Annotated in this window: 53 protein-coding genes, 1 tRNA gene and 1 other RNA gene (2 of these 55 only partly in view); 32 read left to right on the top strand and 23 right to left on the bottom strand. The window is 67.6% G+C overall.

The window, feature by feature from the left end; genetic code table 11:
- The 8 genes from ybgF to tkt form a co-directional block, all read right to left on the bottom strand.
- Positions 1-707, bottom strand: partial view of a tol-pal system protein YbgF gene (gene ybgF / locus ACT535_RS20515; protein WP_476365821.1) — the 5' portion only. The gene continues 247 nt to the left of window position 1, outside the view; 707 of the gene's 954 nt are visible here — the first part of the coding sequence; it begins with the start codon at positions 705-707; its stop codon lies off the left edge, out of view.
- A gap of 198 nt (positions 708-905) precedes the next feature.
- Positions 906-1,397, bottom strand: coding sequence for a peptidoglycan-associated lipoprotein Pal (gene pal, locus ACT535_RS20510; protein ID WP_024279727.1), 492 nt, complete (start codon positions 1,395-1,397; stop codon positions 906-908).
- Positions 1,398-1,816: 419 nt separating this feature from the next.
- On the bottom strand, positions 1,817-2,851 hold the full coding sequence (locus tag ACT535_RS20505) for a tetratricopeptide repeat protein (protein ID WP_476365820.1): 1,035 nt from the start codon (positions 2,849-2,851) through the stop codon (positions 1,817-1,819).
- A 92-nt stretch (positions 2,852-2,943) separates the two neighbouring features.
- A complete protein-coding gene (locus ACT535_RS20500) occupies positions 2,944-3,576 on the bottom strand; it encodes a thiamine phosphate synthase (protein ID WP_476365819.1) in 633 nt (210 codons plus the stop codon).
- Between the two features lie 127 nt (positions 3,577-3,703).
- Positions 3,704-4,726, bottom strand: coding sequence for a class I fructose-bisphosphate aldolase (locus tag ACT535_RS20495; RefSeq protein ID WP_476365818.1), 1,023 nt, complete (start codon positions 4,724-4,726; stop codon positions 3,704-3,706).
- Positions 4,727-4,948: 222 nt separating this feature from the next.
- Positions 4,949-6,142, bottom strand: a complete 1,194-nt coding sequence (locus tag ACT535_RS20490; RefSeq protein WP_476365817.1) for a phosphoglycerate kinase — start codon at positions 6,140-6,142, stop codon at positions 4,949-4,951.
- 21 nt (positions 6,143-6,163) lie between these two features.
- Positions 6,164-7,171, bottom strand: a complete 1,008-nt coding sequence (gene gap, locus ACT535_RS20485) for a type I glyceraldehyde-3-phosphate dehydrogenase (protein WP_476327540.1) — start codon at positions 7,169-7,171, stop codon at positions 6,164-6,166.
- Between the two features lie 105 nt (positions 7,172-7,276).
- Positions 7,277-9,283, bottom strand: coding sequence for a transketolase (gene tkt, locus ACT535_RS20480; protein ID WP_476365816.1), 2,007 nt, complete (start codon positions 9,281-9,283; stop codon positions 7,277-7,279).
- Positions 9,284-9,658: 375 nt separating this feature from the next.
- On the opposite strand from tkt, the gene ACT535_RS20475 reads away from it, so the two are divergent.
- From ACT535_RS20475 to ACT535_RS20450, 6 genes are all read left to right on the top strand, one after another.
- Positions 9,659-9,964: a DUF4164 domain-containing protein gene (locus ACT535_RS20475; RefSeq protein ID WP_168456369.1), complete on the top strand. Its 306-nt coding sequence runs from the start codon at positions 9,659-9,661 to the stop codon at positions 9,962-9,964.
- A gap of 4 nt (positions 9,965-9,968) precedes the next feature.
- The gene (locus ACT535_RS20470) at positions 9,969-10,352 is read left to right on the top strand and encodes a cell division protein ZapA (RefSeq protein ID WP_024279734.1); all 384 of its coding nucleotides are present in this window, start codon (positions 9,969-9,971) and stop codon (positions 10,350-10,352) included.
- A gap of 54 nt (positions 10,353-10,406) precedes the next feature.
- Positions 10,407-10,561: non-coding RNA, 6S RNA (ssrS, locus tag ACT535_RS20465), on the top strand.
- Positions 10,562-10,593: 32 nt separating this feature from the next.
- Entirely contained in the window at positions 10,594-11,205 is a 612-nt protein-coding gene (locus tag ACT535_RS20460; RefSeq protein ID WP_476365815.1) for a 5-formyltetrahydrofolate cyclo-ligase, read from the top strand.
- Positions 11,206-11,247: 42 nt separating this feature from the next.
- Positions 11,248-12,069 (top strand): TIGR00282 family metallophosphoesterase, encoded by an 822-nt coding sequence (locus ACT535_RS20455; protein ID WP_168456367.1) that lies wholly within the window; start codon positions 11,248-11,250, stop codon positions 12,067-12,069.
- Positions 12,070-12,237: 168 nt separating this feature from the next.
- The gene (locus ACT535_RS20450; protein WP_168457010.1) at positions 12,238-12,984 is read left to right on the top strand and encodes a YebC/PmpR family DNA-binding transcriptional regulator; all 747 of its coding nucleotides are present in this window, start codon (positions 12,238-12,240) and stop codon (positions 12,982-12,984) included.
- Between the two features lie 93 nt (positions 12,985-13,077).
- Here ACT535_RS20450 and ACT535_RS20445 read toward each other — a convergent pair whose 3' ends face one another.
- Positions 13,078-13,518 (bottom strand): MerR family transcriptional regulator, encoded by a 441-nt coding sequence (locus tag ACT535_RS20445; RefSeq protein ID WP_168456366.1) that lies wholly within the window; start codon positions 13,516-13,518, stop codon positions 13,078-13,080.
- Between the two features lie 594 nt (positions 13,519-14,112).
- Between ACT535_RS20445 and ACT535_RS20440 the strand changes: the two genes are divergently transcribed.
- From ACT535_RS20440 to ruvA, 4 genes are all read left to right on the top strand, one after another.
- A complete protein-coding gene (locus tag ACT535_RS20440) occupies positions 14,113-16,671 on the top strand; it encodes a tetratricopeptide repeat protein (RefSeq protein ID WP_476365814.1) in 2,559 nt (852 codons plus the stop codon).
- A gap of 64 nt (positions 16,672-16,735) precedes the next feature.
- Complete coding sequence (ruvC, locus tag ACT535_RS20435; protein WP_476365813.1) at positions 16,736-17,245, top strand: crossover junction endodeoxyribonuclease RuvC; 510 nt, start codon at positions 16,736-16,738, stop codon at positions 17,243-17,245.
- 30 nt (positions 17,246-17,275) lie between these two features.
- Complete coding sequence (locus ACT535_RS20430; protein WP_374250242.1) at positions 17,276-17,707, top strand: anthrone oxygenase family protein; 432 nt, start codon at positions 17,276-17,278, stop codon at positions 17,705-17,707.
- A gap of 10 nt (positions 17,708-17,717) precedes the next feature.
- Positions 17,718-18,338 (top strand): Holliday junction branch migration protein RuvA, encoded by a 621-nt coding sequence (gene ruvA / locus ACT535_RS20425; protein WP_476327556.1) that lies wholly within the window; start codon positions 17,718-17,720, stop codon positions 18,336-18,338.
- A 6-nt stretch (positions 18,339-18,344) separates the two neighbouring features.
- Here the strand turns inward: ruvA and ACT535_RS20420 are convergent, their stop codons facing one another.
- Complete coding sequence (locus ACT535_RS20420) at positions 18,345-18,875, bottom strand: flavin reductase family protein (RefSeq protein WP_476365964.1); 531 nt, start codon at positions 18,873-18,875, stop codon at positions 18,345-18,347.
- Between the two features lie 168 nt (positions 18,876-19,043).
- Here ACT535_RS20420 and ruvB point away from each other — a divergent pair, with 168 nt between their 5' ends.
- From ruvB to ACT535_RS20375, 9 genes are all read left to right on the top strand, one after another.
- Positions 19,044-20,075, top strand: coding sequence for a Holliday junction branch migration DNA helicase RuvB (gene ruvB, locus ACT535_RS20415; protein WP_029557872.1), 1,032 nt, complete (start codon positions 19,044-19,046; stop codon positions 20,073-20,075).
- A gap of 58 nt (positions 20,076-20,133) precedes the next feature.
- Positions 20,134-20,766: a TetR/AcrR family transcriptional regulator gene (locus ACT535_RS20410; RefSeq protein ID WP_168456362.1), complete on the top strand. Its 633-nt coding sequence runs from the start codon at positions 20,134-20,136 to the stop codon at positions 20,764-20,766.
- Positions 20,767-20,849: 83 nt separating this feature from the next.
- Positions 20,850-21,257, top strand: coding sequence for a DUF2852 domain-containing protein (locus ACT535_RS20405; protein WP_168456361.1), 408 nt, complete (start codon positions 20,850-20,852; stop codon positions 21,255-21,257).
- Positions 21,258-21,390: 133 nt separating this feature from the next.
- Positions 21,391-21,900 carry a tol-pal system-associated acyl-CoA thioesterase gene (ybgC, locus tag ACT535_RS20400; RefSeq protein ID WP_029557870.1) on the top strand — a complete coding sequence of 170 codons (510 nt, stop codon included), beginning with the start codon at positions 21,391-21,393 and terminating at the stop codon, positions 21,898-21,900.
- A 491-nt stretch (positions 21,901-22,391) separates the two neighbouring features.
- Complete coding sequence (tolQ, locus tag ACT535_RS20395; protein WP_476365963.1) at positions 22,392-23,003, top strand: protein TolQ; 612 nt, start codon at positions 22,392-22,394, stop codon at positions 23,001-23,003.
- Between the two features lie 3 nt (positions 23,004-23,006).
- Positions 23,007-23,465 (top strand): protein TolR, encoded by a 459-nt coding sequence (gene tolR, locus ACT535_RS20390; RefSeq protein ID WP_029557868.1) that lies wholly within the window; start codon positions 23,007-23,009, stop codon positions 23,463-23,465.
- Positions 23,466-23,477: 12 nt separating this feature from the next.
- Positions 23,478-24,422: a hypothetical protein gene (locus ACT535_RS20385; protein ID WP_476365812.1), complete on the top strand. Its 945-nt coding sequence runs from the start codon at positions 23,478-23,480 to the stop codon at positions 24,420-24,422.
- A gap of 190 nt (positions 24,423-24,612) precedes the next feature.
- Positions 24,613-25,905: a Tol-Pal system beta propeller repeat protein TolB gene (tolB, locus tag ACT535_RS20380; protein ID WP_168457007.1), complete on the top strand. Its 1,293-nt coding sequence runs from the start codon at positions 24,613-24,615 to the stop codon at positions 25,903-25,905.
- A gap of 151 nt (positions 25,906-26,056) precedes the next feature.
- Entirely contained in the window at positions 26,057-26,845 is a 789-nt protein-coding gene (locus ACT535_RS20375) for an inositol monophosphatase family protein (RefSeq protein ID WP_476365811.1), read from the top strand.
- A 35-nt stretch (positions 26,846-26,880) separates the two neighbouring features.
- Here the strand turns inward: ACT535_RS20375 and mutL are convergent, their stop codons facing one another.
- A complete protein-coding gene (gene mutL, locus ACT535_RS20370) occupies positions 26,881-28,728 on the bottom strand; it encodes a DNA mismatch repair endonuclease MutL (protein WP_476365962.1) in 1,848 nt (615 codons plus the stop codon).
- A gap of 197 nt (positions 28,729-28,925) precedes the next feature.
- Between mutL and map the strand changes: the two genes are divergently transcribed.
- Together map and radC are read left to right on the top strand one after the other, a co-directional pair.
- Positions 28,926-29,753, top strand: coding sequence for a type I methionyl aminopeptidase (gene map / locus ACT535_RS20365; RefSeq protein WP_168456357.1), 828 nt, complete (start codon positions 28,926-28,928; stop codon positions 29,751-29,753).
- A 9-nt stretch (positions 29,754-29,762) separates the two neighbouring features.
- Positions 29,763-30,467, top strand: a complete 705-nt coding sequence (gene radC, locus ACT535_RS20360) for a RadC family protein (protein ID WP_168456356.1) — start codon at positions 29,763-29,765, stop codon at positions 30,465-30,467.
- 23 nt (positions 30,468-30,490) lie between these two features.
- On the opposite strand, the gene ACT535_RS20355 is transcribed toward radC, so the two are convergent.
- The 4 genes from ACT535_RS20355 to petA form a co-directional block, all read right to left on the bottom strand.
- A complete protein-coding gene (locus ACT535_RS20355; RefSeq protein ID WP_168456355.1) occupies positions 30,491-31,027 on the bottom strand; it encodes an adenine phosphoribosyltransferase in 537 nt (178 codons plus the stop codon).
- 172 nt (positions 31,028-31,199) lie between these two features.
- On the bottom strand, positions 31,200-32,045 hold the full coding sequence (locus tag ACT535_RS20350; protein WP_168456354.1) for a cytochrome c1: 846 nt from the start codon (positions 32,043-32,045) through the stop codon (positions 31,200-31,202).
- A gap of 20 nt (positions 32,046-32,065) precedes the next feature.
- Positions 32,066-33,340, bottom strand: a complete 1,275-nt coding sequence (locus tag ACT535_RS20345) for a cytochrome b (protein WP_476365810.1) — start codon at positions 33,338-33,340, stop codon at positions 32,066-32,068.
- Positions 33,341-33,377: 37 nt separating this feature from the next.
- Entirely contained in the window at positions 33,378-33,905 is a 528-nt protein-coding gene (petA, locus tag ACT535_RS20340; RefSeq protein ID WP_168456352.1) for a ubiquinol-cytochrome c reductase iron-sulfur subunit, read from the bottom strand.
- 464 nt (positions 33,906-34,369) lie between these two features.
- Between petA and ACT535_RS20335 the strand changes: the two genes are divergently transcribed.
- From ACT535_RS20335 to ACT535_RS20320, 4 genes are all read left to right on the top strand, one after another.
- The gene (locus tag ACT535_RS20335) at positions 34,370-35,569 is read left to right on the top strand and encodes a beta-1,3-glucanase family protein (RefSeq protein ID WP_476365809.1); all 1,200 of its coding nucleotides are present in this window, start codon (positions 34,370-34,372) and stop codon (positions 35,567-35,569) included.
- A gap of 42 nt (positions 35,570-35,611) precedes the next feature.
- Positions 35,612-36,076, top strand: coding sequence for a tRNA (cytidine(34)-2'-O)-methyltransferase (locus tag ACT535_RS20330; protein WP_476365808.1), 465 nt, complete (start codon positions 35,612-35,614; stop codon positions 36,074-36,076).
- Positions 36,077-36,154: 78 nt separating this feature from the next.
- Positions 36,155-37,081 carry an oxygen-dependent coproporphyrinogen oxidase gene (hemF, locus tag ACT535_RS20325; RefSeq protein ID WP_476365807.1) on the top strand — a complete coding sequence of 309 codons (927 nt, stop codon included), beginning with the start codon at positions 36,155-36,157 and terminating at the stop codon, positions 37,079-37,081.
- 72 nt (positions 37,082-37,153) lie between these two features.
- Positions 37,154-37,363: a DUF2158 domain-containing protein gene (locus tag ACT535_RS20320; RefSeq protein ID WP_168456348.1), complete on the top strand. Its 210-nt coding sequence runs from the start codon at positions 37,154-37,156 to the stop codon at positions 37,361-37,363.
- A gap of 3 nt (positions 37,364-37,366) precedes the next feature.
- Here ACT535_RS20320 and ACT535_RS20315 read toward each other — a convergent pair whose 3' ends face one another.
- From ACT535_RS20315 to ACT535_RS20300, 4 genes are read right to left on the bottom strand one after another with little or no spacing between them, the layout of a single operon-like run.
- Positions 37,367-38,605: a CCA tRNA nucleotidyltransferase gene (locus ACT535_RS20315; protein WP_476365806.1), complete on the bottom strand. Its 1,239-nt coding sequence runs from the start codon at positions 38,603-38,605 to the stop codon at positions 37,367-37,369.
- Positions 38,602-38,862 carry a DUF6111 family protein gene (locus tag ACT535_RS20310; RefSeq protein ID WP_476365805.1) on the bottom strand — a complete coding sequence of 87 codons (261 nt, stop codon included), beginning with the start codon at positions 38,860-38,862 and terminating at the stop codon, positions 38,602-38,604. Before ACT535_RS20310 ends, ACT535_RS20315 begins: the two co-directional genes overlap by 4 nt.
- Complete coding sequence (locus tag ACT535_RS20305; protein ID WP_476365804.1) at positions 38,862-39,539, bottom strand: CoA pyrophosphatase; 678 nt, start codon at positions 39,537-39,539, stop codon at positions 38,862-38,864. Before ACT535_RS20305 ends, ACT535_RS20310 begins: the two co-directional genes overlap by 1 nt.
- Positions 39,539-40,204, bottom strand: a complete 666-nt coding sequence (locus ACT535_RS20300) for a DUF1285 domain-containing protein (RefSeq protein WP_476365803.1) — start codon at positions 40,202-40,204, stop codon at positions 39,539-39,541. The genes ACT535_RS20305 and ACT535_RS20300 overlap by 1 nt, the downstream gene beginning before the upstream one ends.
- A gap of 421 nt (positions 40,205-40,625) precedes the next feature.
- Between ACT535_RS20300 and ACT535_RS20295 the strand changes: the two genes are divergently transcribed.
- The 5 genes from ACT535_RS20295 (at position 40,626) to ACT535_RS20275 (ending at position 47,722) form a co-directional block, all read left to right on the top strand.
- Positions 40,626-41,591: an AAA family ATPase gene (locus ACT535_RS20295; RefSeq protein ID WP_371745107.1), complete on the top strand. Its 966-nt coding sequence runs from the start codon at positions 40,626-40,628 to the stop codon at positions 41,589-41,591.
- A gap of 20 nt (positions 41,592-41,611) precedes the next feature.
- Positions 41,612-42,574: a DUF58 domain-containing protein gene (locus ACT535_RS20290; protein WP_476365802.1), complete on the top strand. Its 963-nt coding sequence runs from the start codon at positions 41,612-41,614 to the stop codon at positions 42,572-42,574.
- On the top strand, positions 42,574-45,405 hold the full coding sequence (locus ACT535_RS20285; protein ID WP_476365801.1) for a DUF4159 domain-containing protein: 2,832 nt from the start codon (positions 42,574-42,576) through the stop codon (positions 45,403-45,405). The genes ACT535_RS20290 and ACT535_RS20285 overlap by 1 nt, the downstream gene beginning before the upstream one ends.
- A 16-nt stretch (positions 45,406-45,421) precedes the next feature.
- Positions 45,422-47,488, top strand: coding sequence for a hypothetical protein (locus ACT535_RS20280; protein ID WP_476365800.1), 2,067 nt, complete (start codon positions 45,422-45,424; stop codon positions 47,486-47,488).
- A 99-nt stretch (positions 47,489-47,587) separates the two neighbouring features.
- On the top strand, positions 47,588-47,722 hold the full coding sequence (locus tag ACT535_RS20275; protein WP_476365799.1) for a hypothetical protein: 135 nt from the start codon (positions 47,588-47,590) through the stop codon (positions 47,720-47,722).
- 48 nt (positions 47,723-47,770) lie between these two features.
- Here the strand turns inward: ACT535_RS20275 and ACT535_RS20270 are convergent, their stop codons facing one another.
- The 3 genes from ACT535_RS20270 to ACT535_RS20260 are packed head-to-tail and all read right to left on the bottom strand — an operon-like array spanning position 47,771 to position 50,679.
- Positions 47,771-48,586 (bottom strand): ABC transporter permease, encoded by an 816-nt coding sequence (locus ACT535_RS20270; protein ID WP_476365798.1) that lies wholly within the window; start codon positions 48,584-48,586, stop codon positions 47,771-47,773.
- Entirely contained in the window at positions 48,583-49,500 is a 918-nt protein-coding gene (locus tag ACT535_RS20265) for an ABC transporter permease subunit (protein ID WP_476365797.1), read from the bottom strand. Before ACT535_RS20265 ends, ACT535_RS20270 begins: the two co-directional genes overlap by 4 nt.
- Positions 49,501-49,512: 12 nt before the next feature.
- The gene (locus ACT535_RS20260; RefSeq protein ID WP_168456339.1) at positions 49,513-50,679 is read right to left on the bottom strand and encodes an ABC transporter ATP-binding protein; all 1,167 of its coding nucleotides are present in this window, start codon (positions 50,677-50,679) and stop codon (positions 49,513-49,515) included.
- 246 nt (positions 50,680-50,925) lie between these two features.
- Here ACT535_RS20260 and ACT535_RS20255 point away from each other — a divergent pair.
- Positions 50,926-51,000 (top strand) — tRNA-Thr (locus ACT535_RS20255).
- A 92-nt stretch (positions 51,001-51,092) separates the two neighbouring features.
- Positions 51,093-52,700: a hypothetical protein gene (locus tag ACT535_RS20250; protein WP_476365796.1), complete on the top strand. Its 1,608-nt coding sequence runs from the start codon at positions 51,093-51,095 to the stop codon at positions 52,698-52,700.
- A gap of 1,723 nt (positions 52,701-54,423) precedes the next feature.
- Here ACT535_RS20250 and ACT535_RS20245 read toward each other — a convergent pair.
- A protein-coding gene (locus tag ACT535_RS20245; RefSeq protein ID WP_476365795.1) for a P-loop ATPase, Sll1717 family crosses the window boundary here: on the bottom strand, positions 54,424-55,585 show its 3' portion. The gene runs 410 nt beyond the window's last position; only the last 1,162 of its 1,572 coding nucleotides appear in the window; its start codon lies beyond the right edge, outside the window; it ends in the stop codon at positions 54,424-54,426.

The following is a 55,585-nucleotide window of genomic DNA, read 5'->3' as shown; positions in this document are numbered from 1 at the left end:
AGCATGAAAGTCGCGTCGGCGATCAGGCGGTCGTTCGGCGAGGACTGGATGATCTGGCGGAAAGTCTGTTCCGCTCCCGCGTAGTCCTGGCGCTGAAGCTGCGCCTGTCCGGAATCATAGAGCTCGCGCACCGTGGCGCCGGCGGACGGAAGGGCCGCGACTTGCTGACCAGCGGCCGGGCGAACGGGGCCGGCATCCACTGTGCGAGCCGGAGGCGCGGAGCTCCCGGCAGAACCCAGCGGCTGGGGCGCGCCCGGTGCGGCGGGGTCCATGTTGGGATCGAACGCATCGGAACGGCGGACGGGCACTGCGGGGGAGGCCGCCGGGCGGCCGGAGGGCAGCACCGCCGGCGCCTGAACCGGAGCGGCCGCAGGGGCGGCAACCGGTGCCGCGGAGGAGCGACCGCCGCCGGCCTCTTCCAGCCGGCGCACCTGCGCCTCGAGCTGCTGGTTGCGGTATTGGAGTTGCTCCACCTGACCGGTGAGCTGGCGCAGGGTCGATTCCAGCCGCTCCATGCGCCCCATCAACTCGGGGTCCTCGCGCGGGGCCTCCTGCGCGGGCTGGGGCGGCTTGAAGAGGTTGCCGAAGAGATTGCCGTCGTTCTGCGCGGCCGCAGGGGCCGCCGTGCTCAGGGCCGCACCGAAGGCAAGGCCGAAGAGAACGGCAGAGGCGACGAGAACACCGACCGGGCGCAGGCGCATCTTCATGTGACTTTTGCTTGGGGCTGGTGGCGGGGAGCACGGCCGAAAGACTGCCGGTTCGACCAGTTGGACTTTACCCCGCTGATCGCGTCCAAAGTGTGACCCGGCAACGACTTGCCGTGGACCGACCGAGGTTTTGCGAGCGCAGGACGCACGAAGGCCGGCACCCGTGGGCACCGGCCTTCATGACGTCTGGAAACAGACTCAGGCGCCGCCGCCGTTGAGCACCGTCACCGCGCGGCGGTTCTGCGACCAGCACGAGATGTCGTTGCACACCGCCACCGGCCGCTCCTTGCCGTAGGAGATGGTCCGCATGCGGGCCGGGTCGATGCCGCGGGAGGCGAGGTAGTCTCGCACGCTCTGGGCGCGCTTGGCCCCGAGCGCGATGTTGTACTCGCGGGTTCCGCGTTCATCCGCATGGCCTTCGATGGTGAAGGTGTAGCGGTTGTACTGCTGGAGCCACTGGGCCTGACGGTCCAGGGTGGCGCGGGCCTGCGGGGTGAGATCGGTCTGGTCGCTCTCGAAGAACACGCGATCGCCCACGGCGACCACGAACTCCTGAGGGGAACCGGGAGGGCCACCCGCGCCGCCGACGCCGGCATTCTGGTTGGGATTGTTGGCGCACGCGGCAAGAGCCAGCGCGAAGCCAAACAGAGCCGCGAACCGGAAGCCGCGAGCAAGGCTGAGGAAACGCATCCGGTAACTCCCTTCTCAACGCTGCACCGGAGGCTTCGGGTCTAAAGCCGTCCGGTTAAGCGAACGTTCCGCACGCGGCCGGAGGGCCGCCCGGAGGTCCGAAAACCGGAGGATGCGGGCAACTCCCGCTCGCCATGGTTTCCGGGCCGTTATCATCGCCCTCCGGGTCGCGTCGGCACCGCTCGGTCCTGCAGGCCTCGATGAAGCGCAGCAAGCAGTTCGGACCCGTTCCAGAAGGTTCGGACGAGGCCGTGCAGCCGTTGTCCGGTGTGTCCTTCACTGATGCCGCGACGTGGCGTCATCATGGCGCGGAGGTGCAGGGGTGAAGGCAGCGGCATGGCGGCGGCGCGCGTGGCAAAAGGGCCACAACACGGCCTCAGGCAAAGGCGCCCGCGTCTCTGACACGCCGACACGCAGTTTCAGGCGCGCCCCGATTCCCAGCGCGCCGCCTGCGCCTGCGCCTTCTTGCGGTCCGCGTCGGGCAGCTTGGCCACCACCTCGTCAAGCATGGGATCGCCGAGGCCGCGGCTCTTGGCGACCAAGTGCCAGACAGCCGCCTGCACCTTGTCCTGCGGCACCCCACGGCCGACCGCGAGAAGCCGCGCATAGCGGTTCTGGGCGATGGCGTTGCCGGCCAGCGCAGCTTTGCGGAACAATGCGGCGGCGGCGGCCTCGTCCTTGGGCACGCCGTTGCCGTTGAACTGCATGATGGCGAATTCCACCTGCGCCGTGATGTGACCAAGCCGGGCGGCAGCGCCGATCATGCGGGCGGAGGCGGCGATGTCCTTGTCGACACCGTTGCCCTCCTTCAGCAGCACCCCAAGGGCATACTGCGCATCTTCCACGTCCTTGGCGGCGGCGATCTCGAACCAGCGCGCGGCCTCGGAGGGCTCCTTGGGGATCTTCCGCCCCTGGAGATACAGCAGGCCGAGATTGTAGGCGGCGCCCGCGCTGCCCTTCTCTGCCGCCTGCCGGAACAATTGCGCCGCCGCTGGCTCATCCATGGGAACGCCGCGACCGGCGAGGGTCATGTTGCCGAGCGCAAACAGCGCTCCGACCGAGCCGGCATCCGCGGCCTTGCGATACCACTCGACGGCCTTCTTGGGGTCGAGCGGGACACCGAGGCCATCCGAATACAGCTCGCCGAGCAGCGTCATGGCCGCCGGATCGTCGCCGGCCCGGGCGCGCTTGAGCGCCTCGTTGAAGGCGGTGATGTAGTAGCCGCGCTGGTAGGCCCCGTAGGCGATATCCCCCGTACCGCCGGGCGTATCCAGGCTGGGATAGCTGATCTGCGGACCCAGAAGCGGCATGGGCGCCGGCTCGCGCGGACGCTGGGCGGCGTTGGGGTCCGGCTTGGCTGCGGGCTTGTTGCCAGCCTTGTCGGCAGGCTTGGCGGGCTTCGCGGCGGGCTTGGGCGTCGCGCCCGACTGCGGCTGGGCCTGCGCATGCGCCATGGAAGGCGCAGCCGCCAGCGCAACCGCGAGCAGGACCGCACCGCCTGGGACGACAAGCCCCGGCCTGCGCCGAGATGCGCGGACTGGCGGCCTCATTGCGCGTCGTCGCCCGCAGCAAGAGTCGCCTGCGCGGCCGCGACGGTCTTCGCCGCTCCGCCGCCAGAGGCCAGCAACGACTCGGACAGGGCAATGAAGTCCGCGCCGGCCTCGGCGAGCGCCGTCACCTCGTCGAGGGTCGACGCAACACCGACACAGGGCACTTCGAACAGTTCAGCCCACCATCCCACCAGATCGAGCACGCGGAAGAACTCGCCCGGCTCGGGCGCCAGAGCGCCGAAAGCCACGTAATCCGCCCCGCTTTCGCCGGCCACCATGGCTTCGTGGCGCGTCACCAGCCCTCCGGCTCCGACGATAGCGGCAGGCTTGAGCAGCCGCAGCGTCGCATCGAGGGCCGGCCCTGCCGCCACATGAACGCCATCCAGCCCGGCGGAGGCGACGAAGCCCTCCGGCCCCTCCAGAAGAACGGCCGCGTCGTGCCGCTGCGCCGCGCTGGCGATCTCGGCAAGGCGCGCCGCACCGACCGTCTCCCCCGGAGACACGCGCAGCACCACGCAGGCGATATCGCCCGCGCGCACCGCCGCCTCCACCGTGCGCGGGTCGAGCGCGGGCGTGACGGTGAAGACGAGCATGAGGCGGGCGCCGGGGGCGGGCGGAGGATTGGCCATGGTCTGATCGGTCTGCCAAGAAATCGGCGAATTGGGGGCACGGACGCGGATTGTCGCCAGCTTTCGCCAGACCATAAGAAAAGGGCCGGCGCAAGCCGGCCCTCTCTCGACGTGGTGTGCCCGATGCTCAGGCGGCCTTGCGCTCTTCCTCGGCCGACCACTTTCCAAGGGCGGCGAGAGAGTTCATCTGCGCGCGGTGGGCGAAGGCGGCCTGCGCCTTGGCGACGTTCTCCGGCTTGCCGGCCCATGCCTTCTGCGGCGCGGCCTGAAGGGCGCGGCCGTAGGAATAGGTGAGCTTCCACGGCAGGCCGCCGAGCTTCACCATGGCATCGAGATGGGCGGTGGCATCCTCGTCGGACTGGCCGCCGGAGAGGAAGGCGATGCCGGGCACGGCGGTGGGCACGCAGGCCTTCAGCACGCGCACGGTCTTCTCCGCGACCTCGGCGACCGAGGCCTGCACCGGGCTCTTCTTGCCGGGCACGATCATGTTGGGCTTGAGCACCATGCCTTCCAGGCGGACGCGCTGGTAGTACAGCTCCTCGAACACCGTCTTCAGCGCCCATTCGGTGACGCGGTAGCAGGTGTCGATGTCGTGCGCACCATCCATGAGCACTTCCGGCTCGACGATCGGGACGATCTTCGCTTCCTGGCACAGCGCCGCATAGCGGGCGAGCGCGTGCGCATTGGCGCGGAGCGAGGTGTAGGACGGAATGTGCTTGGTGGTGTCGATGTCGATGACCGCGCGCCACTTCGCGAACCGGGCGCCGAGGTCGTAATATTCCTTGAGACGGCCGGCGAGGCCGTCGAGGCCCTCGGTGATGGTCTCGCCCGGGCAGAAGGGCTGCGGCTTGGCGCCGGCATCGACCTTGATGCCGGGAATGGCGCCGGCCTTCTCGATGACGGAGACGAGCGGCGTGCCGTCCTTCGCCTTCTGGCGGATGGTCTCGTCGTAGAGGATCACGCCGGAGATGTAGTCCATGCCCTGCGAGCGGAACATCAGCTCGCGGTAGTCGCGACGGTTCTCCTCGGTGGATTCCACCCCGATGGCATCGAACCGCTTCTTGATGGTACCGCCGCTCTCGTCTGCCGCGAGAATGCCCTTGCCGTCGGCCACCATTTTCTGCGCGATCGCGTCGAGCTCCGCCGTCATGTTCTTCACCTGCCTTGTTGCCGCCCCTCGGCGGGCATGGACGCCGGAGCGTGGCACTCCGGCAGATTGATCGTTTGGAACGCCCCGAACCGTGGCGCTTCTCTGCGCGCCTGCAAGTCCTGGAGACGGCACCGGGTTCCCGACCGATGCCCTACCCGAAAAGCGCCCGCCGCGGAGGGCCGGGCGGGCGCAATTCTCGTCATTTTATCCCGCAGCGCAACATCAGCGCCGCAGGGCCTCCACGCCCGGAAGCGCCTTGCCCTCGAGCCACTCGAGGAAGGCGCCACCGGCGGTCGAGACGTAGGAGAAGCGCTCCGCCGTCCCCGCGTGGTTGAGCGCGGCCACCGTGTCACCGCCGCCCGCGACCGAGAGCAACCGCCCCTTGTGGGTGAGGTCGCCGACATAGCGGGCCACGGCCACCGTCGCCGCATCGAACGGGGTCAGCTCGAACGCACCGAACGGCCCGTTCCAGACCACCGTCTTCGCCCCGTCGAGCTTCTGCTTGACGATGCCGACCGTCTCCGGCCCGGCATCCAGCATCATCTCGTCGTCCTTCACGTCATCGACGCTGGCGACGCGGTGCGCGGCATTGGCCTTGAACTCGGTGGCGACCACCGCGTCCACCGGCAGGACGATCTCGCATCCGGCCGCCTCGGCCTTCTTCAGGATGTCCCGGGCGGTATCGGCGAGATCGTGCTCGCACAGCGACTTGCCGACCTTCTTGCCGAGAGCGGCGAGGAAGGTGTTGGCCATGCCGCCGCCGATGACGAGGATGTCCACCTTCTTCACGAGGTTGCCGAGCAGTTCGAGCTTGCTGGAGACCTTGGAGCCTCCCACCACGGCGAGCACGGGGCGCTTGGGCGCCTCAAGGGCCTTGGTCAGCGCCTCGATCTCGCTCTCCATGGAGCGGCCGGCATAGGCCGGCAGCTTGCGGGCCAGCCCCTCGGTGGAGGCGTGCGCGCGGTGGGCAGTGGAGAAGGCGTCGTTGACATAGACGTCGCCGAGGCTCGCGAGAGCGTCGATGAAGTCCGGCGCATTCTTCTCCTCGCCCGCATGGAAGCGGGTGTTCTCCAGCACGATCACCTCGCCGGAAGCGAGGCGGGAGACTGCGCTCTTCGCCTCGTCGCCGACGCAGTCGGAGGCAAACGCGACCTTGCGGCCGAGTTCACCCTCGAGGGCCTTGGCGACCGGGGCGAGGGATTGGCTTTCGTCGCGGCCCTTGGGCCGCCCGAAGTGCGCCAGCAGGACGGCCTTGCCGCCCTTGCCGGTGATGTCCCGAATGGTAGGCAGGATGGCCTTGAGACGGGTCGCGTCGGTGACGCGCCCGCTCTCCATGGGAACGTTGAGGTCGACACGGACGAGGACCCGCTTGTCGGCGAGGTCCGCGGCGTCATCGAGGGTGCGGAAGGCGATCATGATGGCGCCCCCTTTTCCCGGTCAGCCCAGCTTGCCCATGGCGACGGCCGTGTCGCTCATGCGGTTCGAGAAGCCCCACTCGTTGTCGTACCACGACAGCACCCGCACCAGCGTGCCTTCCATGACCTTGGTCTGGTCGAGGTGGAAGGTGGAGGAGTTGGGATTGTGGTTGAAGTCGATGGAGACGTTGGGCTGGTCGGTGAAGCCGAGGATGCCCTTCAGCTCCTGCGCCGCCGCGGCGATGATCGCCTCGTTGATCTCTTCCTTGGTGGTCGCGCGCTTGGCGACGAACTTCAGGTCGATCACGGAGACGTTGGGCGTGGGCACGCGGATGGACGTGCCGTCCAGCTTGCCATTCAGCTCCGGCAGCACCAGGCCCACCGCCTTGGCGGCGCCGGTGGAGGTGGGGATCATGGACATGGCCGCCGCGCGGGCGCGGTAGAGGTCCTTGTGCATGGTGTCCAGCGTGGGCTGGTCGCCGGTGTAGGAGTGAATGGTGGTCATGAAGCCCTTCTCGATGCCGACGGCATCGTTGAGGACCTTGGCCACGGGGGCGAGGCAGTTGGTGGTGCAGGAGGCGTTGGAGACGACGAGGTGCTCGCTCGAGAGCTTCTCGTGGTTCACGCCATAGACCACGGTCAGGTCCGCGCCGTCGGCCGGGGCGGAGACCAGCACGCGCTTGGCGCCGGCGGCGAGATGCGCCGCAGCCTTGTCACGCGCCGTGAAGATGCCGGTGCATTCCAGCGCGATGTCCACGCCCAGCTCCTTGTGGGGTAGCTCGGCGGGGTTGCGCACTGCGGTGACCTTGATGGGGCCGCGGCCCACGTCGATGGTATCTCCGGCGACCTTGACCTCGCCGGGGAAGCGGCCGTGCACGCTGTCGAAGCGGAAGAGGTGGGCGTTCGTCTCCACCGGGCCGAGGTCGTTGATCGCCACCACCTCGATGTCGGTGCGGCCCGATTCGATGATGGCGCGCAGCACATTGCGACCGATGCGACCGAAACCGTTGATGGCCACCTTGACGCTCATGTTGGGTCCTCCTGAGCCGGCTTGAAGCCCGGCCTCCCTGAATTGCGATGCGCGCTCGCGGTTCACCCGCGGCGCGGTCCTCTCGCGCCCGCCGTGCGCCGAACCTCAGGCCTGCCGGAGCTGGTCGAGCGCGCGCGCCGCGACCTGCTGGGCAGTAATGCCGAAATGGGCGTAAAGCTCCTTTGCGGGCGCGCTCGCGCCGAACGATGTCATTCCCACGAAGGCGGCGTCCGAACCGACGATGGCGTCCCACCCCATGCGGATCGCGGCTTCCACCGCGACCTTGGCCGGAGCGTCCCCGATCACCTTTGCCCGCTCTGCGGCGGGCCTTTCGAGGAACAGTTCGAACGAGGGTATGGAGACGACGCGGGTGGGTACACCCTGCGCCTCCAACAGCTTGGCGGCTTCAACCGCCAAGGACACTTCCGAGCCGGTGGCGAACAGGCTCGCCTGCGCCGGCCCGGACGCAGCGAGGATTTCGTAGGCGCCTTCCGCCGACCGGTTTTCGGCCGTGGCGTCGGTGCGCAGGAGCGGCAGGTTCTGGCGCGACAGGATGAGCGCCGAGGGCCTGCCGGTGGACTGTAGCGCAATCTGCCAGCATTCCGCCGTCTCCACCGTGTCGCAGGGGCGCATCACGAGAAGGTTGGGAATGGCGCGGAGCGCGGCGAGGTGTTCCACCGGCTGATGGGTGGGGCCGTCCTCGCCGAGGCCGATGGAATCGTGGGTGAGCACGTGGATCACCCGCTCCCCCATCAGCGCCGCAAGGCGGATGGCGGGGCGGCAATAGTCCGAGAACACCATGAAGCCGCCGGAGAAGGGGATGAGCCCCTTGTGCAGCGCCATGCCGTTCATGGCGGCGGCCATGCCGTGCTCGCGCACGCCGTAATGGATGAAGGAGCCGGAGAAGTCGTCCGGCGACACGGACTTTGCACCCTTGGCCCTGGTGTTGTTCGAGCCGGTAAGGTCGGCCGAGCCGCCCACCATCTCGGGCACCGCCGGGGTGATGAAGTCCAGCACCAGTTCGGACGATTTGCGGGTGGCGATCGCGCCGCCGTCCTTCACCGCCTTCTCCTTGACGGCGACGATGGCACCTTCCAGCGCCGCGGGCAGCGTGCCGGCGACACGGCGCTCGAATTCGGTGCGCTCCTCGGCCGGACGAGCGGCGAAGCGCGCTTCCCAGGCCTCGCGGGCGGCGCGGCCGGCGGCACCGGCGGCACGCCAGCCGTTGAGCGCATCCTCGGGCACCACGAAGGCCGGCGCTTCCCAGCCGAGGGCGGCGCGGGTGGCGACGATCTCTTCGGCGCCGAGCGGCGAGCCGTGGACCTTCTCGGAACCCGCCTTCTTGGGCGAGCCGAAGCCGATGGTGGTGCGGCAGGCGATCAGGGTCGGCCGGTCGGAGGCCTTGGCGGCCTCGAGCGCGGCGAGGATCGCCTCGGGATCATGCCCGTCCACCGCCGCCGTGGCCCAGCCGGACGCCGCGAAGCGCGCGAGCTGGTTGGTCGAGCCGGAGATGGAGGTGGGGCCGTCGATGGAAATCTTGTTGTCGTCCCACATGACGATGAGCTTGGACAGCTTCAGGTGCCCGGCGAGATCCGCCGCCTCCTGGCTGATGCCCTCCATCAGGTCGCCGTCGGAGGCGAGGACGTAGGTGTAGTGGTCCACCACGTCCGAACCGAAGCGGGCGGCGAGCAGGCGCTCGGCCATGGCCATGCCCACGGCGGTGGCGATGCCCTGGCCCAACGGGCCGGTGGTGGTCTCGATGCCCTCGGTGACGAAATTCTCGGGGTGGCCGGGCGTCAGCGAGCCGAGCTGCCGGAAGCGCTTGATCTCGTCGATGGTCACCTTCTCGTAGCCGGCGAGGTGCAGCACCGAGTAAAGCAACATGGAGCCGTGGCCGGCGGACAGCACGAAGCGGTCACGATCCGGCCAGAACGGACGCGAGGGATCGTACTTCAGAACCTTCGTGAACAGCACGGTGGCGATGTCCGCCGCGCCCATGGGCAGGCCCGGATGGCCGCTGTTGGCGGCCTCGACGGCATCGATCGCGAGAAACCGGATGGCGTTGGCCAAGCGGTCATGACTCGTGATGCTGTCGCTCGTGCGGCTGGACATATTCCCGTATCTCCGGTGCCGGCGCTCTCGGCAGCCGGCCGGCTAGAGGCACTCAGGGGTTCACGGACCCGGCGATTGGGTCCGTCGGCGAAGCTGGCACGGCCCGCCCGGACGCGGCGTCCGGCATTTGAGCCGCCTTGTACCAAGGCTCACCGCGCTGTCAAACCTGCCCCATCCCGCCGCGTCAAGGCGGGCATGGCACCGCCGACCGCGCTGCATCGTCGCGGCGACGCAAGATCGCGCTTTGAACACGGTGCACCGCAACATCGCGCTCGCGCCTCGGTTGCGGGTTGCCTCCTCATGGCGCCGCATTCATGTTGACACACTGAAAAGAGCGGCGTTCCGCCGCCCGTCCGACTCGGCTAAAGTCTGCCCATGTACGCGCTGAAGCAACGCCCGCCGCTGCAGGACGCCCCCATCGAGGGGGCGACGCGGCGCCTCCATGCCGCGCTCGATGCGCTCACCGACGCCATCGATCGCCGGCGCGATGCCGATCGCCACCAGGAGGCGCTGCTGGCCCAGCTTCACGCCCTCGGCAACGACCGCGCCCGCCTCGCCGCCGAGCTGGACGTGGCCCAGGCAGAGGCCGGCGAAGTGGAAGAGGCGGGGCGCGAGATCATCCGCCGCCTCGACGTGGCCATGAGCACCATTCGCGACGTGCTCGCGACCCACGGCGGCTGAGGCGATGCCGCACGTCTCCGTCACCATCGCGGGCCGGCAATACAGGATGGCCTGTGACGAGGGGCAGGAGGAGCACCTCATCCGCCTCGCCCGGGACATCGATGACCGCATCACGCAATTGCGCGGCGCGTTCGGCGAGATCGGCGACCAGCGCCTTGTCGTCATGGCCGCCATCACCATCGCGGACGAGCTGGCCTCGGCACGCGGCCGCATCCGGGCTCTGGAAAGCGATATCGAAAGCCAGCGCGACGCTCGCGCCTCCGCCATGGCCCGCATCGAGGCCAGCGAGGAGGAAGTGGCCCGCACCATCGACGCCGTGGCCGAGCGCATCGAGCGCCTCGTTGCGGAACTCGCCCCGAAGGAACGCGGAACGGTGGGGATGGGCTGAAGCCCCAGGCCGAAGGGGCTGGCGCACCGCACCTTTCGTCCCTACATTGGCATTGCGGGGCTGCGGGGCTCGTTAGGAGACATTTCCCCGGGGCCTTATCGATCCTTAAGGGAGCTGTCCCTGACCTCGCCTCCGGGCTTGGACATATGGCGCCCACCTACGTTGTAGGTTTCCCGGGATCGACCTCCGACGGCTTTTGTGGCTCCGCACGTCTTCCTGTCATCGATACGCTTCAAACGACATGGCCTCTGAAGATGCGGCCGGCGAAAGTCTTGCCGCCGAAAAGAAGCGCCTGCGCCTCCTGGCCCTCGGACGGCGCGCGGCCATGGGCGAGGACGCCCGCAGGGCGGCCTCCGATCGCGCGGCAAAGCACGCCATTGCCGCGCTCGGCACCGTGGACGGCCTGACCGTCTCCCTCTTCTGCGCCTTCCGCGACGAAATCGACACCATCCCGCTCGCCGAGGCGCTGCGCGCGCGAGGCGCGCGCCTTGCCCTGCCCGTCATTCTCGGTCGCGGCCAGCCGCTGCTGTTTCGCGACTGGCGCGCCGGCGATGAACTGGTGCCGGCTGGGGCCTTCCGCATTCCCGAGCCGCCCGCTCAGGCCGAGGAGGTGGTGCCCGACGTTCTGATGGTGCCGCTCGCCGCCTTCGACCGGCGCGGCTACCGGATCGGCTACGGTGCCGGCTTCTATGACCGCACTCTTGCGCTGCTGCGCGCCCGGCGTCCCGTGCGGGCGCTGGGATATGCCTTCGCGTGCCAACAGGTGGACGCGGTTCCGGTCGAGCCCCATGACGAGCCGGTGGACATGATGATAACGGAGATGGAAGCTTGCAGCGTGATGGCACGGCCCTGACGCCTGCCCGCTGCCCCTCGTCTCTGCCCGCCGGAAGAGTTCATGCGCATCCTGTTTCTTGGTGACGTGGTCGGCCGCTCGGGCCGTGACTGCGTCGCGTCCCACCTGCCGGGCCTCGTCGCCCAATGGTCCCTCGACCTTGTTGTGGTGAACGGCGAGAACGCCGCCGGCGGCTTCGGCATCACCGAGGCGATCTATGACGACCTGCGCGCCGCCGGCGCCGACGCCATTACCCTCGGCAACCACGCCTTCGACCAGCGCGAGGCCCTGGTGTTCATCGAGCGGGCCCCGGCCCTGGTGCGGCCGCTGAACTATCCGCCCGGCACGCCCGGCCGCGGCGCGGCGCTGGTGGAAGCGCGCAACGGCGCCCGGGTGCTGGTGGTGAACGTTATGGGCCGGATCTTCATGGACCCGCTGGACGACCCCTTCGCCGGCCTCGACCGGGCGCTGGACGGTGCCACCCTGGGCGAGATGGTGGATGCCATCGTGGTGGACGTCCACGCCGAGACCACCAGCGAGAAGCAGGCCATCGGCCATTTCTGCGATGGCCGCGCCTCCCTCGTTGTGGGCACTCACACCCATGTCCCCACGGCCGATTACCGCATCCTCTCCGGCGGCACCGCCTACATGACGGACGCCGGCATGTGCGGCGCCTATGACGGCGTGATCGGCATGGACAAGGAGGAGCCGCTGCGCCGCTTCACCCGCAAGCTCGCCTCCGGCCGGTTCGAGCCGGCGTCCGGCCCTGCGGCGCTGTCCGGCGTGGCGGTGGAGACGGACGACCGGACCGGCCTTGCGGTGAAGGTCGCCGCTGTGCGCCTCGGCGCCGGGCTGGAGCCGTCCCGTCCGACCTTCTGGGACTGACGCCCCCTGCCCTAGCGGCATGAAAAGCGCGGCGGCGCCATGCTGCACCCGCTTCCTTGCCCTTTTCCCGTCGGCCCGCCTATAAGGCCGGCTCCAGTCAACAGGATCGGTCCGGGCGGCGCCGCTTGCGCGGCGCGCGGGGCGGGTCCGCACAACGGGACGGTGGCCATGGCCGGGCATTCACAATTCAAGAACATCATGCACCGCAAGGGGCGGCAGGACGCGATGCGCTCCAAGCTGTTCTCCAAGCTGGCGCGCGAAATCACGGTCTCGGCCAAGATGGGCCTGCCCGATCCCAACATGAACGCGCGCCTGCGCGCCGCCATCCTCGCGGCCCGCGCGGAAAACATGCCCAAGGACAATATCGACCGGGCCATCAAGAAGGCGGCCGGGGCGGACACCGAGAATTACGACGAGATTCGCTACGAGGGCTACGGCCCGGGCGGCGTCGCGGTGATCGTCGAGGCGCTCACCGACAACCGCAACCGCACGGCCTCGGAAGTGCGGTCCTACTTCACCAAGTCGGGCGGAAACCTCGCGGAAACCGGCGCGGTGTCCTTCATGTTCGACCGGGTGGGGCGGATCGAGTACGCCGCCAGCAAGGCGGACGCCGATACCATGATGGAAGCAGCCATCGAGGCCGGCGCTGACGACGTGACCTCCAGCGAGGAGGGTCACGAGGTGATCTGCGCCGCAGACAACCTGGCCGAGGTGCAGCGGGCGCTGGAGCAGAAGTTCGGCGAGCCGAACAAGGCCGCGCTGATCTGGCGGCCGCAGAACACCGTCGCGGTGGATGACGAGACCGGCGAGAAGCTGATGCGCCTCGTCGAGACCCTCGAGGACAATGATGACGTCCAGACCGTCACCGCCAATTTCGAGCTGTCCGACGCCTTGCTGGCGAAGCTGAGCGCCTGATTCGGAACCTAAATCGGAAGTGAGCGCCCGGCACTGCCGGGCGGCTCGCATTCAAGTTTCGCGAGAGGCGGCATCACCGCCTCTCTTTCGGCCTCAGGCGGCGAACGCCGTGGCCATGGACTTCAGCTCGGCGATGGCGGTGTCGATCTCGCCGCGCTGACGCTCAAGCTGGGCGATCTGCGACAGGCAGCGATCGCGCGACAAGGAAAGTTCGCTCTCGCCGCCCTCGTGAGCCGCGACCAGCGCCCGGATCTCCGCCAGGGTGAAGCCGAGGTGCTTGCCCTTCAGGATCACCGCCAGCCGCTTGCGGTCGGCCTCGGAATAAAGCCGGGTCATGCCGTCGCGACGGGGCGAGATGAGGCCCTTGTCCTCATAGAAGCGCAACGCGCGCAGGGTGATCCCGAATTCGCGGGAAAGGTCGCCGATGGTGAAGACCACGCCCTCACGATAGCCCTCGCCAGCCACAGGAGCCTGCGGCGGGATGACGGAGCCCAGCCCCTGGTCGAACGACTTCTCGAACGTGTTGGCGTCCATGCCTCTATTCCCCTTATCGCGATCCTGTCCATGACACGGACGGATGACCTGTGGCGGCCTGTCGTGAGTGCAGCGCCCCCCAACGCACTAAGTGCGCTTCCCCAGGGCGGAACCGGCTGTCTCGGGCGGGCCGGATATGACTAGACCCGACCGGAGGTGCCGCTGCGCCACTATGCCTACCGTTGTGCTGCCGGCATGGGGAGGTTCCGAGGGATACCGTAGGGGAAAGTAACAGTTACAAGCTCATAAATTCAGATAGTTATGCCAGGCACCCGATTTCGATAATGGCCAAGGCCAGGCTTCGCGAGGTTGCCGCTGCGGAGGGTGAAGCAGATGTTCGTGGCACGTTAGGGAGGGCTACGTGACCGGGAGGGGACCCGCTGGCGTCCGTCCCGGCAGAGGGCAGTCGTGATTCGCACCGATCGGCGATCGCCTGGGCCCGGCGCCCCCTCGACTTCAGCGCTCCCGCACCGCACCGGCGATGATTAACCGGCGATTTACCTTGATCCGAAATTCTGTGCTGAGGACATCACCGAATCGGGGCATGGTACTTTGACACCTCAAGGTCGTCCGTTCGCCCCGCGGGAGGCCGGAATGGAGCGTTTTGAGCGCACGGCCCGGACGCGCACAGGCTCCGAAGCCCATCGTGGTTTCGAGACTTATGCGCAGGCCGATCAGACGGACGTCCCCGCCTGGGACGTCTTCGATCTTCCCGCTTCGGCGATCGAAGCCCTGCGCGGGGAAATCGGCGTTCTGCGCGAGCGTCTGGCGACGGCGGCCCCGAAGCGGGCGGTCACCGAGATGGACCGCGCCATCACCCTTCTGTCCCGACGGGTCGACGACCTGCGTGAAGCGGGAGCGACCCGGGACGGATCGGACCAGTTCATCCTCGACGAGCTGGCGTCCATCCGCGACAGCCTCGACCATGTGAGCCGGAACGAGCGGGTCGGCGAGCGGTTCAAGGTGGTCGAATCGGGCATCGACGCCCTCGGCCGAAAGATCGACCTTCTGGGCGCCCGGGCCGTGGACCCGGTGGAGGTCGCCCGCCTGCAGAGCCAGATGGGCGAGATGCGCGACCTGGTGCATCGCCTCGTCAACGGCGGGCCGGGGCAGGATGCCATGGCGCAGCTCGCCCAGCGTCTCGGCGCCTGCGCAGGGGATGTTGCCCTTGCGGGCGAGCAGGCCGCGCGTCGCCTCACCGAGGCGGCCGGCGATTTCGAGCGCAATGCCGATGCTTTGCTCCGGCGCATCGCGGAGGTCCAGGCCCGCGGCCGTGCGGGGGACGCAGAAGCGACCGAGCACTTGCGCGCCTCCCTTCTTGATTCTCTCAATGGCGTTCATGCCCGCCTCGATCGCATGTCGGGGCAGATCGCCGATCAGGCGACAAGCATTTCGCCCGCCCTCGGCCTCGAAATCTCCCAGCGGCTCGGTGCCCTTGCGGCGCGGCTCGCCGCGGCGGAAGAGAGCGGCCGGTCGGCGAGCCCTCTCGTCGACGCTATGGAACGTCACCTGTCCGGCCTGTCGGAGCAGTTGCGCCAGGCCCATGATCGGCTCGATCGGCTCGACGACATCGAAACGGGTCTCCGCCGCCTCAGCGAGGAAGTCCGCAACGTCCGCGAGGATACCCGCTCGGTCGCCGGCGAGGCCGCCGCGGCGGTGGCCGCCAAGGTCTCGGACAACCCGGATGGCGCCGCCGTCCTCGGGCTGAAGCGCGGCCTCGCCGCCCTCGAAGCCCGCCAGGACGAAATGGAGCGTCGCGCCGGCGACTTTTACGTTAGCGAGCTTGAGCAGCAGCTCGACAGCATTTCCGTGGCCCTTGCACAGGACGGTGACGGCACCTACGCACCGCGCGCCCCTCGGACCGCCCCGGCGCAGGCCGGCGCGTACCAGGAAGAGGCGTACCAGGAAGCCCCCTACCAGCAGGCCGCCTATCCGGAGGAGCCTCATTATGAGGAAGCTCTCCGCCCGCACGCCGCCCATCAGGAGCCGGAGCACCACGCGGCTCCCCAGCCGCAGCCTCGCGCACCGGCGGACGTCGCCGATGCCGATCCGCTCGATAGCGCCCTGCGCGCCGCAGCGAGCGAGGTTCCCTGGCCACGCACCAACCGCCGTGTCGACTGGGGCACACCACCCGCCGTGGGAGCCGACGCCAACGAGGAGCGCCCGCGCGTGGAGAAGCGCGCCCGCAAGCCGGAGAAGGCCCGCGAGCGCCGCCCTCATGCGCCGGGACTCCTGGCCAGTCTGTTCGCACGGCGCCGTCACATTGCCATGGTGGCGCTGATTGCCGGGGCGACCACCGTCTTCACCGGTCTCAGCGTCGGCATGGCCGTGCGCAACGGCCCTGAGCTCTTGACCAGCCTGACGCAAACCCTGCGCCGGCTCGCCGCGCCCGCCGTTGCCGGTGTGACGCCGACCGAGCTGCCGCCGGCCATTGGCCCGTCCGCCTTGCAGACCGCCGCCCGCGACGGCGATCCCGCCGCCGCCTTCCTCGTGGCCGGCCGCTATGCGGAAGGCCGCGGCACCGACGTCGATCTCGATGCCGCCACCAAGTGGCTCGGCTATGCGGTGCAGCGCGGGTCCGCCCCCGCCGCGCTCAGGCTCGGCGCACTCTATGAGTCGGCCGGCAAGGACATGGGCGAGGCGCGTCGCTTCTATACCTGGGCCGCCGAGCAGGGGAACGTGCGCGCCATGCACGCGCTCGCCATGCTTCTGTCCGAAGGCACCCTGCCGGGCCTCGACGGCAAGCCGGACTGGTCCGGCGCGCTCAAGTGGTTCCGCACCGCCGCCGACCTCGGCCATCGCGACAGCCAGTACAATCTCGGTGTGATCTATGCCCGCGGCCTCGGCGTGAGCGCCGACGCAACGGAAGCCTGGAAGTGGCTCGATCTCGCCGCTCGCCAGGGCGACGAGGACAGCGCCCGCAAGCGCGACATCCTGAGCCGAGACGCCGATCCCGCCGTGCTGGCCAAGGCCCAGCAGGCCTCCGCCGCCTTCGTTCCCGCGACGCCGGTTGCCGCCGCCAACGTTGTGACCATCAAGCCGGAATGGCAGGAGCAGGCCCCGGACGTGGTGGCAAGCGCCGCCCCGGCCAAGTCCGAGGCAGCCGCCAAGGCCGGCACGCGGGTCGCAAGCTCGGCCGGCACCACGCGTTGAGGGATGGGGTGCCGGTCTCCGGCCTCCCCTTTCCCCGGTCCGCCCGCTGGCGCACCTTGGCCCCATGGACCTGAACGCGATTCGCATCCTCGGCCTCGACCCTGGCCTGCGCCGCACTGGCTGGGGCGTCATCGACGTCCTCGGCTCGCGGCTCTCCTTCGTCGCCTGCGGGACCATCCTTCCGCCCGAGGCGGGCGAGATGGCCGAGCGGCTGGCCTTTCTGCATCGGGGTCTGGTGGACGTTCTCCTGCGCTTTGCCCCGGCCGAGGCGGCGGTGGAGGAGACCTTCGTGAACATGAACCCGTCATCGACCCTGAAGCTCGGCCAGGCGCGCGGCGTGGTGATGCTCGCCCCGGCTCAGATGGGCCTCCCCGTCGCCGAATACGCGCCGCTGCTGGTGAAGAAGAGCGTGGTGGGCGCCGGCCGGGCGGAAAAGGCGCAGGTGCGGATGATGATCGGCATCCTGCTCCCCAAGGCGACGCCTGAGACCGACGATGCCGCCGACGCCCTCGCCATCGCCATTACCCATGCGCATCATCGTGGCGCGGCTGCGCGTGCGCGCGCGGCGCTGTAAACTCCCCGGCGACCCTGGGGGATGTTCGCCATGATCTATGGACAGCTGGCGCTCGTCACGGCGGCCGTCTTCACCGGCGCCGCCTTCTATATCAATGCGGTGGAGCAGCCGGCGCGGCTCATGCTACCGGACGGTGCGGCGCTCGCCCAATGGAAGCCGGCCTATCGGCGCGGCTTCGCCATGCAGGCAACGCTGGCCCTGGCCGGCGCCCTTCTGGGAGCCGCCGCATTTGCCACGGACAACGATTGGCGCTGGCTCGGCGGCGCGGTGCTGATGCTCGCCAACTGGCCGTTCACTTTGGTCGGCATCATGCCCACCAACCGGGCGCTCATGGGCGCGCGGGAAGAAGAGGCCGGGCCGCACACACGCCGGCTCATCGCCAACTGGGGCCAGTTGCACATGGTCCGAACCGGTCTCGGCGCCCTCGCCACCTTCGTCTTTTTCACCGCAGCCACGGGCTGAAGGGTCGCACATGATCGGGAAGCTCAAGGGTGTGGTGGACGAACTCGGCGAGGACCACGCCATCATCGACGTGCACGGCGTGGGCTACCTCGTCCATTGCTCCGGCCGCACGCTCTCCGCTTTGCCACGGACCGGCGAGGCGGCGGCGCTGTTCATCGAGACCCATGTGAGGGAGGACGCGATCCGCCTGTTCGGCTTCGCCTCGGCGGCGGAGCGGGACTGGTTCCGCCTGCTGCAGGGTGTGCAGGGCATCGGCACCAAGACCGCGCTGGCAGTGCTTTCCACGCTCAGCGCGTCCGAGCTGACGCAGGCCATCGCGCTGGGCGACAAGACGACCGTCGCGCGCGCCCCGGGCGTCGGGCCGCGGGTGGCCACCCGTATCGTGACCGAACTGAAGGACAAGATGCCAGGCTTCGGCGCAGGCTCGGTTTCCCTCGCCGACATCGGCGGCGCCCCGGCGGCGGCCCCAGTCGCAGGCGGCGCAGCAGCCGATGCGGTGTCGGCCCTGGTCAATCTCGGCTATGGCGCGCCGCAGGCCAACACGGCGATTGCCGCCGCCCTGCGATCGGCCGGAGAGGATGCCAAGACCGAGACGCTGATCCGCCTCGGGCTCAAGGAACTGGCGAAGTAACGTGGCTCACGGCATCCGCGAGGCGATCTTCAGTTCTTCGCCATCCACGGTGAAGGTGCCGTAGCCCCGGTGATGGATCGTGCGCGGGGCCTTCTGCGCCGGATCGCGCCACGCCTTCACCACTTCCAGGACGAAGAGATTGAAGCGGTTCACGAGCCGCGTATCGACCACACGGCATTCCAGATTGGCGAAGCATTCCGCCACCAGCGGCGCCTGAACCAGCGCCGCCGGGACGGGCGTGAGCCCGACGGCGGCGAACTTGTCCATCTCCTCGCCGGAGCAATTGCCCACGGCCACCACCTTCTCCGCGAGGGTTAAGGCGGGAATGGCGATGACGCATTCCTTCGTGGCGCGCAGCGCCCTGAAGCTGAAATCAGCGGAGGAGACGATGCAGGCGACGAGCGGCGGGGTGAACTCCACCATCATGTGCCAGGACATGGCCATCACGTTCGCCCGCCCCCGCCCCGCCGTCGTGAGCAGGACCACCGGCCCCGGCTCGATCAGCTTGTAGACCTCCGCGAGCGGAAGCTCCTTCATGGCACGACCCATGGCGACCTCCTGAGGTGGAGGCAGCAGGTTTCCACATGCGACCCGCGCCCGCATTAATCCAGATCACGCCCGGGAGGTCCGTTCCCCTTCCGTACCCGGCCGGCAGGCACTACAGTCGCGCGAGTCGCTGGTCCCGAGGCGCGCAAGGCTCTCGTCATGAACACCCGCCTCCTCTCGGGCGAAAAGCGCGGCGATGATGCCGCCGATTCCACCCTGCGCCCGCAGCTCCTGTCGGAGTTCGTCGGCCAGGCGCAGGCTCGCGCCAATCTGGAAATCTTCATCAAGGCGGCGCGGGCGCGCGGCGAGGCGCTGGACCACGTTCTGTTCGTGGGGCCGCCCGGCCTCGGCAAGACCACGCTGGCGCAGATCATGTCGCGTGAGATGGGCGTGGGCTTCCGCTCCACCTCCGGCCCGGTGATCGCCAAGGCGGGCGACCTTGCCGCCATCCTCACCAATCTCGAAGAGCGCGACGTGCTCTTCATCGACGAAATTCACCGCCTGTCCCCCGCCGTGGAGGAGATCCTCTATCCGGCCATGGAGGATTACGAGCTGGACCTCGTCATCGGCGAGGGGCCGGCCGCGCGCTCGGTGAAGATCTCGCTGCCGAAATTCACGCTGGTGGGCGCCACCACCCGTTCGGGCCTTCTCACCACGCCGCTGCGCGACCGCTTCGGCATTCCTGTGCGCCTCCAGTTCTACACGGTGGAGGAGTTGGAGAAGATCGTGGTGCGCGGGGCGCGGGTGATGGGCATCGCCATCGCCCCTGATGGCGCCACCGAGATCGCCCGCCGCGCGCGCGGCACGCCGCGCATCGCCGGCCGGCTGTTGCGGCGGGTGCGCGATTTCGCGCTGGTGGCGGAGGCCGAGCGCATCGACCGCAAGATCGCCGACCGCGCCCTGCTCGCTTTGGAAGTCGATGCCGCCGGCCTCGACGCCATGGACCGGCGCTATCTGACGGTGATCGCCGAGTTCTACGGCGGCGGGCCGGTGGGTGTGGATACGCTTGCCGCCGCTCTGTCCGAGCCGCGCGACGCCATCGAGGAAATCGTCGAGCCCTTCCTCGTGCAGCAGGGCTTCATCCAGCGCACGCCGCGCGGGCGGATGCTGACCGGTGCCGCCTTCCGGCACCTCGGGCTTGCCGAGCCGCCCTCCGTCAAGCAGATGCCGCTCTTTGACGAAGGCGATTGAGAGGGGCGATTGACGAACGAGTCGACGGCAGCCCGCGCGAAATGTAAAGCACATTGACATGAGCTGGACCCGGAACGGCGAAACGCGCTCCTACCATCACGGCAACCTGCGGGAAGCCCTGATGCAGGCTGCGCTCGACCTGGTGGCCGAGAAGGGCGTCGCCGGCTTCACCTTCGCCGAGGCGGCCCGCCGCGCGGGGGTGAGCCCCGCTGCCCCCTACCGCCATTTCCGCGACCGGGACGAATTGCTCGCAGCCGTTGCCACGGCAGGATTCGAGCGGCTGACCGAGACTTTGCAGGCGGCGTGGCAGGGCGGACGCCCCAAGGCTTCGGAAGCGTTCGAGCGGGTCGGCCGCGCCTATCTCGCCTTCGCCCGAAGCCGGCCGGCGGAATATGTGGCGATGTTTGAATCCGGCCTCTCCCCCGACCGTCACGAGGGTTTGAAGCAGGCCGGCGACAAGGCCTTCGGGGCGCTGCGCGAGGCCGCCGAAGTTCTGGTCTCTCACATTCCCGGACCCGGCCGCCCGCCGGCGCTGATGGTGGCGCTGCACACCTGGTCCCTCGCCCACGGCATCGCCTCGCTGTTCGGCCGCGCGGACGGCGGCCGGCGCAAGCTGCCCATGGACCCGGACGACCTCCTTGAGGCCGGATTCCTCGTCTATCTGAAGGGCCTCGGCGCGCCCGACGCGTAAGGCGCCGCGGGCGTGCCATTGACAAAAGACCGGCTCACCCCTATCTATGTGAATGTTATTTACATTAACCGGGAACGACAGCCATGGAGCTCGCTTACAAGCTCGACAGCTACGGTAAACCGGCGTGGATCGCGCTCACGGTACTGGGCTTCATGGCCTGGTGGCCGTTGGGCCTCGCCATCCTCGCCTTCGCCATCGGCAGCGGACGGTTCGGATGCGGCAAGCGCAGCTTCGCCCGCTGGCAGGAACAGGGAGGAGACAAGATGAAGGGTTTCGGATGCTGGACCCGCTCCGCCCCCTCCAGCGGCAACCGCGCGTTCGATGAATATCGCCAGGACACGCTGCGCCGCCTTGAGGAGGAGCAGAACGAGTTCCGCGACTTCCTCGACCGCCTGCGCCAGGCCAAGGACAAGGCCGAGTTCGACCAGTTCATGGCCGAGCGCCGCCGCCGCGCCGACGAGCCGCAGCCCGACACGTCCAACAACGGCTGACCGCCGCTGACGGACGCCGGCGGATGATGCCGGCAGGACTGTCGGTACGGTTGCCAACGCCCCCCAGGTTCCGTGCCGGCCGAACCGCGCCCTTTGTTCACAAGGGGCGCGGTCTCGTTTATGGGAGGGCGCCATGATCGAGCGTCCGACCCCCTCCCCGTCCGACAAGAACCTCCACCTCGCGGGCCGCCTCATTCCCGGCGGCCATGCGCTGGACGTCCGCGTCTATTACGAGGACACGGATTTCTCCGGCATCGTCTATCACGCCAACTACCTGCGCTTCATGGAGCGCGGCCGCTCCGACTACATGCGGCTCCTGGGCGTGGTGCAGGGCGAACTGTTCGCCCAGGCAGCGGAGGAAGCCCCCGGCTTCCACTTCGTCGTGCGCGCCATGCAGATCGACTTCCTGAAGCCCGCGCGCATCGACGACGTGCTCCAGATCGTGACCCTCTCCAAGGATGTGGCGGGCGCCTCCATCACCCTGCTTCAGCAGGTGAAACGCGGCGACGAGCTGCTGGTGTCCGCCACGGTGCGGGTGGCCTTCGTCTCCGAAGGCCGCGCCAAGCGCATCCCTGATTCCCTGCGGCAGGCGACCCTTGCCGACGCCCGCGAGGCGGAGGCGCTCGGCGAAATCCGCCGCTGACGCTTGGGAAGTCGCGACTTTCGTTACTGCCACGGCCCTGCGCTAACGCAGCATTAAGCGTGTTCATGCACAGCTTCATCCGGCTGCGGCGCTTTCGCACCGCAGCGCAGACCGGCACGCCCGTCAAAGTTTGGACAGTTTCGCCCGTTCAAAGGGCCGGCGAACTTTGAATGCGACGTCCGGCGCTCGAAACCCGCGCGGCCTCAAGCCGAAGCGGGAGCCGGATGCTCCGGGCGGGCACGCCCCTCCCGAGCGCAGAAGCGGGCCTCCCCGGGGAGCGCGCCGCGGAGCCGAGGATGATTGATGTGACGAGCCGCACCGGCACCGTTTTCCGCCTGACGCCGGCGATCGCCACGGCAGCGGGCCTCCTCTTGCTCGGTACCCTGCCCGCGCTCGCCCAGGATCCGATCGGCGCGGCTGTGCCCCCGCCGGCCGCCGACTTCTCCTTCCTCGGCCTGTTCCTTCAAGCCCACATCGTGGTCAAGCTGGTGATGATCGGCCTGATCGTCTCCTCGGTCTGGGTCTGGGCAATCATCATCAACAAATGGATGCTGTTCTCGCGCAACAAGCGCGAGATGGACCGCTTCGAGCAGGTGTTCTGGTCGGGCCAGAGCCTCGAAGACCTCTACCGGACCCTGGCCGGGCGCTCCAACCACGGCATGGCGGCCATCTTCGTCGCCGCCATGCGCGAATGGAAGCGCACCTACGAGGGCGGCGCCCGCTCCCTCGCTGGCCTCAACCAGCGCATCGACAAGGTGATGAACGTCACCATCGCCCGCGAGGTGGAGCGGCTGGAGACGGGTTTGCTGGTGCTGGCCACCGTCGGCTCGGCCGGCCCGTTCGTCGGGCTGTTCGGCACGGTCTGGGGTATCATGACCTCGTTCCAGTCCATCGCCGCGTCCAAGAATACCTCGCTCGCCGTGGTGGCGCCGGGCATTGCGGAGGCGCTGTTCGCGACCGCGATGGGCCTCATTGCCGCCATCCCCGCGACGATTTTCTACAACAAGTTCATTTCCCAGACCGGGCGTCAGGCCCAGCGGCTGGAGGGTTTCGCGGACGAGTTCTCCGCCATCCTCTCGCGCCAGATCGACGAGCGGGGCTGAACCATGGGCATGTCGGGCGGAGGGGCGGCAGGATGGCAGAGCCGGCGCTCGCGTCGGCGCGCCGCCCCGGTCATGGCCGAAATCAACGTGACGCCCATGGTGGACGTCATGCTGGTGCTGCTCATCATCTTCATGGTGGCGGCGCCGCTGCTGACGGTGGGCGTGCCCATCGACCTGCCGCAGACGCAGGCGAGCGCGGTGAACCAGGATAACAAGGAGCCGATCACCCTCTCGGTTCGGCCCAACGGCCAGATCTATCTCGGCGACAGCGAGATCAAGTACGAGGATCTGGTCTCGAAGTTGCAGGCGGTGACGCAGGCGCGCGGCGGCTTTGAAGAGCGCATCTTCGTGCGCGGCGACAAGAACGCCAATTACGGACAGATCATGCGGGTCATGGGCCGCCTTTCAGGGGCGGGTTTCAAGAAGGTGGCACTGGTCACCGAAGTTGAGCAGGGGGGCTGAACCATCAATCCCATGCGCAGCAGCCTCGCGGCATCGACGGCGCTCCATGTGGGCGTGCTCGCTTTGACCCTGGTGTCGTTCTCCGGGGTGAAGACGCTTGACCCGATGACCGAGACGGTGCCGGTGGATGTGATCTCGGCCTCCGACTACACCAAGCTCACGCGCGGCCTCACCAGCGGGCAGAAGACAGAAAAGCCCAAGCAGGTGGCCGAGAAGGTCGCCCCGCCCACGCCGGTGGAAGACCCCAAGCTCAAGGCCTCCGAGAAGCCGCCGGTGGAGGCCACCACCCCACCCCCGCCGCCCCCGCCGCCGCCACCCCAGAAGGCGGAGCAGCCGACGCAGCAGAAGGCCGAGCCGGCGCCGCCGCCCAAGGAGACGGCGGAGGTCGCCCTCAAGTCCGAGCCGAAGAAGCAGGAGCAGCCGCAGGATCAGGCGAAGGCGGAGGCCGCCCCGCCGCTGCCGCCGAAGAAGCCTGCGCCGCCGCGCGAACAGCCGAAGCCCATCGAGGCCAACACGCCGACGCGCGACTTCAACACCGACCAGATCAAGCAGCTCATCGACAAGCGCACGCCCACCCGCCAGGTGGCGAGCGCAGGCGAGATATCGAACACCTCCTCCATCGGCGTGCCGAGCGGGCAGGCCGCGACGCTGAGCGTGAGCGAGATCGACGCCTTCAAGCGCCGGCTGCGCGATTGCTGGACCGAGATTCCCGGCAACCTGAACGCACCGACGCTGGTGGACGTGGATATCTATTTCAACCAGGACGGCACGCTTTCGGCGGCTCCGCGGGTGATTCCGGGGCAGTCCGGCGCCTCGAACCCCACCTTCCAGAACGTGGCGAGCATCGGCGTGCGCGCCATCACCCAGTGCCAGCCCTACAAGATGTTCCGGCCTGAGAAATATGCCCAGTGGAAGACCCTCGGCATCACCCTCAGCGACAAGATGTTCAGCCAATAGCAGGGCCGGCGCCCCCGGTTCGCCGGCAGGCGGCGCCGCCCGGCCCCAAGAGAACGAGGATAAAATGACGCGGTCCGGACGCCCGGAAGTCTCCCAGCGCCCACATGATGACGTTCACGCCGGCCCCTCCCCGGCCGACGGTGGGCTCGCGCGCGGCCTTGCTGGGGGCTTTGGCCGCCGTGCCTTCCTGATGACGGGCATGGCTGCCGGCGCCGCCGGGATGCTGCACGCCGGATTCGGCCCGGCCCATGCGCAGGCGGCGCGCATCGAAATCACCCCCGGCGCCTTCAAGCCTATTCCCATCGCCATCACCGACCTGCTCGGCGAGCCGGAGCTGGGGCGCAACATCTCCGGCGTCATCACCTCGGACCTGCGCCGCTGCGGCCTGTTCGCGCCCATCGATCCGAAGGCGTTCGTCGAGCAGATCACCAATCCCGATACGCCCCGCTTCCAGGACTGGCGTGTCATCAACGCCCAGGCCCTGCTCACCGGGCGCGTCACGCGGCAAGCGGACGGACGGGTGCAGGTGGTGTTCCGCCTGTGGGATGTGTTCGCCGGCCAGCAGCTCGCCGCCCAGCAGTTCGTGGCCCAGCCGGAGAACTGGCGTCGCATCGCCCACATCGTCGCCGACGCCATCTATGAAAAGATGACGGGCGAGAAGGGCTACTTCGACACCCGCATCGTCTTCGTGGACGAGAGCGGGCCGAAGGAGCGCCGCATCAAGCGCCTCGCCATCATGGACCAGGACGGCGCCAACGTGAGCTACCTCACGCGCGGCGACAGCCTGGTGCTGACCCCGCGCTTCTCGCCGACCAGCCAGGAAATCACCTACATGTCCTACGGGCAGGGTGATCCCCGGGTGTTCCTGCTCAACATCGAGACCGGCCAGCGGGAAATCGTCGGCAATTTCCCCGGCATGAGCTTCGCGCCGCGTTTCGCGCCGGATGGCCAGAAGGTCATCATGAGCCTCCAGCAGGGCGGCAACTCGAACATCTTCGTCATGGACCTGCGCTCGCGCGCCACCACCCGCCTTACCGACACGGCGGCCATCGATACCGCCCCCTGCTATTCGCCAGACGGGCGGCAGATCTGCTTCGAGAGCGACCGTGGCGGTACCTCCCAGATCTATGTGATGAACGCGGATGGCTCCGGCGCCAAGCGCATCTCTTTCGGAAACGCCCGCTATTCGACGCCGGTCTGGTCTCCGAAGGGCGACTGGATCGCCTACACCCGGCAGGCGGAAGGCCGCTTCGCCATCGGCGTCATGCGCACCGACGGCTCCGGTGAGCGTGTGCTGACAGAGGGTTACCACAACGAGGGGCCGACCTTCTGCCCCAACGGCCGCGTGCTCATGTTCTTCCGCGATCCGGGCGGCGCCTCCGGCCCCTCGCTCTATACCGTGGACGTGACCGGCTACAACGAGCAGCGCCTGCCCACCCCGAGCTACGGCTCGGACCCGGCCTGGTCGCCGCTGCGTTCCTGAGCTTAGCTGGCTACCTCCATCTTCTATCGGGGCGCGGCCGAACGCGCCTTGACGGGGGCAGCCAAGGCGGGCAAACGCAGGTTCAATCGCTTTCCCTGCCCGCTGCCCCGGCGCCGGGCGCGCCGGCTTTCGGCCTCACGTCAGGTTTTTCATGATCCGCTCGCCCCTCATCACCGTCATGGTCCAGGCCGTCCGCAAGGCCGGGCGCACGCTCGCCCGCGATTTCGGCGAGGTGGAGCAGCTTCAGGTCTCCATGAAGGGTCCCGGAGACTTCGTCTCCGCCGCCGACCGCAAGGCCGAGGACACCCTCTTCGCCGAACTGTCGCGCGCCCGGCCGAACTACGGCTTCCTGATGGAGGAACGCGGCGCGGTCGAAGGATCGGATCCGGCCAACACCTGGGTGGTGGACCCCCTCGACGGCACCACCAATTTCCTGCACGGCATCCCCATCTTCTCCATCTCGCTGGCGCTGGTGCGCAACGGCGTGCCGGTGGCGGGGGTGATTTACAATCCCGTCAGCGACGAACTCTACGTGGCCGAGAGCGGTCAGGGCGCCTATCTGAACGAGCGGCGCATCCGCGTCGCCGCGCGGCGCAAGCTCGCCGAGTGCGTGGTATGCTGCGGCGTGCCCCACATGGGCCGGGGCGACCACGCCCAGTTCAACCGTGAGCTTGAACTCGTTCAGCCGCAAGTCTCCGGCATCCGCCGCACCGGCTCCGCCGCCATCGACCTAGCCTGGACCGCGGCCGGCCGCTTCGACGCCTTCTGGGAGCGCAACCTGTCGCCGTGGGACATGGCGGCGGGCATCATCCTGGTGCGCGAGGCGGGCGGCTATGTCTCGGACATGGACGACAACGACAAGATGCTGGACAACGGCCACATCATGGCCGGCAACGAACTGATCCGCCGCGACCTGCAGAAGCTGCTGAAGAAGGCCTGAGGCGCGCGCGGGTTCCTGCACGCTCCCTTCTGGCCCTACCGCCGCGCGAACAGCTTCTCAACGTCCTTCAGCGAGAGCGTGACAAAGGTCGGCCGGCCGTGGTTGCACTCGCCCGCATTGGGCGTCTGCTCCATCTCGCGCAGCAGCGCATTCATCTCCTCGACCCTGAGGCGACGCCCGGCCCGCACCGAGCCGTGGCAGGCCATGGTGGCGGCGACGTGCAGCAGGCGCCGTTCCAGCGGCAGCGCATCGTCCCACTCGGCGGCATGTTCGGCGAGATCGGTGACGAGGCGGGTCACGTCCGCGTCCTTCAGCAAGGCCGGCACCTCGCGCACCAGCACCGCGCCGGGTCCGAAGGGTTCCAGCACCAGCCCCAGAGTGGCGAGGTCGGCCGCGCGCTCGGTGAGGCGGTCGGCGTCGGCCGGGTCGAGGTCCACCACCGCCGGAATCAGCAGCCCCTGCCGCGCCACGCCGTCGCGCTCCATGGCCGCCTTGAGCTTCTCGTAGACCAGGCGCTCATGGGCCGCGTGCTGGTCGATGAGGACGAGCCCCTCGCGGGTCTGGGCGACGATATAGGTCTCGTGCAGCTGCGCGCGGGCCGCGCCCAAAGGCCTGTCGAGATCGACCGCCGAGACGGGCGCAGCATCGGGGCGGGTATCGGCCGACGGCTCGGCGATATCGAGGCGCACCTGCTCCTCGCCGGATCGGAAGGCCTCGGGGCGGGCCGGCGATTGCCGCCAGTCGTAATCGAGCCGCGGCGCCGGACGGAAGCCGGCGAAGGCCCCGCCGCGCTCCGGCTCCGCAAGACCGGAAGCTGCCCGAGAGGGAAGGCTGGGCGTCTGCGCCAACGCCACGAGGCGGTCCGCCATGCTGGCGGCAGTCGAGGGGATGCGGGCGGCCAGCGCATCGGAGAGGGTCCGCACGATGAGCGCCCGCACGTTGCCGCCGTCGCGGAAGCGCACCTCGGTCTTGGCGGGATGGACGTTCACGTCCACGTCGCGCGGATCGAGGGTGAAGAACAGCGCCAGCATCGGGTAGCGGTCGGACGGCAGCAGGTCCGCATAGGCCGCGCGTACCGCGCCCATCAGCAGCTTGTCGCGCACCGGGCGGCCGTTGACGAACAGATACTGGCTCAGCGAATTGGCCTTGGAGAAGGTCGGCAGGCCGGCGAGGCCATCGAGCCGCACGCCCTCTCGAACGCCGGTGACGGCGATGACATTGCGCCCCGCATCGGCGCCCAGCACGTCCGCGAGCCGTTGCGCCCGGCCGGCTTCATCGTCTGGACGGGCGGGGAACGTGACGGGGGCGCGTTCATCGGTGGCGAGGGTGAAGGCCACGTCCGGCCGGGCGAGCGCCAGGCGCCGCACCACGTCCGCCGCGGCCGCGCCCTCTGCACGATCCGATTTCAGGAACTTGAGACGGGCGGGCGTCGCATAGAAGAGGTCGCGCACCTCCACCCGCGTGCCCCCACCCAGCGCCGCCGGACGGGGCGGCGTCACCACCCCGCCATCCACCCGCACCTCGAAGGCATGGGCGGCGCCCGGCGGGCGGCTCGCGATGGAAAGATGGGCCACGGCGCCGATGGACGGCAGGGCTTCGCCCCGGAACCCGAGGGTGGCGATGGCCAGAAGGTCCTCGCCGGACAGCTTGGAGGTCGCGTGGCGTTCCACGCACAAGGCGAGATCGTCCGGCCCCATGCCCGAGCCGTCGTCCGAGACGCGCACGAGCCGCCGTCCGCCGCCCTGGATCACCACCTCGATGCTGCGCGCCCCGGCGTCGAGCGCGTTCTCCACCAGCTCCTTCACCACGGCAGCCGGCCGCTCCACCACCTCGCCGGCGGCGATGCGGTCGATGAGAACGGGGGGAAGACGGCGGATGGACATAGCACTCATCACGATTCGGATCGGCCGATCTTACCGGCTGGCGCCAGCCGCGCGAAATGCCCGCAAACCGGCCCAAGGGCACGCTTCCGACGGGCGCGCCCCACGGTCGAGCTTGCTTTGACGCCGGCAAGGACTAATTGTGTAGTCTGAATTCCGAGATTGGGACGGCTCCGCGCGCCGTCCGCGAAGGCAGTGTCATGAACTATGTTGAGGCGGCCAATGCGCCGCTGCGCAAGACCGGCCATATCAAGCTCTATGGGCCGGCAGGCTTCGAGGGCATGCGGCGGGCCGGCGCGCTGACCGCCCAGGCGCTCGATGCCGTAGCGGAAATGATCGGGCCGGGGGTGACGACCACCGCCATCGACCAGCTCATCTTCGACTTCGCCATGGACCATGGCGCCTATCCCGCCACCCTCATGTACCGCGGCTACCGCTATTCGGTCTGCACCTCGGTGAACCACGTGGTGTGCCACGGCATGCCCAACGCCCGGCCGCTGCGCGACGGCGACATCGTGAACGTGGACGTGACGCTGGTGCTGGATGGCTGGTACGGCGATTCGAGCCGCATGTTCCCCGTGGGTGCCATCCCGCGCCGGGCGGAACGGCTGCTGGACGTGACCTATGAGTCGATGATGCGCGGCATCCGCGCCATCCGTCCCGGCGCGCACGTGGGCGACATCGGCGCCGCCATCCAGGAATTCGTGGAGCCGCAGCACATGAGCGTGGTGCGCGACTTCTGCGGCCACGGCGTGGGCCAGGTGTTCCACGACGAGCCCAACATCGTGCACGTGGGCCGGCGCGGCGAGGGGCCGAAGCTGGTGCCGGGCATGATCTTCACCGTGGAGCCGATGATCAACCTCGGCCGCCCGCATGTGAAGGTGCTCTCCGACGGCTGGACCGCGGTGACGCGGGACCGTTCCCTCTCGGCCCAGTTCGAGCACGCGGTGGGCGTGACGGAGACGGGCGTCGAGATCTTCACCCTGAGCCCCAAGGGCTATCACAAGCCGCCTTACGTCACCGCCTGAGGGAGCCGGATGGCCGAAGCGCCGGAAGACGGCCTGAACGAGGCGCCCCATTTCCATGGGCATCGCGACCGGCTTCGCGCGCGCTTCCGCTCCGCCGGCGCGCAGGCGCTGGCGGACTATGAGCTTCTGGAGCTGGTGCTGTTCCGCGCCGTGCCGCGACGGGACGTGAAGCCCCTCGCGAAAGCCCTCGTGGACCGCTTCGGCTCGTTCGCGGAGGTGGTCGCCGCGCCGGTGCAGCTGCTGGCCGAGGTGCCCGGCGTGAAGGACGCCATCATCACCGAGCTGAAGGTGGTGGAAGCCGCGGCCCAGCGCCTCGCCAAGGGGCAGGTGAAGCGGCGCCCGGCACTCTCATCCTGGAGCGCGGTGATCGACTATTGCCGCACGGCCATGGCCTATGCCGACCGCGAGCAGGTGCGAGTGCTCTTTCTTGACAAGCGCAACCAGCTGATTGCCGACGAGGTGCTGCAGACCGGCACCGTGGACCACGCACCCGTCTATCCCCGCGAGGTGGTGAAGCGGGCGCTGGAGGTCTCAGCCTCCGCCCTTATCCTCTGCCATAATCACCCCTCGGGCGACCCCACCCCCTCGCGCGCCGATATCGACATGACCAAGCGCATCATCGATGTGGCCAAGCCCCTCGGCATCGAGGTGCACGACCACATCATCGTCGGCAAGGACGGACACGCGAGCCTCAAGGGGCTGCGACTGATCTGAGGCAGCCGGATCCATGGATCGGATCAGTGGCCCTCGAAGGCCACCAGCGTGCGGACCGCGACGCCCAGCCCCCGCAGCTTCTCGGCGCCTCCGAGATCCGGCAGATCGACGATGAAGCAGGCGGCCTCGACCACGGCACCGCAGGTCTGAAGCAGCTTCACCGCGCCGGTAGCGGTGCCGCCTGTGGCGATCAGGTCGTCGACCAGCAGCACCCGCTGGCCTGGGACGATGGCATCCACGTGCATCTCGATCTCGTCCTCGCCATATTCGAGGGCGTAGGCCATGCGCACCGTCTGGTGGGGCAGCTTGCCCTTCTTGCGGATGGGCACGAAGCCGGCCGAGAGCTGGTGCGCCACCGCGCCGCCGAGGATGAATCCGCGAGCCTCGATGCCGGCCACCTTGTCGATCTTCGCACCCGCCCAGGGCTGCACCAGCTCGTCCACCGCCCGGCGGAAGGCGCGGGCGTCTCCCAAAAGGGTGGTGATGTCGCGGAACAGGATGCCGGGCTTCGGATAGTTCTCGATCGTGCGGATGGACGCGGCGAAATCGGCAGGGGTCATGACAAGCTCCGGTTTGGCGGAGAAGCTAAGGCGCCATCGGTGCGGGGGAAAGCGGCGTGGCGGCTGAAAGCGCGGATGCCGCGCAGTCGTGATCGCCAGGGGCCGGCACGAAAAAGGGCCCCTCTCGGGGCCCTTGATCGTTCGATCAGGAGATCGTGCCGACGCGCGCGGTTCAGTGCGCGACGTTCGACCAGACCTTCTTCTTGGTGAAGTACAGCAGGCCGCCGAGCACGATCAGGAAGATCATCACCTGGAAGCCGATGCGCTTGCGCTGGTCGAGGTGCGGCTCGGCCACCCACATCATGAAGGCCGCCACATCCTGCGAATACTGGTCCACCGTCTGCGGCGAGCCGTCGGTGTATTCCACCTGGCCGTCGCTGAGGGGCTTCGGCATGGCGATCTGGTTGCCAGGGAAATACTCGTTGTAGTTCAGGCCCGGCTGCACATGAACGCCGGCCGGCGCCTCTTCGTAGCCGGTGAGCAGCGCGTGGATGTAGTCCACGCCGTGCTCCTGGTACTGAATGAAGGCATCGGTGATGAAACCCGGGAAGCCGACGTGGTAGGAGCGGGCCTTGGCCAGCACCGAGAAGTCCGGCGGCAGGGCGCCGCCGTTCGCGGCGCGGGCGGCGTTGTCGTTCGGGAACGGCGCCGGCCAGTGATCGGACAGGCGCCCGGGACGCTGGAACATGTCGCCGGAGTCGTTCGGTCCGTCGGTGATCTGGTACTCGCTCGCCACCTGCTTGGCCTGCGCCTCGGTGAAGTGCGGGCCGCCCTCCTGGGCGAGGTTGCGGAAGTACAGGTAGTTGGCCGAGTGGCACGCGGCGCAGACTTCCTTGAACACCTTGAAGCCACGCTGCAGCTGGCCCTGGTCATACATGCCGAACGGGCCGGCGAAGGACCACGACATGCGATGCGGACGCGGCTGGGCGTGGGCATTCTCGGCCTGGGCGCCGGTGGCGCCCAGGGTCATCAGCAGGGCCGCCGCGACGGCACCGAAGAGAGAGCTACGAATGGTCATTGCTGTTCTCTCCGCGCCGATCACTTGGTCTCGGGACCGGCCGCCCCGGCGACCACTACCGCTGCGCCCTTGGACTTCGCGAGCACGGCATCCGCGATGGACGCCGGCACGGGCTTGGGGCGCTCGAACAGGCCGAGCAGCGGCAGGATGACGAGGAAGTGGATGAAATAGTAGGCCGTCAGGATGCGCGAGATGATGAGCGCGCCGCCCTCGGCGGGCTGGGAGCCCATATAGCCGAGGAGGACGGCAACCACCGCGAACACCCAGAAGAACTGGCGGAAAAGCGGACGATACTTGGCCGAGCGCACCTTGGAGGTGTCGAGCCAGGGCAGGAACGCCAGCACTGCGATCGCCGCGAACATGGCGAGCACGCCGCCGAGCTTGTCCGGGATGGAGCGCAGGATCGCGTAGAAGGGCAGGAAGTACCATTCAGGCACGATATGCGCCGGCGTGGAGAGCGGGTTGGCCGGGATATAGTTGTCCGAGTGGCCGAGGTAGTTCGGGATGTAGAAGATGAACCAGGAGAAGAAGATCAGGAACACCACCATCGCGAAGATGTCCTTGATCGTCGCGTAGGGGGTGAAGGGCACCGAGTCCTTCGACACGTTCTTGATGTCCACGCCGTCCGGGTTGTTCTGGCCCACGTGGTGGAGCGCCCAGATGTGGAGGCCGACCACGCCGGCGATCATGAACGGCAGGAGATAGTGCAGCGAGAAGAAGCGGTTCAGCGTGGGATCACCCACCGAGTATCCGCCCCACAGCCACTCCACGATCGTGGTGCCGACCCAGGGGATGGCCGAGAACAGGTTGGTGATGACGGTCGCGCCCCAGAACGACATCTGGCCCCAGGGGAGCACGTAGCCCATGAAGGCGGTCGCCATCATGAGGAGGTAGATGATGACGCCGAGGATCCACAGCACCTCGCGGGGGGCCTTGTAGGACCCGTAGTACATGCCGCGGAAGATGTGGATGTAGACCGCGATGAAGAACATCGAGGCGCCGTTGGCGTGGATGTAGCGGATCAGCCAGCCGTAGTTCACGTCGCGCATGATGTGCTCGACGCGGGCGAACGAGACCGGAGCGTAAGCCACATAGTGCATGGCCAGCACGACGCCGGAGACGATCTGGCAGACGAGCATGAAGCTCAGGATCGCGCCGAAGGTCCACATGTAGTTCAGATTCTTCGGCACCGGATAGGCGATGGCCGAGGAATGGATCAGCCCAACGATCGGCAAGCGGCTCTCGAACCACTGCGCGACCTTCCCCTTGGGCTGGTAGGTGGAATGTCCTTCCATGAGTCCAACCTTTTTGAAAGCGGCGACGATGCGCGCGTCAGCCGATCACGATCTTGGTGTCGGTGGTGAAGGCGTAGGGCGGCAATTCGAGATTGAGCGGTGCCGGTCCCTGCCGGATGCGGCCGGAGGTGTCGTACACCGAGCCGTGGCAGGGGCAGAACCAGCCGTTGTACTGGCCCTGGTGGCCGAGCGGCACGCAGCCGAGGTGGGTGCAGATGCCGATCACCACCAGCCACTGATCCTTGCCGGCCTTCACGCGCGCCGAATCGGGCTGCGGATCCTTGAGGTCGGACAGGGGGGTGTCCACGGCCGCCTTGATCTCCGCCGGGGTGCGGTGGGAGATGAAGATCGGCTTGCCGCGCCACTGCACCGTGACGATCTGGCCTTCGGCGATGGGAGAAAGGTCCACCTCGGTGGTGGACAGCGCGAGCACGGACGCGTCGGGCTGAAGCTGGGAGATGAAGGGCCACGCCATGGCGGCGGCACCGACGGCGCCGACGGCACCGGTTGCGATGTAGAGGAAGTCCCGACGCGTCGTCGTGTCCGACGTCTCCGTATGTGCCACGGCGCAGTCCCCGATAATGTTGTCGTCCCGATGCACGAACCCTAGCCGCCGGCCTCAGAAACCGCCGGCTACAGGCCGCACGCAACAGCGCGGCCGCATGGACATGCGCGCCGCCAATTTCAAGCGCCTCTAATTGCACCCTAGCCCCATCTTGTCCAGATCATGGCGATGCGGCACGCGGTCCTGCACTGCGACAGATCCGTGTCGTTGCGCAACGTCAGGCTGGAGACCTGATCCGCCGGGGGTATGACCGGGGCGCTCCACGGCCGCGCTTGCGAATTCCGGCGGTCCCGCCACCCGACTTATGGTTAAGATCAAGCATTGCACTACCTTCCTCTGATCGCTAGCTTTGCAGTGCTTTCTTTTGGCGCATTCTGCCTCGTCCCGCCCGCGTAGGCCCCACCCGCCCGGACCGCGAAAGGGAGTGTGCCGCACGCACAACATCGACTTGGGGGAGATACTCGATGGCAAAACGCGTTCTGGCCTGCCTCGCGGCAGTGGCCGGCATCGGCGCGGCGGGGGCCGCCCATGCCCAGACCGTCCCGGTGACGATCATCAACAAGACCGGCATCACCGGAAAGATGTTCATTACGGTGTACGGACAGGAGCTGGATGGAAAATCCTACGTCTACTTCGATGCCGCCGGAAACAAGAAGACCTTCTCGAGCGCCAACCCCACGCCCACCGACTACGGCTTCAACACCACGGGCAACTCGATCACCTTCAAGGTGCCGCAGGCCGTTTCGGGTCGCGTTTACGTTTCGTTCTGCCAGCCGGCTTACATCACGGTCGGCCTGAACGGCAACAAGATTTACGCGCCGAATACGCCGGCGCCTTGGTCGCCGTCCGACAAAAACTACAACACCGTAATTGACTATGCTGAGTTCAATTACAATAACGCGGCCACGCCACCTTTCGACGTCGACATCACGCAGGTGGATACGCTCGGTATCCCAATGCAGTTGAACCTGAAGAGCGCCAGCCAGAACCTGACGTCCGGCTTCAACAACGCCACGTCGGGCCCGACAATCCTTGCCAGCCTCTCTGCGGCGCCGTGGAACAAGCTGATCGTCCGGGACAGCAAGAAGCGTGCGCTTCGCGTGCTTATTCCCGAAAAGGCCATGATTCTCCCGTCGAGCGATCCAAACTATTTTCCGAATACATTTCTGGACAATTACATCGATCGAGTCTGGACGAATTTTGCTCAAGCCGGAAAAAGCTTTACGCTTACGAGCGGAAATAAGACCTATACAGGCACCATCGTTAAAAATCAGCTTCAGCTGAAGCCCACATCGGGGAACTCCGCGACTTTCGGCAAGCCGAGCACGCTGTATGCTTGGCAGAATGGGGCGCCGGTCGTGTCCGACGGCGGAAATCCCGTTGGCGACCTCCAGCGTTACATCCAGGCGGCTCTCCTGCGCTCGATCTTCCTGACGAACAAGGATATTTCAGCTTGCCCGGTGAAGAACGCCTATACGCAGATGCCGGTGAACCTCTATGCAAGCACCATGCACGCCAATTCGATCCGTGGCGGCGCCTATGCATTCGCTTATGACGACGTGTGCGAGAACAGCAGCAACATCGGCCTGGCCAATCCCACCCAGCTGACGATCACACTGATGCCGCTTGATACGACCTGGTCCAAGATGACCTGCAGCAACTGACCTTAAGACCCGCTCCGGCGGCGTCCCCGCCGGAGCTTCGCCTTGACCCTGCGCCTCGCCCTTTATTGCCCGGACATCGCGCAGAACGCCGGTGCCATCCTGCGCACCGGCGCCTGCCTGGGGGCGGAGGTGCATATCATCGAGCCTGCGGGCTTCCCGGTGGGCGATGCCGGGTTTCGCCGGGCGGGGATGGACTATATCGACCAGGTGGTCTGGCGGCGGCACGCCTCGTTCGCCGCCTTCGATGAGAGCCGGCGCGCCGAGGGCCGCCGCCTCGTGCTCCTCACCACCGCCGGCGCCGAGCCGCTGTTCGGCTTCTCCTTCCGGAGCGACGACGTGATCCTGTTCGGCCGCGAATCCGCCGGCGTGCCGCCGGACGTGCATGCCGGTGCGGACGCGCGCGTCCGCATTCCCATGCGGCCGGGCGTGCGTTCGCTCAATGTGGCGGTCAGCGCCGGTATCGTCCTCGCCGAGGCCCTGCGGCAGACGGGCGGCCTGCCCGCCTGAGCTTTCTTCCGCCGCAGGGAGGCGATAGAAGCGCCGCCACGACAGAACACCGAAGGCGGAACGCCCATGGAAAATCCCGTGCCCCCCGCTTCCGCCGCCTCCGGGTCCGGTGCCGCGGCGCTCGACGCCCGCCGCGCCGAGGCGCGCGCCTGGTTCGAGGACTTGCAGGGCCGCATCATCGCCGCCTTCGAGGCGCTGGAAAATGAGGCCGATCCTGCGCTTTACGGCCCCTCCCCCGCCCGCTTCGTCCGTACACCCTGGGCGCGCACCGACCATACCGGAGCGCCGGGCGGCGGCGGCACCATGGCGCTCATGCGCGGGCGTCTGTTCGAGAAGGTGGGGGTGCATACCTCCACGGTGTTCGGCGAGTTCGCCCCCGAGTTCCGCGCCCAGATCCCCGGGGCCGCCGAGGACCCGCGCTTCTGGGCCTCGGGCATCTCGCTCATCGCCCACATGGCGAACCCCCACGTGCCGGCCGTTCACATGAACACGCGCTTCGTCGTCACCACCAAGGCGTGGTTCGGCGGCGGCGCGGACCTGACCCCGGTTCTGTCACGGCGGCGGACGCAGGAAGACCCGGACACCATCGCCTTTCACCGCGCCCTGGAAGCGGCGTGCACCGCCCACAAGGTGGCGGACTATCCGCGCTACAAGGCGTGGTGCGACGACTATTTCTTCCTCAAGCATCGCAACGAGATGCGCGGCATCGGCGGCATCTTCTACGACTATCTCGACTCGGCCGCGGCCGGAACCGGCCGCTGGGAGGACGATCTGGCCTTCACCCGCGACGTGGGCCTCGCCTTCCTCGACGTCTATCCCCGCCTCGTGCGCGCCAACATGTCGACGCCGTGGACGCAGGAGGACCGCGAGGAGCAGCTGGTGCGTCGCGGGCGCTATGTGGAATTCAACCTGCTTTACGACCGGGGCACCATCTTCGGCCTCCGGACGGGCGGCAATGTGGATTCGATCCTCTCCTCCATGCCGCCGGTGGTGAAGTGGCCGTGATCGGCCCGTCATGAAGGCCCATTATGGCTGCTGCTGCGCCGGCCCATTCACGGCCGGCCCGGAGACACAGCCATGGCGTTCGCCCCCGGAGACATCGTCCAGCTCAAGTCCGGCAGCCCTGCCCTCACCGTCGTCACCGCCTCCGAGACGGAGATCTCGGTGGTGTGGTTCGCTGAGGACGTGAGCGAGTTCCGTAGGGAAACCCTGCCCGCCGTCGCGGTGGAGAAGCTCGAAATCGCCGATTTCGAGGAAGAGGACGAGGAAGAAGACGAAGAGGACTGAGCCTCAAAAAGGCTCGTCATCCATGGCGATCGCCGCCCGCAGCAGGGCGGCGATACGGCCCGGCTCGTCGGGAAAGCCGGTGGCGATCCAGTCCGCCTCGGCGCGCCGCAATGCGGCCCCGAGCGCCGGTCCCGGCTTGAGGCCCAACGCCAGCAGGTCCCCGGCACCGAAAGGTGGCCGCGGCACGGCCCAGTGTGCGGTCAACCGGCCGATCCTCCCCATGTCCGGACGTCCGTGGGCCGCGGCCAGAAGCGCGCGGTCCCGCGCGGCTTCCGCACCCGTCCGGTAGATGAAAGCCTGCGCCGCCGCGTCGTCGCTTATCTGCGGCACGGGGCCGGCCATGAGGGCGAGCCGCCGCCCCTCGGCGTTGGACAGGCGCAACTTTCCGCGCAGCCGCTCGGCATCGTCGGGCACCCGCACCGCGAGGGCGGCGAGGCGCCGGATGGCATCGGGCGGCACGTTCCAGCCGTCCGCCCGCCATTGCGCTTCGATCTCCACGAGCCGGGCCAAGGCGCGCGCATCGGCGATGCCACCGATCAAGGGCTGGATCAGCCCTGCATCGCTCATGACCCCAACCGTTTCCGCAGCCCGGGGAGCCATGAGCAGCTTCAGCAATTCGGCGCGCACCCGCTCATGGGAGAGGGCGAGCAGCCCCTGCCGAAGCCGCACGGCGCCGGAAAACGCAGCCTCATCCACGGCGCCGGCGCCGTAGGCCGCATGGAACCGGAACAGGCGCAGGATGCGCAGGTAATCCTCGCTGATGCGCGCTTCCGGCGAGCCGATGAAACGCACCTTGCGCGCCTTGAGGTCGGCGAGCCCCCCCACCAGGTCCACCACCGCGCCGTCCGGCGCCGCATAGAGCGCGTTCAGTGTGAAGTCTCGACGCTCCGCATCGTGCTGCCAACTCCGGCCGAAGCGGACCACCGCGCGGCGGCCATCCGTCTCCACATCCTCCCGCAGGGTGGTGACTTCATAGCCGTGATGGCCGGAGACCACCGTCACCGTCCCATGCTCGATGCCGGTCGGCACCGCCTTCAGGCCGGCGCGGGCGGCGCGGGCGGCGACCTCCTGCGGCAAGGCGGTGGTGGCGATGTCCACGTCGATCACGGGCAGACCGAGCAGGGAGTTGCGCACGGCCCCGCCGACCACCCGCGCCTCCTCCCCGTCACCGTTCAGCGCGGCGAGGAGCGGGGCAAGTCCCGGCGTCGTCCAGAAGGGTGCACCGGCGACGCTGGCGGTCATTCGAAATGCCCCGGCACGAACACGCCGTCCTTGGTCTGCGCAGGAACATAATGGGCGCCGGGCGGCGCCACGCGGTCATGCTCGAACAGGAACAGGCCGAGCACCACAAGCCCCACTGCTGCAGTCGCGGCGATCCCCAGGGCGCGGGGCGACCAATTGGCAGGAATCGCAGAGCCCTTGGTCGCGATCAGCAGAGCGGCGTAGATCAGGAACGGCGTCAGGAACAGCGCCATTTCGATGAGCAGGCTGCGCGCCATCAGGCATAGACCTTCTCATAGAGGTTGCGCAGCATGCCCGCTGTGGCGCCCCAGATGTTCCGGCCCTCGAACGGCATCACGTAGAAGTGCCGCAGCGTGCCGTTCCAATCCCGCGACTGGCGCTCGTGATTGCGCGGGCTCATCAGGAAGCCGAGCGGCACCTCGAACGCCTCATCCACCTCGGCGGGATTGATCGTGAGCGTGTAGGCCGGATCGACGAGCCCCACCACTGGGACGATCCAGAAGCCGGTGCCGGAGAGATAGCCATCGAGAAAGCCGAGGGGCCGAACCAGCGCCGAATCGAGCCCCACCTCTTCGCGTGCCTCACGCAAGGCGGCATCGATCTCGTCCTTGTCGCCGGGATCGATGCGCCCGCCCGGAAATGCCACCTGCCCCGCATGCTGCGAGAGATGGGATGATCTGAGGGTGAGCAGGATGGTCGGCTCCGGCCGCGCGATCACCGGCACAAGCACCGCCGCATGGCGTGGGCGCTCCTGCGGAATGAGGCTGACCTTCTCCGGCTGCAGGGCGTGGTCACCGTTCAGCGCGAGGAAGTCGCCCTCCGAATAAAAGGGAGGTGCCACGGGCGAGAGGCGCTCGCCTGCGCGGTGGAGGAAATCGTCAAGGCCGCCACCGGCGCTGTTGGCCTCGGAAAACGCGTCGTCGGACACCCGCATCAGTCCAGTCCCAGTTCGGCTGCCGGAAGGATGGGGAAGAAAAGTCCACCCGACGCCACCCCGAACATGGGAACGCCACCGTCGTCCCGCACCTCCCCGAGATCCATCAGGTCGAGATGAACCGCCCGCGACAGCCGCGCCTCCAGACCGCGCCGAACATGCAGGTAGGGGACCACCTCGCCCTCCCCCGCTCCCCGGGCGAACCGCAGCGCGTGGTCCGGCCCGCAGCGCACCACGTCATCGAGATTGGTGCGGAAGACGAGCGTGCGATGCGCGGTGCGGCCGACGGCCGCATTCGGCTCCGGCACCGCTTCCACGGCCAGATCCACCGCAAGAAACGGCGCATCCTCCACCCGAATGCCCACCTTCTCCACCGGCGTCTTCAGGACGAACCGCTCACCCTCCCGCGCCAGCACGGAAGCGAACAGCTTCACCAGAGCCGGGCGGGTGATGGGGGTGCCCATGTAGGTCCATGTGCCGTCGGCGCGGATCACCATGTCCATGTCGCCGCAATCGGGCGGGTTCCAAAGCTCCACCGGCGCCGGCCCCTTCCCGCCACCAGCGCGCGCGGCCGCCATCAGCGCCTCCAGCCGGCCCGCCGCCGCAGGGGCGTCGGAGGGGCTGGCCGGCGGAACGGGGGGCGTGTCTGGCGCAGGGGCAGGCATCTGGTCTCCTTGGCCCGGTCGCACCGCGGGGGCGGCAGGCTCGCGATGACGTGAGTGCGCCGCACCCGCGCGGCGTCCGCGGGGGCTCGACGGACGCGCATCATATCGTAAGCTCTCTGTCCGGGTGGCGCGACGTTTGCAAGACTTCGCGAGACGGGCGTTGGGTCCGGGGATGCACAGTCTCCCCCGCGACTCGGGCTTTGTCCCAGGCCGGCACATGGACCGGCCCGCCCGATGCCCGGTAAACAGGCAAAGGGTGGAACGGACCGGCGGATGAAGGCCGGAGGCGTTTTGTTGCCGCTTTTGGCAGCAAGCTTGCGGGACGTGTCCGGCGTGCAGGCCATTCGGGCGTGCGGATCGTATTTGGCGTGTAGGAGATGAGCATATGTCGGCTGCCGGCGAGACCTTCGACCTCGACCAGATGATCATCCGCAACGCGGAAGCCGCCGCCGCCCATGTGAAGGCTGCCCGCGCGGCCATCTCCAACGTCATCTTCGGCCAGGAAACGGTGGTGGAGCGCGCGCTCATCACCATCCTCGCAGGCGGCCATGCGCTGCTGGTCGGCGTGCCCGGCCTCGCCAAGACCAAGCTCGTGGACACCATGGGCACCGTGCTCGGCCTCGACGCCCGCCGCGTGCAGTTCACGCCGGACCTCATGCCCTCCGACATCCTCGGCGCCGAGGTACTGGAGGAATCGGCCGGCGGCCGCCGCGCCTTCCGCTTCATCAAGGGGCCGATTTTCGCCCAGCTTCTGATGGCGGACGAGATCAACCGCGCCTCGCCCCGAACCCAGTCCGCCCTGCTGCAGGCCATGCAGGAATACCATGTCACCGTTGCCGGCGAGCGGCACGACCTGCCCAAACCCTTCCACGTGCTCGCGACCCAGAACCCGCTGGAGCAGGAAGGCACCTATCCCCTCCCCGAAGCGCAGCTCGACCGCTTCCTGATGGAGATCGACGTCGATTATCCGGATCGCGACGCCGAGCGGCGCATTCTGTTCGAGACCACCTCGGCGGAGGAGCAGAAGCCCCGCGCCGCCATGACGGTGGACGATCTCATCGCCGCCCAGCGCCTTGTCCGCCGCCTGCCGGTGGGCGAATCGGTGGTGGAGGCCATCCTCACCCTCGTGCGCTCCGCCCGTCCGGGCGCCGAAGGGCCGGAGCAGGCCTATATCGCCTGGGGCCCCGGCCCGCGCGCCAGCCAGGCGCTGATGCTCGCGGTGCGCGCCCGTGCCTTGCTCGATGGGCGCTATGCCCCCTCCCTCGATGACGTGGTGGCCCTCGCCGAGCCGGTGCTGAAGCACCGCATGGCGCTGACCTTCGCGGCCCGCGCCGAACGCCAGAGCGTCACCGACATCATCCGCCGCCTCACCGAGCGGCTCGGGTGAGCGCGGACCGGCCCGCGCCCATGGCCAACACTCAAAAAGGCTCGCCCGAGGACAGGCAGCGTCACGCCGTAGAGGCGTCTGCCCTCGCGGCCGCAGACCTTGCCGCAGCCATGCCGCGCCTCGTGCTGGAGGCCCGGCGCATCGCCATGAGCGTGCAGCACGGGCTGCACGGGCGCCGCCGCTCCGGCACGGGCGAGAATTTCTGGCAGTATCGCCGCTTCGTGGATGGCGAGCCGGCCAATCGCGTGGACTGGCGCCGCTCCGCCCGCGACGATCATCTCTATGTGCGAGAGCGCGAGTGGGAGGCCAGCCACACCGTGTGGATCTGGCCCGACCTCTCCGCCTCCATGGACTACGCCTCCCGCGGGCAGGCGCCAAAGCGCGAGCGCGCGCTGATTGTCGCTTTCGCCCTCGCCGAGCTTCTGGTGAAGGGCGGCGAGCGCGTGGGCATTCCCGAACTGATGCGCCCCTCCGCCACTCGCCGCATCGTCGAGCGCATGGCCGAGGCTGTGGTACTGGCGCCCCGCCTGCCGGGAAGCCTGCCGCCCGAATTCGGCCCCTCGCCCCTGTCCGAGATCGTGCTTCTGGGCGATTTCTGGAGCCCCGCAGAGGAGGTCTCGGCCCGCCTGCATGCGCTGGCCGCTTCCGGTGCCCACGGCCATCTGGTTCAGATCGTAGATCCCTCGGAGGAGACCTTTCCCTTCTCCGGCCGGATCGAGTTTCACGAGCCGGAGGGCGGCGACCGCCTCACGGTCGGCCGCGCCGAGAGCTGGAAGTCGGATTATGAGCTGAAGCTGGCGGATCATCGCGCGCGCCTTCGCGCCGCCGCCGAACGGCTGGGCTGGAGCTTCGCCATCCACCGCACCGACCGGCCTGCGAGCGAGCTGCTGCTCGCCCTGCACCAGCGCATGGGCGCGGGCGGCGGCCCGTCCGCAATGCCCAAGGGCGGCGGACATGCCTATGTTTCCGGAGGGCCGGCCTGATGTTCGGTCTTCCCCTGGCCTTTTCCGCGCCGCTGCTGCTCACCGCCTTCCTTGCTCTGCCCCTGCTGTGGTTCCTGCTGCGCGTGGTGCCGCCGAAGCCGCGTGAGGTGAGCTTTCCGCCGTTGCGCCTGTTGCTGGGCATCACGCCCAAGGAGGAGAGCGCGGCCCGCACGCCGTGGTGGCTGACGGCTTTGCGCCTGCTCCTGGCGGCGCTGGTGATCCTCGCCGCCGCCGGCCCCATCTGGAATCCGCCGGCGACGGCGCCGGCCGGTACCGGACCGCTTCTCATCGTGATCGACCAGGGCTGGCCCGCCGCCGCGAGCTGGGAAGCGCGCCGCAGCGCCGCAGCCGCCCTCATCGACGAGGCGGAGACCAACGGGCGCGGCGTCGCCCTCATCCCGACCGGCGACGTCCCGCGGGAAGCGACCCTCTCCACCCCCGCCGCCGCCCGCGACCGCCTGCGGTCGCTGGAGCCGGTGCCCTATGCGCCCGCGCGCAAGGAGGCGCTGGCGCTGGCCGGACGCCTCCTCGGCACCGAACCCGCTGCCGGCGTGGTCTATATTTCCGATGGCGTGGACCTCGGCGCCGATCCCGACACCGCCCGGGCCTTCGCTGATCTCGGCGCAGGAGCGAGGCTGCTGGTGGTGGGCGGCGGCGTCGCCGAGCCGCTTGCCCTTGCCGGCGCGGAAAACGCTGCCGAGGCGCTCACGGTGAAGGTGCTGCGCCCCACCTCCGGCGCCCCGCGCGCCGGGCGGGTGACGGCCCGCGACATGCGCGGCCTCGTGCTCGCCGAAGCGCCCTTCACCCTGCCCGAGGGCGCGAGCGAGGTGGACGCCCGCTTCGACCTGCCGGTGGAACTGCGCAACGAAGTGGCCCGTCTGGAGATTGCCGGCGAGCATTCGGCCGGCGCCGTGCAGCTGCTCGACAAGCGCTGGCGGCGGCGCTCGGTGGGCATCGTCTCCGGAACCTCCACCGATACCGGCCAGCCGCTGCTGGCGCCGACCTATTACCTCTCCCGCGCCCTCGGCCCCTTCGCCGACCTGCGCGTGGCGGAGACGGGATCGGCCACGGAGAACATCAACCGCTTCCTCGACCAGCGGCTGCCCGTGCTGGCGTTGACCGACGTGGGCACCATCCCGCCCGCCACCCGCAACCGGCTCGCCAAGTTCGTGGAAGACGGCGGCGTGCTGATCCGCTTCGCCGGGCCGCGACTTGCCAATGCGCAGGACGATCTCCTGCCCGTGCGCCTGCGCCGGGGCGGCCGTGTTCTGGGCGGCTCCCTTTCATGGGAAACGCCGCAGAAGCTCGGCTCCCTGACGCCGGAAGGCCCCTTCCGCGACATCAAGGCAGCCGACGACGTGACGGTGAACCGGCAGGTGCTCGCCGAGCCGGACGGCACGCTTGGCGATCGCACCTGGGCGACGCTGGCGGACGGCACGCCCCTCGTCACCGGCACCCGCCGGGGCAAGGGCGCGCTGGTGCTGTTCCATGTCACCGGCGACACCTCCTGGTCGAACCTGCCCCTTTCCGGCACATTCGTTGAGATGCTGCGCCACGTGGTTGCCCTGTCCGACGCCCCGCCCCCGCCCGAGACGGCGCCCGCCGGCACCGCGGTTCCGTCCGCCGGACGGCCGGATGTGGCGGCGCTGCCGCCTGCCCGCGTGCTCGACGGCTTCGGCGCCTTCCGTCCCGCCGGCCCCACCGCCCGCGCTCTGCCCGCCGATTATCGCGGCCGCTCCACCGCCGACCACCCGCCCGGCTTCTACGGGCCGCCGGATGGCCTCGTGGCCGTGAACACCCTGCTCCCCGCCGACCGGCCCAAGGCGCTCGACCTCGCCGTGCTGGGCGGGCGCACGGAGCCGTTGCAGGAGAGTGCGCCGCGCGACATGCGTGGGCCGATCCTGATCGCTGCCATGTTGCTGCTGCTGCTGGATGCGCTGGCCGTGCTCTTCCTCGCTGGCGGGCTCTCCCGCATGGGCGGCGCACGTGGCCGGCGCGGTGCCGCCGCCGCCCTGCTCGCCGCCGCGTTGCTGGGCGCGACCGCAGGCGCCTTCGTGCCCGCGCCTGCCCGCGCCGACGACGCCTTCGCCCTGAAGGCCACCACGCAGACCCGCTTCGCCTATGTGGTGACCGGCGACAGCGAGGTGGACGAGATTTCCCGCGCCGGCCTCGACGGCCTCGCCACCTTCCTCGGCCAGCGCACCGCGCTGCAGGCGGGCGAAGCCATGGGTGTGGACATCTCCAAGGACGAACTCGCCTTCTTCCCCGTGCTCTACTGGCCCATCCTCGCCAACACGCCTGTCCCGGCGCAGCCGGTGCTGGCGCGCATTGATGCCTATATGAAGCAGGGCGGCACGGTGATCTTCGACACCCGCGACGCCATCGAATCCCCCGGCGGCCCCGGCGCACCACTCACCCCGGCGCAAGCGCGGCTGAAGGAGATTCTCTCCCGCCTCGACATCCCGGAGCTGGAGCCGGTGCCACGCGACCACGTGCTGACCAAGGCCTTCTATCTGCTGAAGGACTTCCCTGGCCGCTTCACCGGCGGCACAACCTGGGTGGAGGCGCTGCCCGCCGCGCGCGACGATGCCGACCGTCCCGCCCGCGCCGGCGACGGCGTGTCCCCCGTCATCATCACCTCGAACGATCTGGCCGGCGCCTGGGCCGTCTCACGTTCCGGCGAACCGATGCTGCCGCTCACTCCCGGCGAGCCGCGCCAGCGGGAGATCGCCTTCCGGGCCGGCGCCAACATGGTGATGTATGTGCTGACCGGCAACTACAAGGCGGACCAGGTCCACGTGCCTGCGCTTCTGGAACGGCTGGGGCAGTGAGGAAGACATCCATCCGATGAGCTACGGCCTCACCTTCTCACCCTTCCTGCCGCTGCCGGCGCTGATCGCGGTGGCGGTCGCGGCCGCTCTGCTGGCCGGCCTGCTGGTCTATTCGCGCACCCGCGGCTCGGTGTTCCGGGCGCTGGCTCTGGCGGTGGGCCTGCTGGCGCTCGCCAATCCCTCCTTCACCCGCGAGGAGCGCGAGCCGCTGTCCTCCGTCGTGGCGCTGGTGGTGGACAAGAGCCAGTCGCAGTCCTTCGGCGAACGCACCCAGCAGACCGAGGCGGCGCGCGCCCAGCTCGCCGAGCGGCTGGGCAAGCTCTCCGGCGTCGAGGTGCGCACCATCGAGGCCGATGCGGGCGACGGCTCGGCGGACGGCACGCGCCTGTTCTCCGCGCTTTCGGCCGGCCTTGCCGACGTGCCGCCGGAGCGGGTGGCCGGGGCCATCATGATCACCGACGGCCGCGTCCACGACACGCCGGAGAATGCCGGCGCGCTGGGCTTTTCCGCCCCTGTCCACGCCCTCATCACCGGCCGCGCCGGCGAGCGCGACCGCCGCGTGGCGCTGGAGAAGACGCCGCGCTTCGGCATCGTCGGCCAGAAGCAGACCATCACCTTCAAGGTCACGGACGAAGGCGCGCCCGCCGGCGCCCGCGTGCCCGTTACCATTCGCCGCGACGGCGAGGTGATCGGCCGCCCCACCGTCACAACCGGCCGCAGCGCCAGCATCGACGTGGACATCACCCACGCCGGCCCCAACATCGTCGAGTTCGAGGTGCCCCCGCTCGAGGGCGAGCTGACGCAGGTGAACAACCGCACCGCCGTCGCCATCGATGGCGTGCGCGACAAGCTGCGGGTGCTGCTCGTCTCCGGCGAGCCGAACGTGGGCGAGCGCACCTGGCGCAATCTTTTGAAGAGCGATGCCAATGTGGACCTCGTCCACTTCACCATCCTGCGCCCGCCGGAGAAGCAGGACGGCACGCCCATCAATGAGCTTTCGCTGATCGCCTTCCCGACCCGCGAGCTGTTCCAGACCAAGATCAAGGATTTCGACCTCATCATCTTCGACCGCTACGCCCAGCAGGGCGTGCTGCCGCAGATCTACTTCGACAATATCGTGCGCTACGTGCGCGCGGGCGGTGCCGTGCTGGTGGCGGCGGGGACGGACTTCCTCGACACCGGCTCGCTCTACAACACGCCGCTGGAGGAGATCCTTCCCGGCATACCGCGCGGCGAAGCCACCGACGCGCCGTATCACGCCAAGCTCACCGACCCCGGAAAGCGCCATCCCGTCACCCGCAACCTGCCGGGCTCGGAGAGCGATCCGCCCCACTGGAGCCGCTTCTTCCGTGTGATCGATGCGCAGGCGCGCTCCGGCACCAGCCTCATGTCCGCGCCCGGCGACAAGCCGGTGCTGCTGGTGGACCGGGTGGGCGAGGGCCGCGTCGCGCTCCTGCTCTCGGACCACATCTGGCTGTGGGCGCGCGGCTACGAGGGCGGCGGGCCCCACATCGACCTGCTGCGCCGCCTCTCCCACTGGCTGATGAAGGAGCCGGATCTGGAGGAGGAGCGCCTCAAGCTCACCGTCTCCGGCCGCGATCTGGTGGTGGAGCGACAGACCATGGCCGATCAGGTACCGGCCGCCACCGTCACCACGCCCTCGGGGGCGCTTCGCACCCTCACCCTCACGCAGGTCGAGCCCGGCCTGTGGCGCGCGAAGACGCCGGCCGATGAACTCGGCCTGTGGCGGGCGCAGAACGGCACGCTGAATGCCCTCGCCAATATCGGCCCGCTGAACCCCAAGGAATTCGCCGAGGTGACCAGCACCCGCGACGTGCTCGCCCCCATCGCGGCGGCCACCGGCGGCGGGGTCTGGCGTCTTGCCGACCTCAACGGCCAGGTGCCACGCCTCGTGCAGGTCTCCGCCTCCGACCGGCTGGCCGGCGAGGACTGGATGGGGCTGAAGACACGCGACGTCTCGGTGGTGCGCGGCATCGGCCTGTTCCCGATGTTCGCGGGCCTCTCCGGCCTGCTCCTGCTGCTGGGCTTCATCACCGCCGCGTGGGTGCGGGAAGGCCGCTGAGGGGCCCTATTGCGCGTCGGCCCGATCGCTGACTCTTAAGGTTATGGTTAACGAATTGCTGCCACGCTCGCGGTGACTCGAACACCAGGAGCTCGTGGCATGGCCTCCGCCGCCTCCGTATCCGCCGATCGTAACCGTGGGCTCGCGCTGCTGATGGGCGGCGCGATGTTGGCCGGCGCCGTACTGCTCATGGCCCAGATCGTGACTACCTTCAGCGCCTTTGGGACCGTCTGACGACAGCGTGCGCGTGGGATGCGCACGCTGCGGATTGTCCCTGACGCCCTATTGCAGCGCCGCCCGCTCCTCCGCCTCGCGCTGGCTCTCCGCCCGCTTGGTGACGATGGAGGCGATGATGACCACCACCGTCACGATGGCGATGAGGATGGTGCAGACCGCGTTGATCTCCGGCGTCACGCCGAGGCGCACCTGCGAATAGATGCGCATGGGCAGCGTCGTGGCGCCGGGGCCGGTGGTGAAGCTCGCGATCACGAGATCATCCAGCGACAGGGTGAAGGCCAGCATGAAGCCGGACACCACCGCCGGCAGGATCAGCGGCAAGGTGATCTTGAAGAAGGTCTGGAGCGGCGGGCAGCCGAGATCAAGGGCCGCCTCCTCCAGCGTGCGGTCGAAGGTGACGAGGCGCGACTGCACCACCACCGCCACGAAGCACATGGTGAAGGTGATGTGGGCGAGCAGCACCGTCCAGAAGCCGCGATCGAAGTTCACCGCCACGAACAGCAGCAGCAGCGACAGGCCGGTGATGACCTCCGGCATGACGAGGGGGGCATAGATCATGCCCGAGAACAGCGTCCGGCCGCCGAACAGCCCGTAGCGCGTCAGCGCCAGCGCCGCCATGGTCCCGAGCACGGTCGCCACCAGCGAGGAGAAGAAGGCAATGCGCAGCGTCACCCACGCGGCGTCGATGAGCTGCTCGTTCTCCAGCAGTGACCAGTACCACTGGGTGGAGAAGCCCGCCCACACGGTGACGAGCCGGGAGGCGTTGAAGGAGTAGATCACCAGAAGGATGATCGGGATGTAGAGGAAGGCGAAGCCCAGCACGATGGACGTGACGTTGAACCAGGTGAGGCCTTTTCTCATTTGCCCGCCTCCAGTTCGCGCTGCTGGATGTTCTGATAGATCACGATGGGGATCACCAGCACGAGCAGCAGCAGCACCGCCACCGCCGATGAGACCGTCCAGGAGCGGTTCACGGTGAATTCGGTCCACAGCGACTTGCCGATCATCAGCGTGTCCGAGCCGCCGAGCAGATCGGGGATCACGAACTCGCCCACCGCCGGGATGAAGCACAAGAGCGCGCCGGCGGCGACGCCGGGGAGGGAGAGCGGGAAGGTGATCTTCCAGAAAGCCTTCACCGGCGGGCAGCCGAGGTCCGCCGCGGCCTCGAGAAGCGTGAGGTCGAGCTTCTCCAGCGCCGAGTAGAGGGGCAGCACCATGAACGGCAGGTAGGAATAGACGATGCCGATATAGACCGCGAGATTGGTGTTCAGAATCTCCAGCGGCGTATCGATGACCCCCAGCGCCATCAGCCCCTGATTGAGCAGCCCCTCCGGCGAGAGGATGCCGATCCAGGCGTAGACGCGGATGAGGAACGAGGTCCAGAACGGCAGGATCACCAGCATCAGCAGCGTCGGCTGAATGGAGCGCGGCGCCCGCGCCATGGCGTAGGCGATGGGGTATCCAACCAGCAGCAGCAGGATTGTCGAGATGGAGGCGATGACGAGGCTGGAGCCGTAGGCCGCCAGGAACTCGTTCGAGAAATCGAGCACATAGCCGTAATTGGCCAGGGAGAGCTGTGACAGGAAGTCGGTCAGCCCCGCAAAGCCGTTGGAGAGATCGAGCTGCGGTGCATAGGGCGGCTGGGCCACCACGTCCTGCGACAGCGAGATTTTGAACACGATGAGGAAGGGCGCCAGGAACAGCGCCAGAAGCCACAGATAGGGAACCGCGATCACGAACCAGCGGCCCCTGCCCTTCTCGCCCGCCATGGCCATGTCCGGTTCTCCTCAGCGGGTCAGAAGGACGCCGGCGTCCGGATCGAACGTGACCCACACCTCGTCTTCCCAGGAAATCGGGCGTGCGACCCGGCGCGACAGGTTCGGCTGGGACACCTTCAGCCGCTGACCGCAGGCGAGCTCCACATGATAGATGGAGAGATCACCCAGATAGCCGATGTCCCAGATCTTGCCTGCGAAGACATTCTCGCTCCCCTCCGGCGGGGCATCGAGGGAGATCCGCAGCTTTTCCGGCCGGATGGCGATGCAGGCATTCCCCCCGGCGGCCACCTCGCACGGATGGGCCACGCTGAGGGGCGAAGGCGTCACCTCGGAGGTCAGCCGGGTCATCTCGCCCTCGCAGGCGGTGACGGTGGATTCGATGAGGTTCACCTCGCCGATGAAGTCGGCGATGTAACGGGTGGCGGGCTGCTCGTAGATTTCCGCGGGCGGGGCCACCTGCACCAGAACGCCGTGGTTCATCACTGCGATTCGGTCGGCCACCGTCATCGCCTCCTCCTGGTCGTGGGTCACGATCAGGAAGGTCATGCCGAGGGACATCTGCAGATCCATCAGCTCGAACTGGGTCTCCTCGCGCAATTTTTTGTCGAGGGCGCCCAGCGGCTCGTCCAGCAGCAGCACCTTGGGCCGCTTGGCCAGCGAACGGGCGAGCGCCACGCGCTGGCGCTGACCGCCGGAAAGCTGGTGCGGCTTGCGCTTCGCGAACTGTTCCAGCTTGACGAGATGCAGCATCTCCTCCACGCGGGCATCGATGTCGGCCTTGGGCATCTTGTCCTGCTTCAGGCCGAAGGCGATGTTGTCCGCCACATTCATGTGCGGGAACAGCGCGTACGACTGGAACATCATGTTCACCGGCCGCCGGTAGGGCGGCACCCCCGCGAGATCCTCGCCAGCGAGGGTGAGGCGGCCGGAGGTGGGCTCCTCGAAGCCGGCCAGCATGCGCATGAGGGTGGTCTTGCCGCAGCCCGACGGGCCGAGGAGCGCGAAGAATTCCCGCTCATAGATGTCGAGGCTGACGTTGTTGACGGCGGTAAAGTCGCCGAACCGCTTGATGACGTTCTCGAAGCGGATGAGCGGGGTCTGGCTGGGGTCTTTCCACGGAGCGAATGTGCGCCGGACGGCGCCGATGGTTTCCTTGCGCGCCTTGTCCGCTGCCATGACTTCCCCCATCCAGGCCACGTAGCGTGAAGGCTAACTGGGCAGAAGGAAACGCTCAAGCCGCAAGCAGGCGCATTTTTTCGGCGAACAGCGCCGACGCTTCGGGCAGGAGCGCCCCTGTGCGCGCGTCATCCACCGCCATCGGTGCCGAGCCCCTTGCACCGCAGCGCCGCATGTACTAGAGGAGCGCTCCTGACGACGGCACACCCGTCGCCGCGGTCCCGCTTCCGTGCGGTCCGCCGGCACGCTGCGGTAGCTCAGTGGTAGAGCACTCCCTTGGTAAGGGAGAGGTCGAGAGTTCAATCCTCTCTCGCAGCACCATCTTATGGCGTTGATCGGCCACGCTTCTTTGAGATAGAAGGACTTCGGACAGCTCCACTGGTACACAGAGCTGGTCCACAATGGCCCTTCGAATGTCCCGCCCGGTCCGCCTGCCACACACCTCCGTTCCTGCTTTCCGCAAGCGCATCCCCGCCGATTTGCGCGGCAAGGTCACAGGGCGGCAGGTCCGCATTCAATTCCCGGCCCACGGGCACGAACCCGAGTGCACCGTGGTCGCCACCCTTGGCGTGTCGGAGGTCAAGTTTTCCCTCCACGCCCGCAACCCCCGTGTTGCCACCGCCCGCTCCGGCATCGCCGAAGACCATCTCCAGCGCCTCTTTACAGGGCTGCGGAGCGGACCGGCGCGTCTCACACACAAGCAGGTCGTGGCATTGGCGGGGGTGTGGTATCGCGGCTTCGTCGCTCACATTGAAGACGATCCCGGCAAGCCCTTCGTCTTTGAGAAGCTGCGGCAAGCGGTCTCGGAGGGCCTCGACGATCCCGAGAAGCTGCGCTCGGAGATGGGACCGCTCGCGGATGATGTGCTCGCAGCTCACGCGCTCACGGTGGATGATAACAGCCGAGACGCGCTCGCGGCTGCCATGCGAGACGCTATCCGCGACGCCGCCGGAACGCTTTTGAGACGGGCGCAGGGGGATTATGGACCGGACACAGTTGCCCAGCGCTTCCCCTCAATCGAGGCCCTCCCCTCCCCTACAACGGGCGACGCCCCTAAGGGACCGGCATCGGCTACCAGCGCCACACTTACCGGCCTCGCCGAGGCATGGGGCCGCGAACGTCAACCGCGGGCGAAGACGCTGGAAGAGCACCTTCGGGTGGTGAAGGCGTTCGTCGAATTCGTGAAGCACGACGACGCCACCGCCATCACCCCGGAGAACGTGGTCGCCTGGAAGGACGCGCTCGTCGCCGAGGGCCGACTTGCAGCCAAGACCATCAATGCCAAGTACCTCACGCCTCTTGGGACCGTCCTCAACTGGCGCAAGGCGAACCGCAAGATTGCCAGCAACCCGGCGCAGGGTATCCGGTCGAGCGGGAAGGCCCCGCCGCGCACACGGGAACGCTCCTTCACCTCCGAGGAAGCCACCACCATCCTGAAGGCCGCGCTCCACGCCCACGATGCCCCCGGCAGGAACGCCGCCGAGATGCTGGCAGCGCGGCGATGGGTGCCCTGGCTCTGCGCCTACTCCGGCGCCCGCGTCGCCGAGATCACCCAACTCCGGGGGCAGGACTTCCAGGAGGTCCAAGGGGTATGGGTCTTCCGCGTATCGCCGGAGGCTGGCGCTGTGAAGACGGACAAGCCCCGTACGGTTCCCGTCCATCCCGACCTGATCCGGCAGGGGCTCCGGGAATTTGTGAAGGAGCGCGGGGATGGGCCGCTGTTCTACAAAGAGGCCTCCAACCGCCCCAAGGACCCGACGAAGTCCCACCCCGCGAAGACGGTGGCGGGCCGCCTCGCTGGCTGGGTGCGCGACATTGGTGTGAACGATCCGAACGTGCAGCCGAACCACGGCTGGCGACACCTGTTCATGACGCTGTGCCGCGAGCATGGGGTAGCGGAAGAGGCCCGCTACTTCATGGTGGGGCACACAAAGCGGGACACTGGGCAGAGCTATGGCGAGGCATCGGCAGCGGCGTTGATGCGGGAGCTGGCGAAGCTACCTGCGTTCAAGGTGGGGTAAGCGGCATCGCCAACTATACACCCGAATTGTGGTGTATCAGTTGAGTTTCACCTAGATCAAGTAGCTGCGGTATCGGGTGGCTTCGGTGACCCCGCGTCTTGCTTCCTACATTCCTCATACCACTCTTCATGCTCACGTGCTTCACGCGCTCTGTCCGCGGAGGAATATCCGTCCACCCTAATCCTACGGCTCCCGCTCGCAATGTACTGCCAATCTTCTCGCATTTTCTTGAGTTGATCTGCGACCTGTATCATAGGGTCCGCGTACCCCAAGGTGCCCCACCCTTCGAAATCCCGCATATTCAGACTGTAGGCAAGTTGCTGCCTCTCCCTATCGGTCGGCGACGTTTTCCAGCTCGTTGTCACGGTGAAGTTTATTTCCAGCAGCGGAGGCATTTCTGACAAAGCGCAACGCAAGTTGTCGCCGGGCCGCAAGACGCTGACGGTTCTCAAAGGAATTGGCCTCCCCTCCATACGCCCTACCTGTTCAAGGGGAGGATCAAACTCCACCTGAACATCAAACGCTGAAGCGTTTCCGGTATTCTCGACGTACAAGTCAGCATGGTGTAACGCCCATATATTAGGCCTAATAACCGCAACAACTTGTGCACGCGCCGTTGCTTCAGCCATAAGCCGTGTCGCTTCATAGAGTTTTTTGGTAACTTGCCATAAGAATACGGTTGCAAACGCAGTTGCTATTGTACCTACTGCTGAAATTCCGCCAGTTATGTTTGGAGGCCAGATAAGGTCCCAAACCTCTTGAGACAGTTGCATCAGCTTACACCTCCTTAATTCGCCGCCATGCAAGCCATCCTTAGACGCCGCCGCGGCTTCTGGCTCCGATTGTTTAGCCTGTCTGCGAACTACGCCAATGCATTAATCGCCCATCCACAATGTCTTTGTTGCGTATGGCGCGGGCCTCACAATCCCGGAGGCAGCAGGGATCGCCCAGCACTTGAGCGGGGCTGGTTGCTGTGCGAACCGCCGATGCCCTTGACGGTGGAAAGATATCCGGGGGCGTCCGGGTCAAGCGAACCAGACCTGCGTAAAGGCGGTTCAGCTGCCGAAGACATCGGAGGCTCGAGCGCTAGCTGACTTTTCTGGGGTGCTTGGCGGGGAGCTGGAGACGGCGTGCAAGGCCAGCGACAAGGCCACGTGCGACTACGCCGTGGCGCTCGACAGGCACTATCAGAAGCTCGACCGTTGCGGCGGTTGAGCCTCTGGGCGACCAACGGGGCAACATGTTCCGGTTCTGCCCCGAACTGCGGAGAGGCGTCCGCTTGACGTGTCTAAGCCGAAGCGCAATCGAGGCTATCTCTTACTCGAATCCAAGAAGGGGGGGAGGGCGAGCATCTTTTTGTCGGCAGCGGGGATGCCCTCCCATGCGAGCTTGCAGGCAGAAAGGGCTGCCGAGAAGTCCTCGTAACAGCGCTGTATATCTGGGCCTGTAGGCCAACTGCCAACATACGGGCCCGTCTCTTCAGCAGGCCCAGTAACGACCCTCTTGAATGGGGACTGCTTACTGCGCAAAGACCATTCCACGGCCGCTATTGTTTTTTGCATAGCAGCAAGGGCCTGCTCTGCCTTCACGTACGCGGCCAGCGCCGCCTTGTAATTATCGAATGCAGCCGACATCCTATTCCCCTTACTCCGCTCCGAAGCTTGAATGGCGCGGGGACCACACTGAAGCAAGCACAGCTTGCCTCAATTCTTTGTCTATCGGGCTACCCCTCCGCACCCTGGACGAGAGAAAGGGCCGGTCGATAAAGGAAAGGCACGCGCCAAGTTTCGTCAGGTGGGGTGCCTCTCCGTTCAAAAAAACCGATCTCGGATAGTTTAACAGCGACCTTGAAGGCCTCCTGTTCGGACACCCCCCAAAGAGCAGCCAAGGCGCGGACATTCTGTGTCGCCTTCTGTTGCCGGAGCGCCTCAATGTTGGCCTTCATTGCCGGAAATTCTGCGTAGAGAGTCTGTTCAAGCCGCGCCTTTGAAACAGCGGGGAGCGCTTCTTTGAATGAGGCCTGCTCAAACAGTCGGCCATCAGTCAGCGCCGCCTGTCCACGCTCGATCCTAGCAATTTGGGCAATTCGCAGTTCATTCAGGAAGTGAATGATCTCTCGCGGAGCCGCGGGATGAAGCGCATCTTTGGTCCGCCCAAGAATCCAATCAAAAGTTGTGGGCTTATTTGGTCCAGTTTCAACCTGTTTTGGAAAAAGTTGACCAATGAATTCTTTTTGATTGTCGAATTTTCCGAGTATCACATTTCTATCCGCATCGAAAAATTCGCAAATCGTGAGATTCGATAAAGCGCGGCGAACGACAAGATTGAGAAGATCTTCATCCTTCCACTTGATCTCTAGGGACCTCTCAATGTGGCTCGCCTCCCGAAATCCAGAGTCGAGAAGATTGTTCCATATGTCAGTGCGGATAAAAATCTTGAATTTGATATTGGTTAGCTGCTTCGAGTCCAGATAGAACTTGAAGAGAGACCGAAGGGCGGACGCTTCGATTGTTGAATTTTCGGGGAAGGCCACGTCCAATCGATCAAGAAGAATCCAAAGGGTCATCTTGTTTTCCGCAAACGCGGCGTTTGCAGTCGTAAAAAGCTCTTCTATCGAAACGACGCCGACCCGAGCCTGTTTGGCATCGGGCTCTCTGAATACGATTTTTCCGCCTACCCCAAGAGGCATTCCGGTTGTCGGGTCAACCTTTAGCTCACCCTCCACCGACTCAGGAGTTCGGAACAGGCCCTTGACGTAGTCAGTAGCATACTTGAGCACTTTGCTGAGGGTAAACCCAGACGAGGGTAGAAGGTCCGCCTCCCTAAGTTTTTCTAGAAGAGTGTTGCATTTGTCTCCCTGTAAGCCGAGATCAACTATCTTCTGT

This window comes from Xanthobacter sp. DMC12, from assembly GCF_056314105.1.
Note: the sequence above shows the minus strand (reverse complement) of the source record. Positions and strands in the feature narration are given on the sequence as shown.

What these genes read in the sequence shown, in the direction of transcription:
- ACT535_RS20315 (WP_476365806.1), bottom strand. Translation starts at nt 38,605, where the DNA reads ATGACCGCCAGCGTCGCCGGTGCACCCTTCTGGACGACGCCGGGACTT.
- pal (WP_024279727.1), bottom strand. Translation starts at nt 1,397, where the DNA reads ATGCGTTTCCTCAGCCTTGCTCGCGGCTTCCGGTTCGCGGCTCTGTTT.
- ACT535_RS20320 (WP_168456348.1), top strand. Translation starts at nt 37,154, where the DNA reads ATGGCGTTCGCCCCCGGAGACATCGTCCAGCTCAAGTCCGGCAGCCCT.
- ACT535_RS20490 (WP_476365817.1), bottom strand. Translation starts at nt 6,142, where the DNA reads ATGATCGCCTTCCGCACCCTCGATGACGCCGCGGACCTCGCCGACAAG.
- ACT535_RS20385 (WP_476365812.1), top strand. Translation starts at nt 23,478, where the DNA reads ATGCGCAGCAGCCTCGCGGCATCGACGGCGCTCCATGTGGGCGTGCTC.
- ACT535_RS20375 (WP_476365811.1), top strand. Translation starts at nt 26,057, where the DNA reads ATGATCCGCTCGCCCCTCATCACCGTCATGGTCCAGGCCGTCCGCAAG.
- ACT535_RS20280 (WP_476365800.1), top strand. Translation starts at nt 45,422, where the DNA reads ATGAGCTACGGCCTCACCTTCTCACCCTTCCTGCCGCTGCCGGCGCTG.
- ACT535_RS20445 (WP_168456366.1), bottom strand. Translation starts at nt 13,518, where the DNA reads ATGGACGCCAACACGTTCGAGAAGTCGTTCGACCAGGGGCTGGGCTCC.
- ACT535_RS20350 (WP_168456354.1), bottom strand. Translation starts at nt 32,045, where the DNA reads ATGACCATTCGTAGCTCTCTCTTCGGTGCCGTCGCGGCGGCCCTGCTG.
- ACT535_RS20290 (WP_476365802.1), top strand. Translation starts at nt 41,612, where the DNA reads ATGGCCAACACTCAAAAAGGCTCGCCCGAGGACAGGCAGCGTCACGCC.
- ACT535_RS20420 (WP_476365964.1), bottom strand. Translation starts at nt 18,875, where the DNA reads ATGAAGGAGCTTCCGCTCGCGGAGGTCTACAAGCTGATCGAGCCGGGG.
- gap (WP_476327540.1), bottom strand. Translation starts at nt 7,171, where the DNA reads ATGAGCGTCAAGGTGGCCATCAACGGTTTCGGTCGCATCGGTCGCAAT.
- ACT535_RS20505 (WP_476365820.1), bottom strand. Translation starts at nt 2,851, where the DNA reads ATGGCGCATGCGCAGGCCCAGCCGCAGTCGGGCGCGACGCCCAAGCCC.
- mutL (WP_476365962.1), bottom strand. Translation starts at nt 28,728, where the DNA reads ATGTCCATCCGCCGTCTTCCCCCCGTTCTCATCGACCGCATCGCCGCC.
- ACT535_RS20500 (WP_476365819.1), bottom strand. Translation starts at nt 3,576, where the DNA reads ATGGCCAATCCTCCGCCCGCCCCCGGCGCCCGCCTCATGCTCGTCTTC.
- ACT535_RS20430 (WP_374250242.1), top strand. Translation starts at nt 17,276, where the DNA reads ATGATCTATGGACAGCTGGCGCTCGTCACGGCGGCCGTCTTCACCGGC.
- ACT535_RS20300 (WP_476365803.1), bottom strand. Translation starts at nt 40,204, where the DNA reads ATGCCTGCCCCTGCGCCAGACACGCCCCCCGTTCCGCCGGCCAGCCCC.
- tkt (WP_476365816.1), bottom strand. Translation starts at nt 9,283, where the DNA reads ATGTCCAGCCGCACGAGCGACAGCATCACGAGTCATGACCGCTTGGCC.
- ACT535_RS20495 (WP_476365818.1), bottom strand. Translation starts at nt 4,726, where the DNA reads ATGACGGCGGAGCTCGACGCGATCGCGCAGAAAATGGTGGCCGACGGC.
- ACT535_RS20405 (WP_168456361.1), top strand. Translation starts at nt 20,850, where the DNA reads ATGGAGCTCGCTTACAAGCTCGACAGCTACGGTAAACCGGCGTGGATC.
- ACT535_RS20345 (WP_476365810.1), bottom strand. Translation starts at nt 33,340, where the DNA reads ATGGAAGGACATTCCACCTACCAGCCCAAGGGGAAGGTCGCGCAGTGG.
- ruvC (WP_476365813.1), top strand. Translation starts at nt 16,736, where the DNA reads ATGGACCTGAACGCGATTCGCATCCTCGGCCTCGACCCTGGCCTGCGC.
- tolB (WP_168457007.1), top strand. Translation starts at nt 24,613, where the DNA reads ATGACGGGCATGGCTGCCGGCGCCGCCGGGATGCTGCACGCCGGATTC.
- ACT535_RS20285 (WP_476365801.1), top strand. Translation starts at nt 42,574, where the DNA reads ATGTTCGGTCTTCCCCTGGCCTTTTCCGCGCCGCTGCTGCTCACCGCC.
- ACT535_RS20260 (WP_168456339.1), bottom strand. Translation starts at nt 50,679, where the DNA reads ATGGCAGCGGACAAGGCGCGCAAGGAAACCATCGGCGCCGTCCGGCGC.
- ACT535_RS20455 (WP_168456367.1), top strand. Translation starts at nt 11,248, where the DNA reads ATGCGCATCCTGTTTCTTGGTGACGTGGTCGGCCGCTCGGGCCGTGAC.
- ACT535_RS20450 (WP_168457010.1), top strand. Translation starts at nt 12,238, where the DNA reads ATGGCCGGGCATTCACAATTCAAGAACATCATGCACCGCAAGGGGCGG.
- ruvB (WP_029557872.1), top strand. Translation starts at nt 19,044, where the DNA reads ATGAACACCCGCCTCCTCTCGGGCGAAAAGCGCGGCGATGATGCCGCC.
- ACT535_RS20270 (WP_476365798.1), bottom strand. Translation starts at nt 48,586, where the DNA reads ATGAGAAAAGGCCTCACCTGGTTCAACGTCACGTCCATCGTGCTGGGC.
- ybgC (WP_029557870.1), top strand. Translation starts at nt 21,391, where the DNA reads ATGATCGAGCGTCCGACCCCCTCCCCGTCCGACAAGAACCTCCACCTC.
- ruvA (WP_476327556.1), top strand. Translation starts at nt 17,718, where the DNA reads ATGATCGGGAAGCTCAAGGGTGTGGTGGACGAACTCGGCGAGGACCAC.
- ACT535_RS20250 (WP_476365796.1), top strand. Translation starts at nt 51,093, where the DNA reads ATGTCCCGCCCGGTCCGCCTGCCACACACCTCCGTTCCTGCTTTCCGC.
- ACT535_RS20470 (WP_024279734.1), top strand. Translation starts at nt 9,969, where the DNA reads ATGCCGCACGTCTCCGTCACCATCGCGGGCCGGCAATACAGGATGGCC.
- tolQ (WP_476365963.1), top strand. Translation starts at nt 22,392, where the DNA reads ATGATCGGCCTGATCGTCTCCTCGGTCTGGGTCTGGGCAATCATCATC.
- map (WP_168456357.1), top strand. Translation starts at nt 28,926, where the DNA reads ATGAACTATGTTGAGGCGGCCAATGCGCCGCTGCGCAAGACCGGCCAT.
- ACT535_RS20460 (WP_476365815.1), top strand. Translation starts at nt 10,594, where the DNA reads ATGGCCTCTGAAGATGCGGCCGGCGAAAGTCTTGCCGCCGAAAAGAAG.
- ACT535_RS20335 (WP_476365809.1), top strand. Translation starts at nt 34,370, where the DNA reads ATGGCAAAACGCGTTCTGGCCTGCCTCGCGGCAGTGGCCGGCATCGGC.
- ACT535_RS20440 (WP_476365814.1), top strand. Translation starts at nt 14,113, where the DNA reads ATGGAGCGTTTTGAGCGCACGGCCCGGACGCGCACAGGCTCCGAAGCC.
- ACT535_RS20475 (WP_168456369.1), top strand. Translation starts at nt 9,659, where the DNA reads ATGTACGCGCTGAAGCAACGCCCGCCGCTGCAGGACGCCCCCATCGAG.
- ACT535_RS20410 (WP_168456362.1), top strand. Translation starts at nt 20,134, where the DNA reads ATGAGCTGGACCCGGAACGGCGAAACGCGCTCCTACCATCACGGCAAC.
- ACT535_RS20275 (WP_476365799.1), top strand. Translation starts at nt 47,588, where the DNA reads ATGGCCTCCGCCGCCTCCGTATCCGCCGATCGTAACCGTGGGCTCGCG.
- radC (WP_168456356.1), top strand. Translation starts at nt 29,763, where the DNA reads ATGGCCGAAGCGCCGGAAGACGGCCTGAACGAGGCGCCCCATTTCCAT.
- tolR (WP_029557868.1), top strand. Translation starts at nt 23,007, where the DNA reads ATGGGCATGTCGGGCGGAGGGGCGGCAGGATGGCAGAGCCGGCGCTCG.
- ACT535_RS20265 (WP_476365797.1), bottom strand. Translation starts at nt 49,500, where the DNA reads ATGGCCATGGCGGGCGAGAAGGGCAGGGGCCGCTGGTTCGTGATCGCG.
- ACT535_RS20295 (WP_371745107.1), top strand. Translation starts at nt 40,626, where the DNA reads ATGATCATCCGCAACGCGGAAGCCGCCGCCGCCCATGTGAAGGCTGCC.
- ACT535_RS20310 (WP_476365805.1), bottom strand. Translation starts at nt 38,862, where the DNA reads ATGGCGCGCAGCCTGCTCATCGAAATGGCGCTGTTCCTGACGCCGTTC.
- ACT535_RS20355 (WP_168456355.1), bottom strand. Translation starts at nt 31,027, where the DNA reads ATGACCCCTGCCGATTTCGCCGCGTCCATCCGCACGATCGAGAACTAT.
- ACT535_RS20305 (WP_476365804.1), bottom strand. Translation starts at nt 39,539, where the DNA reads ATGCGGGTGTCCGACGACGCGTTTTCCGAGGCCAACAGCGCCGGTGGC.